Annotated in this window: 50 protein-coding genes and 1 tRNA gene (1 of these 51 running past the window's edge); 42 read left to right on the top strand and 9 right to left on the bottom strand. The window is 66.9% G+C overall.

Annotated features, from left to right (window positions below; translation table 11 throughout):
• From VGK20_10245 to carB, 6 genes are all read left to right on the top strand, one after another.
• Window positions 1-163, top strand: partial view of a patatin-like phospholipase family protein gene (locus tag VGK20_10245; GenBank protein ID HEY2774413.1) — the 3' portion only. 1,661 nt of this gene lie to the left of the window's left edge; the window shows 163 of its 1,824 coding nt (coding positions 1,662-1,824); its start codon lies beyond the left edge, outside the window; the stop codon is at window positions 161-163.
• Between the two features lie 391 nt (window positions 164-554).
• Window positions 555-1,106: a bifunctional pyr operon transcriptional regulator/uracil phosphoribosyltransferase PyrR gene (gene pyrR, locus VGK20_10240; protein ID HEY2774412.1), complete on the top strand. Its 552-nt coding sequence runs from the start codon at window positions 555-557 to the stop codon at window positions 1,104-1,106.
• Window positions 1,093-2,115: an aspartate carbamoyltransferase catalytic subunit gene (locus tag VGK20_10235; protein HEY2774411.1), complete on the top strand. Its 1,023-nt coding sequence runs from the start codon at window positions 1,093-1,095 to the stop codon at window positions 2,113-2,115. The genes pyrR and VGK20_10235 overlap by 14 nt, the downstream gene beginning before the upstream one ends.
• A gap of 32 nt (window positions 2,116-2,147) precedes the next feature.
• Window positions 2,148-3,509 (top strand): dihydroorotase, encoded by a 1,362-nt coding sequence (locus VGK20_10230; GenBank protein HEY2774410.1) that lies wholly within the window; start codon window positions 2,148-2,150, stop codon window positions 3,507-3,509.
• On the top strand, window positions 3,506-4,708 hold the full coding sequence (gene carA / locus VGK20_10225; GenBank protein HEY2774409.1) for a glutamine-hydrolyzing carbamoyl-phosphate synthase small subunit: 1,203 nt from the start codon (window positions 3,506-3,508) through the stop codon (window positions 4,706-4,708). The genes VGK20_10230 and carA overlap by 4 nt, the downstream gene beginning before the upstream one ends.
• Before the next feature lie 3 nt (window positions 4,709-4,711).
• Window positions 4,712-7,927, top strand: a complete 3,216-nt coding sequence (carB, locus tag VGK20_10220) for a carbamoyl-phosphate synthase large subunit (protein ID HEY2774408.1) — start codon at window positions 4,712-4,714, stop codon at window positions 7,925-7,927.
• 215 nt (window positions 7,928-8,142) lie between these two features.
• Here the strand turns inward: carB and VGK20_10215 are convergent, their stop codons facing one another.
• Complete coding sequence (locus VGK20_10215; protein HEY2774407.1) at window positions 8,143-8,664, bottom strand: hypothetical protein; 522 nt, start codon at window positions 8,662-8,664, stop codon at window positions 8,143-8,145.
• 33 nt (window positions 8,665-8,697) lie between these two features.
• Complete coding sequence (locus VGK20_10210) at window positions 8,698-9,174, bottom strand: hypothetical protein (protein ID HEY2774406.1); 477 nt, start codon at window positions 9,172-9,174, stop codon at window positions 8,698-8,700.
• On the opposite strand from VGK20_10210, the gene VGK20_10205 reads away from it, so the two are divergent.
• Window positions 9,157-10,176 (top strand): hypothetical protein, encoded by a 1,020-nt coding sequence (locus VGK20_10205; protein HEY2774405.1) that lies wholly within the window; start codon window positions 9,157-9,159, stop codon window positions 10,174-10,176. The genes VGK20_10210 and VGK20_10205 overlap by 18 nt on opposite strands.
• A gap of 9 nt (window positions 10,177-10,185) precedes the next feature.
• Here VGK20_10205 and VGK20_10200 read toward each other — a convergent pair whose 3' ends face one another.
• Complete coding sequence (locus VGK20_10200; GenBank protein ID HEY2774404.1) at window positions 10,186-10,779, bottom strand: class I SAM-dependent methyltransferase; 594 nt, start codon at window positions 10,777-10,779, stop codon at window positions 10,186-10,188.
• A 106-nt stretch (window positions 10,780-10,885) separates the two neighbouring features.
• On the opposite strand from VGK20_10200, the gene VGK20_10195 reads away from it, so the two are divergent.
• The 19 genes from VGK20_10195 to dnaB all read left to right on the top strand — a co-directional run bounded on the left by VGK20_10195 (window position 10,886) and on the right by dnaB (window position 34,518).
• Window positions 10,886-11,671 carry a helix-turn-helix transcriptional regulator gene (locus VGK20_10195; GenBank protein ID HEY2774403.1) on the top strand — a complete coding sequence of 262 codons (786 nt, stop codon included), beginning with the start codon at window positions 10,886-10,888 and terminating at the stop codon, window positions 11,669-11,671.
• A 349-nt stretch (window positions 11,672-12,020) separates the two neighbouring features.
• Complete coding sequence (locus VGK20_10190) at window positions 12,021-12,674, top strand: YceI family protein (GenBank protein HEY2774402.1); 654 nt, start codon at window positions 12,021-12,023, stop codon at window positions 12,672-12,674.
• Window positions 12,671-13,501: an isoprenylcysteine carboxylmethyltransferase family protein gene (locus tag VGK20_10185; GenBank protein ID HEY2774401.1), complete on the top strand. Its 831-nt coding sequence runs from the start codon at window positions 12,671-12,673 to the stop codon at window positions 13,499-13,501. Before VGK20_10190 ends, VGK20_10185 begins: the two co-directional genes overlap by 4 nt.
• A gap of 50 nt (window positions 13,502-13,551) precedes the next feature.
• The gene (locus VGK20_10180; protein HEY2774400.1) at window positions 13,552-14,631 is read left to right on the top strand and encodes a 3-oxoacyl-[acyl-carrier-protein] synthase III C-terminal domain-containing protein; all 1,080 of its coding nucleotides are present in this window, start codon (window positions 13,552-13,554) and stop codon (window positions 14,629-14,631) included.
• A complete protein-coding gene (locus VGK20_10175) occupies window positions 14,628-15,314 on the top strand; it encodes an isoprenylcysteine carboxylmethyltransferase family protein (protein ID HEY2774399.1) in 687 nt (228 codons plus the stop codon). The genes VGK20_10180 and VGK20_10175 overlap by 4 nt, the downstream gene beginning before the upstream one ends.
• On the top strand, window positions 15,311-15,550 hold the full coding sequence (locus tag VGK20_10170) for an acyl carrier protein (GenBank protein HEY2774398.1): 240 nt from the start codon (window positions 15,311-15,313) through the stop codon (window positions 15,548-15,550). Before VGK20_10175 ends, VGK20_10170 begins: the two co-directional genes overlap by 4 nt.
• A complete protein-coding gene (locus VGK20_10165) occupies window positions 15,547-17,292 on the top strand; it encodes a fatty acyl-AMP ligase (GenBank protein ID HEY2774397.1) in 1,746 nt (581 codons plus the stop codon). Before VGK20_10170 ends, VGK20_10165 begins: the two co-directional genes overlap by 4 nt.
• Window positions 17,289-18,431 carry an NAD(P)/FAD-dependent oxidoreductase gene (locus VGK20_10160; protein HEY2774396.1) on the top strand — a complete coding sequence of 381 codons (1,143 nt, stop codon included), beginning with the start codon at window positions 17,289-17,291 and terminating at the stop codon, window positions 18,429-18,431. The genes VGK20_10165 and VGK20_10160 overlap by 4 nt, the downstream gene beginning before the upstream one ends.
• Window positions 18,432-18,484: 53 nt before the next feature.
• Window positions 18,485-20,635, top strand: coding sequence for an ATP-dependent DNA helicase RecG (gene recG / locus VGK20_10155; protein ID HEY2774395.1), 2,151 nt, complete (start codon window positions 18,485-18,487; stop codon window positions 20,633-20,635).
• Window positions 20,636-20,725: 90 nt separating this feature from the next.
• Complete coding sequence (gene lipA / locus VGK20_10150) at window positions 20,726-21,652, top strand: lipoyl synthase (protein ID HEY2774394.1); 927 nt, start codon at window positions 20,726-20,728, stop codon at window positions 21,650-21,652.
• 50 nt (window positions 21,653-21,702) lie between these two features.
• Window positions 21,703-23,034: a homoserine dehydrogenase gene (locus VGK20_10145; GenBank protein ID HEY2774393.1), complete on the top strand. Its 1,332-nt coding sequence runs from the start codon at window positions 21,703-21,705 to the stop codon at window positions 23,032-23,034.
• Between the two features lie 38 nt (window positions 23,035-23,072).
• Window positions 23,073-24,125 carry a threonine synthase gene (thrC, locus tag VGK20_10140; GenBank protein ID HEY2774392.1) on the top strand — a complete coding sequence of 351 codons (1,053 nt, stop codon included), beginning with the start codon at window positions 23,073-23,075 and terminating at the stop codon, window positions 24,123-24,125.
• Window positions 24,126-24,163: 38 nt separating this feature from the next.
• A complete protein-coding gene (glpX, locus tag VGK20_10135; protein HEY2774391.1) occupies window positions 24,164-25,120 on the top strand; it encodes a class II fructose-bisphosphatase in 957 nt (318 codons plus the stop codon).
• A gap of 24 nt (window positions 25,121-25,144) precedes the next feature.
• A complete protein-coding gene (locus VGK20_10130; GenBank protein HEY2774390.1) occupies window positions 25,145-27,037 on the top strand; it encodes a sulfatase in 1,893 nt (630 codons plus the stop codon).
• A 224-nt stretch (window positions 27,038-27,261) separates the two neighbouring features.
• Complete coding sequence (locus VGK20_10125) at window positions 27,262-28,875, top strand: methylmalonyl-CoA mutase family protein (GenBank protein HEY2774389.1); 1,614 nt, start codon at window positions 27,262-27,264, stop codon at window positions 28,873-28,875.
• Window positions 28,876-28,921: 46 nt separating this feature from the next.
• Window positions 28,922-29,326: a cobalamin B12-binding domain-containing protein gene (locus VGK20_10120; protein HEY2774388.1), complete on the top strand. Its 405-nt coding sequence runs from the start codon at window positions 28,922-28,924 to the stop codon at window positions 29,324-29,326.
• 100 nt (window positions 29,327-29,426) lie between these two features.
• Window positions 29,427-30,611 carry an acetyl-CoA C-acetyltransferase gene (locus VGK20_10115; GenBank protein HEY2774387.1) on the top strand — a complete coding sequence of 395 codons (1,185 nt, stop codon included), beginning with the start codon at window positions 29,427-29,429 and terminating at the stop codon, window positions 30,609-30,611.
• Between the two features lie 58 nt (window positions 30,612-30,669).
• Window positions 30,670-31,422, top strand: coding sequence for a helical backbone metal receptor (locus tag VGK20_10110; GenBank protein ID HEY2774386.1), 753 nt, complete (start codon window positions 30,670-30,672; stop codon window positions 31,420-31,422).
• A gap of 228 nt (window positions 31,423-31,650) precedes the next feature.
• Complete coding sequence (gene dnaB, locus VGK20_10105; GenBank protein HEY2774385.1) at window positions 31,651-34,518, top strand: replicative DNA helicase; 2,868 nt, start codon at window positions 31,651-31,653, stop codon at window positions 34,516-34,518.
• 8 nt (window positions 34,519-34,526) lie between these two features.
• On the opposite strand, the gene thiE is transcribed toward dnaB, so the two are convergent.
• From thiE to VGK20_10090, 3 genes are read right to left on the bottom strand one after another with little or no spacing between them, the layout of a single operon-like run.
• Window positions 34,527-35,171 (bottom strand): thiamine phosphate synthase, encoded by a 645-nt coding sequence (gene thiE / locus VGK20_10100; protein ID HEY2774384.1) that lies wholly within the window; start codon window positions 35,169-35,171, stop codon window positions 34,527-34,529.
• Window positions 35,172-35,181: 10 nt separating this feature from the next.
• Complete coding sequence (locus VGK20_10095; GenBank protein HEY2774383.1) at window positions 35,182-36,627, bottom strand: sigma-54 dependent transcriptional regulator; 1,446 nt, start codon at window positions 36,625-36,627, stop codon at window positions 35,182-35,184.
• Window positions 36,624-37,739 (bottom strand): ATP-binding protein, encoded by a 1,116-nt coding sequence (locus VGK20_10090; GenBank protein ID HEY2774382.1) that lies wholly within the window; start codon window positions 37,737-37,739, stop codon window positions 36,624-36,626. The genes VGK20_10095 and VGK20_10090 overlap by 4 nt, the downstream gene beginning before the upstream one ends.
• 216 nt (window positions 37,740-37,955) lie before the next feature.
• On the opposite strand from VGK20_10090, the gene ispF reads away from it, so the two are divergent.
• Window positions 37,956-38,441 carry a 2-C-methyl-D-erythritol 2,4-cyclodiphosphate synthase gene (gene ispF, locus VGK20_10085; protein ID HEY2774381.1) on the top strand — a complete coding sequence of 162 codons (486 nt, stop codon included), beginning with the start codon at window positions 37,956-37,958 and terminating at the stop codon, window positions 38,439-38,441.
• Between the two features lie 58 nt (window positions 38,442-38,499).
• Window positions 38,500-39,912: a glutamate--tRNA ligase gene (gene gltX / locus VGK20_10080; protein HEY2774380.1), complete on the top strand. Its 1,413-nt coding sequence runs from the start codon at window positions 38,500-38,502 to the stop codon at window positions 39,910-39,912.
• Between the two features lie 73 nt (window positions 39,913-39,985).
• Here gltX and VGK20_10075 read toward each other — a convergent pair whose 3' ends face one another.
• Both VGK20_10075 and VGK20_10070 read right to left on the bottom strand, forming a co-directional pair.
• The gene (locus tag VGK20_10075) at window positions 39,986-42,250 is read right to left on the bottom strand and encodes an aconitate hydratase (protein ID HEY2774379.1); all 2,265 of its coding nucleotides are present in this window, start codon (window positions 42,248-42,250) and stop codon (window positions 39,986-39,988) included.
• 253 nt (window positions 42,251-42,503) lie between these two features.
• A complete protein-coding gene (locus VGK20_10070; protein ID HEY2774378.1) occupies window positions 42,504-43,901 on the bottom strand; it encodes a sulfatase in 1,398 nt (465 codons plus the stop codon).
• Window positions 43,902-44,042: 141 nt separating this feature from the next.
• Here VGK20_10070 and VGK20_10065 point away from each other — a divergent pair, with 141 nt between their 5' ends.
• The 12 genes from VGK20_10065 to VGK20_10010 all read left to right on the top strand — a co-directional run bounded on the left by VGK20_10065 (window position 44,043) and on the right by VGK20_10010 (window position 52,434).
• Entirely contained in the window at window positions 44,043-45,185 is a 1,143-nt protein-coding gene (locus tag VGK20_10065) for an acyl-CoA dehydrogenase family protein (protein ID HEY2774377.1), read from the top strand.
• Between the two features lie 127 nt (window positions 45,186-45,312).
• Window positions 45,313-45,388: transfer RNA gene (locus VGK20_10060), tRNA-Glu, on the top strand.
• A 71-nt stretch (window positions 45,389-45,459) separates the two neighbouring features.
• Window positions 45,460-45,681: a type II toxin-antitoxin system HicB family antitoxin gene (locus tag VGK20_10055; protein ID HEY2774376.1), complete on the top strand. Its 222-nt coding sequence runs from the start codon at window positions 45,460-45,462 to the stop codon at window positions 45,679-45,681.
• Window positions 45,678-45,899: a type II toxin-antitoxin system HicA family toxin gene (locus VGK20_10050; GenBank protein HEY2774375.1), complete on the top strand. Its 222-nt coding sequence runs from the start codon at window positions 45,678-45,680 to the stop codon at window positions 45,897-45,899. The genes VGK20_10055 and VGK20_10050 overlap by 4 nt, the downstream gene beginning before the upstream one ends.
• Window positions 45,900-46,110: 211 nt before the next feature.
• Complete coding sequence (locus VGK20_10045) at window positions 46,111-46,686, top strand: hypothetical protein (GenBank protein HEY2774374.1); 576 nt, start codon at window positions 46,111-46,113, stop codon at window positions 46,684-46,686.
• A gap of 237 nt (window positions 46,687-46,923) precedes the next feature.
• Window positions 46,924-47,136 (top strand): type II toxin-antitoxin system HicB family antitoxin, encoded by a 213-nt coding sequence (locus VGK20_10040; GenBank protein ID HEY2774373.1) that lies wholly within the window; start codon window positions 46,924-46,926, stop codon window positions 47,134-47,136.
• A complete protein-coding gene (locus VGK20_10035; protein HEY2774372.1) occupies window positions 47,133-47,327 on the top strand; it encodes a type II toxin-antitoxin system HicA family toxin in 195 nt (64 codons plus the stop codon). Before VGK20_10040 ends, VGK20_10035 begins: the two co-directional genes overlap by 4 nt.
• Before the next feature lie 138 nt (window positions 47,328-47,465).
• The gene (locus tag VGK20_10030; protein HEY2774371.1) at window positions 47,466-48,641 is read left to right on the top strand and encodes an alpha/beta fold hydrolase; all 1,176 of its coding nucleotides are present in this window, start codon (window positions 47,466-47,468) and stop codon (window positions 48,639-48,641) included.
• Between the two features lie 265 nt (window positions 48,642-48,906).
• Complete coding sequence (nthB, locus tag VGK20_10025; protein HEY2774370.1) at window positions 48,907-49,548, top strand: nitrile hydratase subunit beta; 642 nt, start codon at window positions 48,907-48,909, stop codon at window positions 49,546-49,548.
• Window position 49,549: 1 nt separating this feature from the next.
• Entirely contained in the window at window positions 49,550-50,155 is a 606-nt protein-coding gene (gene nthA, locus VGK20_10020) for a nitrile hydratase subunit alpha (protein HEY2774369.1), read from the top strand.
• Complete coding sequence (locus VGK20_10015) at window positions 50,152-50,496, top strand: nitrile hydratase accessory protein (GenBank protein HEY2774368.1); 345 nt, start codon at window positions 50,152-50,154, stop codon at window positions 50,494-50,496. Before nthA ends, VGK20_10015 begins: the two co-directional genes overlap by 4 nt.
• A 102-nt stretch (window positions 50,497-50,598) precedes the next feature.
• Window positions 50,599-52,434, top strand: a complete 1,836-nt coding sequence (locus tag VGK20_10010) for a glycosyl hydrolase family 8 (protein HEY2774367.1) — start codon at window positions 50,599-50,601, stop codon at window positions 52,432-52,434.
• 222 nt (window positions 52,435-52,656) lie between these two features.
• On the opposite strand, the gene VGK20_10005 is transcribed toward VGK20_10010, so the two are convergent.
• Entirely contained in the window at window positions 52,657-54,426 is a 1,770-nt protein-coding gene (locus VGK20_10005) for a lysyl oxidase family protein (protein HEY2774366.1), read from the bottom strand.
• A gap of 320 nt (window positions 54,427-54,746) precedes the next feature.
• Here VGK20_10005 and VGK20_10000 point away from each other — a divergent pair, with 320 nt between their 5' ends.
• Both VGK20_10000 and VGK20_09995 read left to right on the top strand, forming a co-directional pair.
• Entirely contained in the window at window positions 54,747-56,252 is a 1,506-nt protein-coding gene (locus tag VGK20_10000; GenBank protein HEY2774365.1) for an aldehyde dehydrogenase family protein, read from the top strand.
• Between the two features lie 243 nt (window positions 56,253-56,495).
• On the top strand, window positions 56,496-57,671 hold a 1,176-nt coding region (locus VGK20_09995), incomplete at its 3' end, for a PAS domain S-box protein (protein ID HEY2774364.1).

Here is a 57,671-nt window from a genome sequence, read left to right as displayed (position 1 = left end):
GCGCGAGATGGGAAGGCGCGCCGACCTTCTGCTGGCTCCGCCGGTGCGCGAGTTCGGCATGATGGACCTCAAGGCGTTCGACCGCATCGTCGATGCGGGCTACCGCTACGCCAAGGAGGAAATCGAGACATGGAAGGCCTCGGAGGCGTCGCGGCAGGACTGAACGGCTGCTCCGGCGAGCCGCACCCGGCGGCGGCGCGCCGCGCGCGGGCCGCTGGATCGAAACGGATGCAAGGTCGCTGGCTTGGGACTGGCCGCAGCGGTGCCTGCGGGGATCAGCGCCGTCGCTGTGCTGCATAACGGCATCCGGCGGCGCTGGACGACGTTGACACGAACAACCGGCTCCCGTATCAGCGCGGATGGCAGCAACGGGCTGCCGGCGGCGCCGAGAGCGCCGATTGGCTCTTTAATCCGGCCCTGAGAGGCCGGGAAGGGTGCGAACTTGAAGCAGGTGGTGACCACGGCCGGACCCCGGCCGAGATCCGGATGCGCGAACCTCGACGCTGCGGCGCCGGGGTTTTTTTTCGCGCCCGGCCGGCGGGACAGGCCCTGACGTGGCGGTCGAAGTGCTCGACGAGGCGGGAGTGCGGCGCGCGCTCGTCCGCATCGCGCACGAGGTCGTCGAGCGCAACGGCGGCGGCCGCGACGTTCGCTTCGTCGGCATCCATACCAACGGTGTTCCGCTGGCCCGGCGCATCGCCGAAGCGGTCGCGCGAATCGAGGGCATCGAGGCTCCTCCGCGCGTCGGAGCCATCGACATCACGCTGTATCGCGACGACGGTGGACGGCTCGGGGCCACCGCGCGCATGGAGCCGACCGAGATCCCGTTCGATCTCACCGATCGCAAGGTCGTGCTCGTCGACGACGTGCTCTACACCGGCCGCACGATCCGCGCGGCGCTGGATGCGCTGATCGACTTCGGTCGCCCGGCGACCGTGCAGCTTGCCGTGCTCGTCGACCGCGGCCACCGCGAACTGCCCATTCGTGCCGACTACGTCGGGAAGAACGTTCCGACTTCGCGCTCCCAGAAAGTTCGCGTCGAGCTCTCGGAGTTCGGCCAGAACGATGCCGTGCGCATCGAGGAGGCGGCCAATGGCTCTGCGTAGTCGTCACCTGCTCGGCCTGGAGAACGTTTCCGCCGAAGACATCACGCTGCTGCTCGACACGGCCGAATCGCTGGTCGAGGTGTCGCGGCGCGAAGTGAAGAAGCTGCCGACGCTGCGCGGAAAGACCGTCGTCAACCTCTTCGTCGAAAACAGCACCCGCACGCGCACGTCGTTCGAGATCGCCGCCAAGCGCCTTTCGGCCGACGCCGTGAACATCTCGACGTCGTCCTCGAGCATGACCAAGGGCGAGACGCTGGAAGATACGGCGCGCAACCTCGCGGCGATGTCGCCCGACTGCATCGTCGTGCGCCATCCGGCCTCCGGCGCTGCGCGATTCCTCGCCGGCGTGGTCGAGTGCTCGATCATCAACGCCGGCGACGGCAGCCACGAGCATCCCACGCAGGCGCTGCTCGACCTCCTGACGATCCGCCAGCGCAAGCAGATCGCGTGGAAAGACCTCGTCGTCACGATCATCGGCGACATCCTGCATTCGCGCGTGGCCCGCTCGAACCTGTACGCGCTGAGGACCCTCGGTGCGAAGGTGCGGCTTTGCGGCCCGCCGACGCTGCTTCCCGAAGAATTCCGCAGCTTCGGAGCCGAGCTGTTCTACGACGTCGGACGCGCCGTCGAAGGCGCCGACGTGATCATGATGCTGCGCATCCAGCGCGAGCGGCAGACCGGAAACTACTTCCCGTCGCTCAACGAGTACGCGCGCTACTACTGCCTCACTGCCGAAGTGGCGCGCAAGGCGAGTCCCGACGTCATCATCCTGCACCCCGGGCCGATCAATCGCGGAATCGAGATCGCCAGCGAAGTCGCCGACGGGCCGTATTCGGTCATCATGAGCCAGGTGGCCAACGGAGTGGCGCTGCGGATGGCGCTGCTCTACCAGCTGCTGGTGCCCGGTGCCGACGGCATGCGCGGCAGCGAGATCTCGCAGACGACCGTCGCGCCGGCCGAAGGGCCGCTGGCGGCGAGCGCGCCGCCGGCCAGGGTGGCGGTGCGATGACGGCGCCATCCGGCGAACAGGAACGACGATCGATGCCCAACTCGAATGCCATCGCGACGTCGCGAAACACCCGCCCTGCGCCTGCAGCGCTGCTCATCCGCGGCGGGCGCGTCATCGATCCGGCCGGCGGCCGCGACGGTCGCTACGATGTTCTGGTCGAGAACGGCCGCATTTCCGCCATCGGCGAGCCGGGCAGCCTCGATCCGGCCCAGCTCGCAATGCCGGGCATGAGCGAAGAGACGCCGGTCCTCGATGCGAGCGGCCTCATCGTCGCGCCGGGCTTCGTCGACATGCACGTCCACCTTCGCGAGCCCGGATTCGAGTACAAGGAGACGATCGAGACCGGCTGTCGCGCGGCAGTGGCCGGCGGGGTCACCTCGGTGGCCTGCATGGCCAACACCGATCCGGTCAACGACAACGCCGCGGTCACGCAGTACATCCTCGAGAAGGCACGAAAAGCAGGTTTCGCGAACGTTTTCCCGATCGGCGCGGTCTCGGTAGGGCTTGCCGGCGAGCGCATGGCCGAGTTCGGCGAGATGGTCGAAGCCGGCATCGTCGCCGTGTCCGACGACGGCATGCCGGTCGTCGACAGTGCGTTGATGCGGCGCGCGCTCGAGTACGCGCGCATGTTCCACCTGCCGGTGATCGTGCACGAGGAAGACCCGGGACTTTGCTGCGGCGCCGTGATGCACGAGGGCGGCATGTCGGTGCGCCTCGGGCTCAAGGGCATGCCGTCGGCGGGCGAGTCGGTGATGGTGGCGCGCGACATCGAGCTGCTCAGGACGTCGAAAGGCCGGCTGCACATCGCGCACATTTCGTGCGCCGAGGCCGTCGAGATGGTCCGGCGCGCCAAGGCCGAAGGCCTGGACGTGACGGCCGAAGCGACGCCGCACCACTTCATCCTCGACGACACGGCCGTCGAGTCCTACAACACGAATGCCAAGATGAAGCCGCCGCTGCGCAGCGTGGGCGACGTCGAGGCGGTCCGCCGCGGGCTGGCCGACGGCACGATCGATGCGATCGCAACCGATCATGCGCCGCATCACCGCGACGAGAAGGTCTGCGAGTTCGACAAGGCGGCCTTCGGCATCGTCGGACTGGAGACGATGCTGCCTCTTTCGCTCGAGCTCGTGCGGCGCGGCTGCATCGACCTCGGCCGCATGATCGATGCGATGTCGGTGCGGCCGTCGCGGGTGCTCGGAATCGGGCGCGGAAGCCTGGCGGTGGGCGCGGTGGCCGACATCGTCGTCTTCGATCCGGAGCGCGAATGGACGCTGCACGCCGACGCGATGGCGACGAAGAGTCGTAACACGCCGTTCGAAGGCTGGAAGCTCAAGGGAAAGGCGGTCTGGACGCTGGTCGGCGGGACCGTGGTGTGGGAGGACGCAAGGTGAAGGCAACCATCACCCTGGCCGACGGCCGGGTATTTCGCGGACGCGGCTTCGGCGCCGAAGGCAAGGCGGGAGGCGAAGTCGTCTTCAACACTTCGCTGTCGGGTTACCAGGAAATCCTGACGGACCCGTCCTACGACGGGCAGATCGTCGTGATGACGTACCCCGAGATCGGCAACGTCGGGATCAACCAGGAGGACGTCGAATCGTCGCGCCCATACCTCAGCGGCTTCGTCGTCAAGGAATACTGGGACACGCCGAGCAACTGGCGCGCCGAGAAGTCCCTCGGCGAGTATATGAAGGACAACGCGATCGTCGGCGTCGAGTGGATCGACACGCGTGCGCTGGTGCGCCACATCCGCGACCACGGCGCCCAGCAGGCCGTGATGGCCACCGGCGAGGTCGACGAGGCCGCTCTCGTGCGCGAGGCGGCATCGCGCGCAAGCCTCGTCGGGCAGGACCTGGCCACGGCAGTGAGCACGAAGTCGCGCTATCGCTGGACCGGCGGGACCTGGGACCTCGAGAAAGGTTACGCCGAGGGCACGCTGCTGCGGCCCGGACAAACCGGAAGCGGGCGGGGGCCGCTCGTCGTCGCGTTCGACTACGGTCTCAAGCTCAACATCGCGCGCAGCCTGGTCGCCAGCGGATGTCGCGTGCTCGTGGTGCCGGCCGGCAGCGGCGCCGCGCAGATCCGCGAGCTCGGCGCCGACGGCCTGTTCCTTTCGAACGGACCCGGCGATCCTGACGCGGTACGCGGTGCGATCGACGTCGTCGCCGAGCTTGCGCCGACGATGCCGACCTTCGGCATCTGCCTCGGCCACCAGATCCTCGCGCTGGCTCTCGGGGCGACGACGTACAAAATGAAGTTCGGCCACCACGGCGGCAACCAGCCGGTGCTCGAAGTCGATACGGGCCGGGTCTCGATCACGTCGCAGAACCACGGCTTTGCCGTCGACGAATCCTCGATGCCGCCGGCCCTGAGAGTCACGCACGTCAACCTGAACGACCGCACCGTCGAAGGCTTCGCGCACCGCGAGCTGCCGATCTTCTCGGTGCAGTACCACCCCGAGGCTTCGCCCGGCCCCCACGACGCCGAGCCGCTGTTCGGCCGTTTCGTCGAATCGATGAAGACGCGCTCCAAAAGCGGCATCGAGGGCGAAATCGAGGCCCGCAGCGACCGCCATCCCGAGCAAGCGAGCTGAGCAGTGCCCAAAAGAGACGACATCAAGAGCATCCTCATCGTCGGCGCCGGCCCGATCGTCATCGGCCAGGCCTGCGAGTTCGATTATTCGGGAACCCAGGCCTGCAAGGCGCTGAAGGAAGAAGGCTTTAAGGTCATCCTGATCAACTCGAACCCGGCCACGATCATGACGGATCCGGACTTCGCCGACCGCACGTACATCGAGCCGATGACGGCCGATGCGCTCGAGGCGATCATCGAAGCCGAACGGCCCGATGCTCTGCTGCCGACGATGGGCGGGCAGACCGCGCTCAACCTTACGCTCGAGGTCCACGAGCGCGGAGTGCTCGACCGCTTCGGCGTCAAGCTGATCGGCGCGAACATCGAGGCGATCAAGAAGGCCGAGGACCGCAACCTGTTCAAGGCCGCGATGGGCTCGATCGGCCTGGATCTACCGCGCAGCGGCTACGTGCGCAGCATGGACGACGGCCGCAGGGTCGTCGCCGAGATCGGCCTGCCGGTGATCATCCGGCCCTCGCGCACGCTCGGCGGCATGGGAGCGAACATCGCCAAGACGGCCGAGGAGTACGAGCAGCACCTTGCGTGGGCGCTCGATCTTTCCCCGATCCACGAGGCGCTCGTCGAGGAGTCGATCGAAGGCTGGAAAGAGTTCGAGCTCGAGGTGATGCGCGACCGCAAGGACAACGTCGTCATCGTCTGCTCGATCGAGAACCTGGATCCCCTCGGCGTGCACACCGGCGACAGCATCACGGTGGCACCGGCGCAGACGCTGACCGACAAGGAATACCAGATCATGCGCGATGCCTCGCTCGCGATCATCCGCGAGATCGGCGTCGATACCGGCGGCAGCAACATCCAGTTCGCCGTGCATCCGGACAACGGCCGCATGGTCGTCATCGAGATGAACCCGCGCGTGTCGCGCTCCTCGGCGCTGGCGTCCAAGGCCACCGGCTTCCCGATCGCGAAGATCGCCGCCAAGCTCGCCGTCGGCTACACGCTCGACGAGATCCGCAACGACATCACGCGCGAGACGCCGGCCAGCTTCGAGCCGAGCATCGACTACGTCGTCACGAAGATCCCGCGCTTCACGTTCGAGAAGTTCAAGGGAGCCGAGGACCGGCTGACATCGCAGATGCGCTCGGTCGGCGAAGTGATGGCGATCGGCCGCACGTTCAAGGAAAGCCTGCAGAAGGCGGTGCGCTCGCTGGAGATCGGCAGCCACGGCTTCGAGTCGCCCGACCCCGTCGGCGACGGCGAGTTCGACGCGAGGATCTGCGTGCCGAACTCGCAGCGCCTCTGGTTCCTCGCCGAGGCCTTCCGCCGCGGTGCGAGCGTCGGGCAACTGTTCGACAAGACGAAGATCGACCCGTGGTTCCTCGAGAACATCCGGCAGATCGTCGCGATGGAAGGCGAGCTTGCCGGGCACGGCGGCCTGGCGCAGGTGCCTTCCGATGCGCTTCGCCTGGCCAAGCAGTGGGGGTTTTCCGACCGGCGACTGGCCGCGCTGCTGAACACCGGCGAGAAGGCCGTGCGCACCAGGCGCCTGAAGGACGGCATCACGCCCGTCTACAAGATGGTGGACACCTGCGCGGCCGAGTTCGTCGCGTACACCCCGTACCTCTATTCGACGTACGAGGAGGAAGACGAAGCGCCCCCGTCGTCGCGCCGTAAAATCGTCATCCTCGGCGGAGGCCCCAACCGCATCGGCCAGGGCATCGAGTTCGACTACTGCTGCGTGCATGCGGCGTTCGCGCTGAAGGACGCCGGCTACGAAGCGATCATGGTCAACTGCAACCCGGAGACGGTCTCGACGGACTACGACACCTCCGACCGCCTCTACTTCGAGCCGCTGACTCTCGAAGACGTGCTTGCAATCGTCGCTCGCGAGAAACCTCAAGGGGTGATCGTGCAGTTCGGCGGCCAGACTCCGCTCAAGCTGGCCAAGGCCCTGGAAGCCGAAGGAGTGCCGATCATCGGCACATCGCCGGATGCGATCGACCGCGCCGAGGATCGCGAGCGCTTCCATGCCGCTCTCGATGCGCTCGGCCTGCGCCAGCCGCCGGCCGGCACGGCGCGCACTGTCGGCGAGGCCGAGAAGGTCGCACGCGAGCTGGGGCTGCCCGTGCTCGTGCGCCCGTCGTATGTGCTCGGCGGCCGCGCGATGGAGATCGTCCACGAGTTCGATCACCTGCGCCGCTACATGGAGAACGCGATGCGCAGCTCGCCCGACCATCCGGTGCTCATCGACAAGTTCCTCGATCACGCGATCGAAGTCGACGTCGACGCAATCTCCGACGGTCACCAGGTCGTGATCGGCGGCATCATGGAGCACATCGAGCAGGCCGGCGTGCACTCGGGCGACAGTGCCTGCTCGCTGCCGCCGTGGTCGCTCAGCCGCGAGCTGCAGGACGAGATCCGCCACCAGACCGTCGCGATGGCGCGCGAGCTCGGCGTCTGCGGCCTGATGAACGTGCAGTTCGCGATCGTCGGCGACCTCATTTACGTGCTCGAGGTCAATCCGCGCGCTTCGCGCACCGTTCCGTTCGTTTCGAAAGCGATCGGCGTGCCGCTGGCCAAGCTGGCCGCGCGCGCGATGGCAGGCGAAACTCTCGAGGCCCTCGGCTTTACCGCCGAGCGGATCCCCACGTACACGTCGGTCAAGGAAGCGGTGTTCCCGTTCCTCAAGTTCCCCGGCGTCGACACGCTGCTCGGACCCGAGATGCGATCGACCGGCGAAGTCATGGGCATCGACCGCCGCTTCGGCATCGCGTTCGCGAAAGCGGAAGAGGCTGCCGGCAACCGCCTCCCTGGCTCCGGTTGTGCACTCGTGACGGTGCGTCCCGAAGACCGCGAAAGAATCGGGCGTGTCTCGCGCCGCCTCGTCGAGGCCGGCATGACGCTGATGGCAACGAACGGCACTGCCGAGGATCTCGAGAGCCTCGGGCTCGAATGCGCCCGCGTCAACAAAGTCTACGAAGGCGGACCTCACACGGTGGACGCGATTCGCGGCGGCAAGGTGCAGCTCGTGCTGCACACGGTAGGAGACCCGAAGAGCGTACAGGACTCCTTCTCGATGCGACGCGCAGCGCTGGAGACGGCGACACCGTACTTCACGACGATCGCCGGCGCGGCCGCGGCGGCCGAAGGCGTGCTGCTGCGCAGTCGGGACGGCATCAAAGTGACCGCATTGCAGGATTTCCACGCGGGGAAGTGGACCTGAGGCGAATGCCCGGCGGTCGGGTTGAAGGAGCCCCTGCGTTCCAACAGAATTTCCAACCGTGACTTGCGTCTCTATCGGCGTGCCCCACCCAGGCGGCAGAATGACGCTGTCCCCGCGGACGCCAGGCAAAAGGCCAGGATCCGCAGGAACGGACTCGAAGACGCAACGGAACCATCTGCTCTGAGCAGGATTTCCCGGAGGCTGGAATGTCGGAATCAACCCGCCGCGCCTGTTTTGGACCCTTTGTGTCGATCGCCGCCGTCGCCGCCTTGCTGGCGGTCCCCTGCGCGGCCTTCGCACAGCACCCGCAAGCGGTGCAGAACGCGCCGGAGCACCCGAAACAGCAGGGGGGTGGGGGGGGCGGCGGCGGCCAGCACCAGGCGCCGCAGTTCGGGCAACCCGCGCCCGCTGCGCCCCGCGGAGGCGGTTTCTCGGCCCCGCCCCAGCACCAGCAGACCTTCGGAGGGCAGCCCCAGGTTCACGAGCGCCCGGCTTTCCAGCCGCACGCCCCTCAGCAGTTCCCCGACCATCGCCAGGCCTATCCGCAGCAGCAGCAGTTTCCCGAGCAGCGGCAGGAGCATCGCCAGGCGGTTCCCCAGCAGCAGCAGTTCCCGGAGCAGCGCCAGCACGGCCAGCAGATGCATGGGCAGGGAGGCGCCGACCGCGGCGGACACGAAGCCGGCGCGGCGCAGGGATTCGATAACCGCGGCGAGAAACACGGCGGACAGGCGCAGCAACTGCAGGACGAGCGCGGACGAAACAACGACCGCTCAACGCACGGCCAGCAGCGCGGCGCGGTTGGACAGGAGGGCGGTGCGGGCCAACAGCGCGGGGCCGTTGGACAGGAACGCGGCGCGCGCGGCCAGGAGCGCGGCGCCGATGTCGAGCACGGCCACCGTGGCACCGACAACGCGAGTCCGACGGGTCGCGAGCGCGGGCAGCATCTCGGGGAAAACGGTACTCCCGGCGAGCCGACCCGCCGCGGCGAGCGCGACAACGCCCAGGCCGCGGGTCGTGTCCGCCAGCCCGAGCGCAGGGTCGCGCAGGTAAAAGGCAACGAAGTACGATCGGACAATCGCGGCCGCGTTCGAGAGATCCGCGCCCAGAACGGCGTCGAGGTTCGACGCGGGCTCAAGCCCCAGGATCGCGTCGTCGAGCGGCGCGACCCGACGGGCCGGCAGCGCGTCGTCAGCATGGGAAGGGACCATGGCTTCACCGAACGAAATTACATGACGAACCACGGCCATCAGTACGTGCAGCGCACGTACGTGCACGGCGGGCATACGTACGCCTACGCGTATCGCGAGTCGGTCTGGCACGACCATCCCTACTACGTCTACGCGCCCGCGCATTACTACCACTCCGGGTTCTACGGATGGGCATGCGATCCGTGGCCGTCGCACGTCTACTATCACTGGGGTTGGTACGGCTCGCCGTGGGTCGGCTACTACGGAGGGTATTTCGCGCCGGAGGCCTACTATCCGTCGGCGGCTTTCTGGCTGACCGACTACCTGCTCGCGGCCAACCTGCAGCTCGCGTACGCGGCGTCGCAGGCGGCCTATGCACCGCCGCCAGTGTATGCGCCTGAGGCTCCTGCACCCGACTACTACCAGCAGCCGGCTGCCCCGGGCTACGACCAGGCGCCGCCTGCGACGCAGCCCGCCGAGCCCGAGCCCACTCCCGCTCCGTCGAGCGGCCCGGTTCGACTCAGCCCGGAGGTCAAGCAGGCGATTGCCGCGCAGGTCGAAGCCGACCTGAAGGCGCAGCGCGAAGCTGCCTCGTATCCTGACCAGCCTCCGCCCGATGCATCCTCCGTCGCGCTTCCGGTGCTGGATCCGACGATCTCGGTGTTCGTCGTCGCCGACAGCCTGACGGTGCCGACTCCCGACGGTCAGGAGTGCGAGCTCACAGCCGGGGACGTGCTCGGCCGCCTCGACGACACGCCCGGTGACGACAATGCGATCGGCGTACGAGTCACTGCGAGCAAGCAGGGCGACTGCCCGGTAAGCGCCAAGCCGCGCGTGCAGGTCGCCGACCTGCAGGAGATGCACAACCGATTCCGTGAGCAGATCGACAACGGGCTGAGGAGTCTCGCTGCCGGCGGCGAGGGTCTGCCGCAGGCTCCTGACGCAGGGGTAACGCAGGGCGAAGTCCCGCCCCCTCAGCCCGACGACCGCGCGGCCGCTGCGGTGCAGGATCTGCAAGGGCAGGGCGACCAGACCGAAAGGGAAATCAGCCAGGGTCGCTGAGCCGTCTGTTCAGGCCGTTACCTGCGGCGAAGGGGTGGCGGGCGGCTTTCTCGCGCGAAAGCGGAAAGCGCCCGCCGCCCGGCTCACCATCACGTCGACGAAGCCTGCATTGGCAAGCCGCGCGGCGAACGTCGCCGGATCGAGCGCGACCAGCGTGTCGCCGCGGTGGATCATGCGCATCCAGCAGCTGTCCGTACTGTCCGATCCGGCAAACGTTCCACCGGGAACCAGCACCCTTGCCGCCTCGGCGAGCACGTGGTCCTGCAGCGTTCGCGACGGCACGTGATGCATCATCGTGAAGCAGACCACTGCCGTCACCGAGCCATCGGCCAGCGGCAGCGCTGTCGCATCGGCCTCGTGCACGACGACGTTCGTGCCGCGCGTGCGCAGTGCAAGCGCGGCAGCCAGCCGCGCGTCGATCTCGACGGCAGTCAGGCGCGCGACCCTGGTGCGCAGCACATCCGTCGTCAGGCCCGGACCGGGTCCGATCTCGAGCACGTGCTCACCGAGATCCACTCCGGCCAGGGCCCACGGCAGCAGGCGCTCGCGCACAGTGCGGCGCCAATGGGAGGAACGGCAGTACCAGCGATGAAAGCGGTTCATGGGTGGCATTGTCTCGCGCTTGCCGGGGGGCCGTCTTGCCCTATGCTGCCGAAAGATGCCGCGATCCCGCCAGATTGCGTCGCCCCGTAAGGTGCGCCCGCGCAAATTGCAGGTTGATGATGCGGCAGCAGCGCCGGTCGTCGCCGCCGGCGACGAGAAACGGGACGTTTCGGGAATCGCCGCCGATTTCGCGCACGGCAACGTGCTGGCCCGCCACCGCCACCGCCGCGCCCAGCTCGTCTACGCCATCGAAGGCGTGATGACCGTGCAGACCTCGTCCGGGCTCTGGGTCGTGCCGCCCTTGCGTGCGCTGTGGGTTCCGCCCGGCGTCGTGCACTCGATCCGGATGACCGGCAGCGTGCGCATGCGCACGCTGTACTTCACGGCGCGCGTTCTTCCGAGCGCAGCGCCGAAGCGCTGCGGCGTACTGCGCGTCTCGCCGCTGCTGCGCGAGATCGCGACGCGGATTGCCGAGACCGACGCTGCCTTGGACGAGCAGCGGCAACGTCGCCTCGTGGCCGTGCTGTTCGACGAGCTTTCGGCTGCCGGTGTATCCGCGCTGGAGCTGCCGATGCCGTCCGATGCCAGGCTGCGAAAGATCTGCGATGCTCTCGTGGCCGATCCCGCCGACTCTCGCGAGTCGGCCGCCTGGGCACGCGTGGCCGCTGTCAGCGAGAGGAGCCTGGCGCGGCTGTTTCCCCAGCAGACCGGCATGACGCTGATGCGCTGGCGCCAGCAGCTGCGCCTGCTGCGAGGGCTCGAACGGCTCGGCGCCGGCGATTCCGTCACGACGGTCGCCGTCCATCTCGGCTATGCCAGCACGAGCGCCTTCATCCAGGTGTTTCGCGAAAATCTCGGAACGACTCCGGCAAAATATTTTCGCAACGCGTGAAGTCCGTTGCGGGCCGTGCGCGTCGTGACGGAACGATGAAGCAAGCGTACGGGCGCAGTTGCGTGCGCGTGATCGAGCCCACGGCACCGTCGCCTTTTGCCGCAAATTGCGCGCATTTCGTCCCGCGCATCGGATGACGACTTCGTGAACCTTGCAGTGCGCGAATTTGTCACGCGCGGGAATCGGCATCGCGCAGTGAATTACCGGACTGCTCGTGCACGTGCTGTGCGCGCATACGCAGCGCACGCAATGAAGATATTTTCACTTCGTCCCTTGAAGCGCATGCATGCTGCGCGTATCGGTATGCGCCATGGGTGGAGGTCTTGTTCCGGCATCACGCGGTGCGGCGATGCTTCTCACGCTCCTGCTGGTCACGGCCGGTGCGCACAGCGATTCCGTCGCACAGGAAGCCCCGCAAGGAGTCCCACAAGGAGTACCGCAGGAAAGCGGCTCTGCGCAGGCAACCTGCGACATCACGTTTGCCGGCAGCTCTTCGCTGCACGACTTCGAAGGCAAGGCGCCGCGCGTGACCACGACACTGCACCCGGCCGCCGCTGCAGGTGCGTGGGACGTCGAGTTCTCCATTCCCGTCTCCGGCATGACCACCGACAACGACTCTCGCGACGCAAAGATGCGCGAGATGCTGCACGCCGACCGTGCGCCGTCGATCCGCGTATCGTTTCCTGCCGTCAATCCCGACGCAGCGCGGGGGCAGGGACAACTCCATGGGGTCGTGGTCATCGCCGGCGTCTCGCGCGACGTGGTCGTCGCAGTGAGCGACTGGCAGTCCAGGGGGCCGAATGTTTCCTTCGATGCCGATGCGCACCTGTCTCTGAAGGATTTCCAGCTCGAAGCACCGACGGTGCTGGGCCTCATCCGCGTCGAGGACGACGTCCACGTGACCGGCCACGTGCGGATCAGCACCGCCGTTGCGGCCGTGCAGCAGCCTTGGCCGGCAGTCGCGGCCGCTGGGCTCTCGCGCGATCAAAGGCGGCCCTCGTGAGCACGACATCATTGCCGCCCGCGCATCGCCGGGTCGCGCTGGCGTGGGGCATCGCGTGCCACCTGTCGTTCGCGGCCGCCGTCGCGTCGATGATTGCCGGGCTCTACACCGGCATGCGCGTCGGCATCGGCACGTTGCAAGGCAGCGCTGGCGCCGCCGCCGATGCACTGCTGCTCGTGCAGTTCCCCGTGCTGCACTCGCTGTTGTTGTCGCGCGGCGGCCGGCGCGCTCTTGCGCGCCTTGCGCCTTCCGGCCTCGGCGCAGCTCTGGGTACGACGACATTCGCCACGATCGCGGCCTGGCAGTTGCTGGCGACGTTCGTGTTGTGGTCCCCGTTGTCGACGTGGCAGATGGCGCCTCGCGGCATCGCGCTTGCGGGCGCGTCGCTCGCTTACGCGGCTTCGTGGCTGCTGCTGCTTCGAACGATGATGGATGCCGGCCTCGGCGTTCAGACCGGCTATCTCGGTTGGGGGTCGGTCGTTCGGGGAAAAACTCCGCGCTACTCCGCTTTCGAGCCGCGCGGCACCTTCCGCTGGGTCAGGCAGCCCGTCTATGTCGCGTTCGCGCTGATACTGTGGACCGCTCCGGTCTGGACACTCGACCACCTGATCGTGGCCGTCGCGTGGACGGGATACTGCGTGCTGGCCCCCCTCCACAAGGAGCGACGCTACCTGGCTCTCTACGGCGAGCGCTTCGAGCGTTACCGCTCGAGGGTTCCGTACTGGGTCCCGCGCTCCCGGCCTGCCGATCTGGCGGACCTCGGGCGCGCAGCCGGCCCCGCGTCTGCCCCGGCCGAGGGCTGCAACTTCGGCGAAAAGCCGATGTGAATCCGCTCCGGTTCGTCCGAAACGTGCGGGACGCAGGGCCCTCGGTGAGCATGAACGACAGCAGGCACAGCTCGATTGTCTCGGTTGCGGGAGCGCATCCGCCCCACCACTACAGCCAGGAAGAGCTGCTGGACGCGCTGCGCCTGTTCTGGGGGAAACAGCACCACAACCCCGCGCGCCTCGACAGCCTGCACCGTTCGGTCTGCGTGGGTGGGCGCCACCTGGCGCTGCCGATCGAGGACTATGCTGCGCTGGACGGATTCGGCGGTGCCAACGACGCTTACGTGCGAGTCGGCACGGACGTCGCGGCGCGTGCGCTCGCGCTCGCGCTCGAGGAAGCCGGCGTCGCGGCATCCGACGTCGACTGCATCTTCTTCACGAGCGTGACGGGGATTGCCGTGCCCTCGATCGATGCGAGGCTCGTCAACCGGCTCGGCCTGAGAAACGACGTCAAACGGATTCCCGTGTTCGGGCTCGGATGCGTGGCCGGTGCAGCAGGCATCGCCCGCGTGCACGACTACCTGCTGGCGTGGCCGGATCACGTCGCGGTGCTCGTGTCGCTCGAGCTCTGCTCGCTTACCCTGCAGCGCGACGATCTGTCGATCCCGAACCTCATCGCCAGCGGCCTGTTCGGCGACGGCGGCGCCGCGGTCGTGATGGCGGGCTCCGCCAGATCGAAGCGGCTCGGCGCGCGCGGACCTCGCGTGCTCGCGTCACGGTCGCGCTTTTATCCCGATACCGAGCGCGTCATGGGCTGGGACGTCACGAGCGGAGGCTTCCGCATCGTGCTTTCCGCATCGGTGCCCGATGTCGTGCGCAGCTACCTTGCCGACGACGTCCACGGATTCCTGGACGAGCACGGTGTGGCTCGCCAGGACATCCGCTCGTGGATCTGTCATCCCGGCGGCCCCAAGGTCCTCGATGCGTTCGAGGAGAGCCTCGGTCTCGGCGCCGGCGAGCTCGCGCTGACGAGGCGATCGCTCGCGGAAGTCGGCAACATGTCGAGCAGCTCGGTCCTGTTCGTCCTTCGCGATGCAATCGAAGAGGCCAGGCCGCAGCCGGATACCCTCGGCTTGCTGCTCGCGCTTGGACCGGGCTTTTGCTCCGAGCTCGTGCTGGTGCAGTGGTGAGCCTTTACTACGCACTGCTGGTCGCGACGATCCTCGAGCGCGCGATCGAGATCGCGGTCAGCAACTCGAACGCAAGGTGGAGCCTCGAGCGCGGCGGACGCGAAGTCGGCCGCGGTCATTTTCCGGCGATGGTCGCTCTTCATTCGGCGTTTCTCGCCGGCTGCGTGCTCGAGCCGCTGCTGCGCGGCCGTACACAGTTGCCGGTATTGTGGCCGGTGGCGCTGGCAGTCGCTGCGGCCTGCCAGGCTCTTCGCTGGTGGTGCATCGTGACGCTTGGTCGCCAGTGGAACACGAGAGTCATCGTCGTGCCGGGCCTCGGCCGCGTAGCGCGAGGACCGTACCGGTGGCTGAAACACCCGAACTACGTCGCGGTCGTCTGCGAAGGGTTCGCGCTTCCGGCCGTCGGAGGCGCGTGGCTTACCGCCGCGGCGTTCACCGTCGGCAACGCGCTGCTGCTTCGCGCTCGCGTGAAATCGGAAGACGCTGCCCTGCGCCTGCTCGAACCGGAGTCGGGCGGCCAGTCCGCGCGAACGAACGCGGGCCTCGGGCCCGCGCGAACAAACGCAGGCCTAGGGCCTGCGCAAACAAACGCGCGCCTCGGGCCCGCGCAGACAAACGCGGGCCTCGGGCCCGCGCAGACAAACGCGGGCCTCGGGCCCGCGCAGAAGGAAACCCCAGCGTGAATCCCGAACGCGTGCGCGAAGAAGTCGAGAAAATCCTGCGCGACGAGCTGCGCTGGCAAGGCACTGTCCCCGACGGCGGTCTCGACGTCCATTTCGATTCCCTGCAGCGGATGTCGCTCGTCGTCGCGATCGAGGACCATTTCCACATCTGCTTCGAGCCGGAAGACGAAGAATCCATCCGGGACTTCGATGACCTGCTGCGCAGCATCGTCGAAAAGACCGGAGAGCAGGCATGAGCGTGACCCTTGCCGACGTCATCGAATCCGCTGCCGGATCCGACAGCGACCGTTATGGTTTCCGGTTTCTCGACCGGCACGAGGAAGCCAGCTGGCTGCCGTTCGCGCAGTTTCGCCGGCGCGTCGCGACCACGGCCGGGGCCCTGCTCGACAGCGGCATCCGGCGCGGCGAGCGCGTCGCCATCGTGCTTCCGACCTGTCCCGAATTTATCGAGCTGTTCTTCGCTGCCCAGTGGATCGGCGCGATCCCGGTGGCGCTCTATCCGCCGTTGCGCCTTGGTCGCCTCGGCGAGTACCACGAGCGCACCTCCGCGATGCTGAAAGCCGCCGGTGCGGCCGTCCTGTACACCGATTCGCGCATCGGACGGATCCTCGGGGAGACCGCGGCCCGTTACCGTCCGCGTCTCGGTGTGCGCAGCGTGGCCGGGCTTCGCGACGGCCGTGAAGCTGCCGCTGCGCCGTCGCGCGCCGACCAGATCGCGATGATCCAGTTCTCGTCGGGAACCACGACCGATCCCAAGCCGGTGGCGCTGTCCCACTCGCAGATGCTCGCCAACGGCCAGCGCATCACCGACGCGATCCTGCATCTTCTGCCGCCGGAGCTCGGCCACGATCCGGGCGGCGTGAGCTGGCTTCCGCTGTACCACGACATGGGGCTGATCGGCTGTCTGCTGCCGGCACTGCTCGGGCCCGGCCCGCTGACGCTGATTCCTCCCGAACATTTCCTCGCCCGGCCTGCGATCTGGCTGCGCGCGATTTCCAGATACCGCGGCACGACGTCGCCGGCACCGAACTTCGCCTACAGCCTGAGCGTCGATCGCATCCGCGACGAAGAGCTGGAGGGCTGCGACCTGGCGTGCTGGCGGATGGCAATGAACGGCGCAGAGCCGATGGCGGCAGCAACGCTTCGGGCATTCGAGCGCCGTTTTTCGCGCTGGGGATTCCGCGACGATGCGCTGATGCCGGTCTACGGACTTTCCGAAGCCACGCTGGCGGTGACATTCACCAGGCCGGGGACGCGCTGGCGCAGCGAGCGTTTCGATACTGCAAGGATCGCGCTCGGTATCGTGCAGCCGGATCCGGACGGAAGCGAGTGGGTGAGCTGCGGCGAGCCGCTGCCGGGTTTCGCCGTGAGGATCCGCAACGATGCCGGCGGCCACGTCGGCGAGAATCGCGTCGGCCGCATCCAGGTGCGCGGGCCTTCGGTAATGAGCGGCTACTTTGGCCGCGACGATGCGCCCATCGACGCCGAAGGCTGGCTCGACACCGGCGACCTTGGATTCCTGCGCGACGGTCGACTCTACGTCACTGGCCGTGCGAAGGACCTGCTGGTGCTTCGAGGTCACAACCTCGCGCCGGAGGATCTCGAGCGCGCCGTCGACGCGGTCCCCGGCGTTCGTACCGGGTGCGCAGCCGCGGTCGCGGAGATCGGCGAGAGCGGTGAGAGGCTGCTGCTGTTCGTCGAAGCGAGGCAGGCCCGCGACGGAATGGCCGAGGAGTGCCGGCGCGCAGTGATGGCGGCCTGCTCGGTCTCACCTGATGAGGTGCTCGTGCTCGAGCCCGGCACGCTGCCGCGCACTTCTTCCGGAAAAATCCGCCGCGGCGAAACCTTGCGGCTTGCAAGAAGCGGAGAGTTGCGCGCTCCGGCGGCCGTCAACGCGCGAACTCTCGGCGGCGCGATGCTGCGCAGCGCGGTCGGCTACGTTCGAAGCCGCCTTGGAGCGGGCCAGGACGACACGTGACCGAGCGACGCGACGTGCTGGTTGCCGGCGGCGGTCCGGTCGGCCTCTACGCAGCGATCGAAGCGGCGCGCGCGGGGCTCGACGTCGCCGTGCTCGAGGCCAGGCCGGGAGTTCTCGACAAGGCGTGCGGTGAAGGGCTGATGCCTGCGGCGGTCGAGGCCCTTTTGCGCGCGGGCGTCAGCGTGTCGCGAAAACGGGAGTTCGCCGGAATTCGCTATGTCGAAGGCGAGCGCAGGGTGGACGGTCGTTTTTCGCGCGGACCGGGGTGGGGAATTCGGCGCACCGAGCTGCACGGGGCGCTCATGCGCCGTGCGCGCGAGCTCGGAATCCGCGTGATCGCGCATCGCGTGAACCAGATCGTGCAGGACGAGCAGGGTGTCATCGTAGACGGGCACGCGGCCCGCTACCTCGTCGCGTGCGACGGACTGCGCTCGGTCGTGCGCCGCCGGCTCGGGCTCGAGCTGGCGCCGCGGCGCGGGTCGCCACGTTTCGGACTGCGCCAGCACTTTCGCGTTGCGCCGTGGAGCGATTTCGTCGAGGTGCACTTGCACCCGCTGTCCGAAGCGTACGTGACACCGGTTGCCGGCGACGAAGTCGGCGTTGCGATGCTGTTCGACGAGCGCAGCAGGAACGGAGCGGTGACGATGCAGGGGCTCCTTGCCCGTTATCCCGAGCTTTGCGCGCGCCTCGAAGGAGCCGAGACCACGTCGACGCCGCGCGGAGCCGGGCCTTTCGAGCAGAGATCCTCGCGCGTCGCCTGCGGCCGCGTCCTTCTGGTCGGCGATGCAGCCGGGTATCTCGACCCGATCACCGGAGAGGGCCTCCGGCTCGGGTTCCTCTCTGCCATTGCCGCGGTGGCGGCGATCCGCCGCGGAGAGGCGGCCGCGTACGACAGACATTGGCGGCGCCTGGTTCGCCGGTATTGGTGGGGCACGAGCGCGCTGCTCGCGCTGCGCCGCTCTGCTCTTTCGGGATTGATGATGCCTGTGCTCTGCCGGTCACCGTGGCTCTTCGATCGCATTCTCGACGGCCTTTCCGAAGGCGACGTGACGCCGGCGTTGCCCGTTGAAGCAGACTGCGTGACCAGCGCCGCCCGGACGCAGGGGAGCGGTTCGACTTCGACCCCGCGCGTCGGGTAGAGGATTCCTCTTCTGCTGGCAGCGAGCGACGCTGCCGGTCGGGGTGACGGCACGTGGCGCTGGAGGATTCCGTTCAATTCCTGAAAGGCGTCGGTCCGCGGCGCGGCGAGATGCTCGAGAAGGCGGGCCTTTGCACGTTCGAAGACCTGTTGTTCCACCTTCCGTTCCGTTACGAGGACAGGCGGCGCATCTCTACGCTGCGCGAGGCGGCGCCAGGGGGTGACGCGACGCTCGTCGGCCGCATCACTTCGGTGCGCGAGCACCGCCGCCCGGGACGTCGCGGTGCGATTCTTCATGCGCTGTTCAGTGACGAAAGCGGATGGGCCGAGCTGCTGTGGTTCCAGCAGACCGCCTATTTCCGCGATCGCCTGAAGGACGGCGCGACGTGGCTCGTGCATGGACGCGTCGAAGCGGCGCCGCGCGGCGGGCTGCAGATCGTTCATCCCGAAATCGACAAGCTGGAAGGCGCGGAAAACGGAAGCGATCTCGCCGGCGCGGCGGGCGCGGTCGCACGCAGCATCGCACGCATCTTGCCCGTCTACCAGAAGCCCGGCGACCTTCCGCTGTCGGCGATGCGCCGCGTCGTTGCGCAGGTGACGCATACGCACGCCGCGACGATGCAGAGTGCGGTGCCCGAAGAAGTGCGCGGCCGCCTCGATCTCCTTCCTATCGCTTCGGCGCTGACGTACGTGCACGAGCCTCCCTCCGACGCCGACATCGATGCCTTGGCGCAGTCGCGCACCCCGGCACACAGAAGCCTGATCTTCGAAGAGCTGTTCGCGCTGCAGATCGGCATGTCGCTGCGCAAGGCTGCCCGCCGGCGCCAGAGCGGCGTCGCGATCGCGCGCCACGACGACCGGCTGAAGGCGTTCTTCGCGCGCCTTCCGTTCCAGGCCACGCGCGCGCAGAAAAGGGTCACGCACGAGATTGCCTCCGACATGGCCCGACCCGAGCCGATGAACCGCCTCGTGCAGGGTGACGTCGGCAGCGGCAAGACTGTCGTTGCCTTCGCTGCCGCGCTCCAGGCGGTCGTGGATGGCTACCAGGTGGCCGTGATGGCACCGACCGAGCTGCTGGCCGAGCAGCACTTTGCGACGATGAAAAGCTGGGCCGATGCCGAAGGCATCGACGTACGCCTGCTGACCGGCAGCATGAAGGCTGCTGCGGCGCGCGAGGCACGCGAAGCGATCGCGGCGGGCCACACCGGCCTCGTGATCGGCACCCACGCGCTGATCCAGGAAGCGACCGGCTTTGCCAGGCTCGGTCTTGCGATCGTCGACGAGCAGCATCGCTTCGGCGTCGTGCAGCGCCAGAAGATCCAGTCGGCGACGCGCGCCGACGGGACGTCGGCGGCACGCGCCGATACGCTGCTTCTGTCGGCGACGCCGATCCCGCGCACGCTGTCGCTGACGCTGTACGGCGATCTCGACGTCAGCGTCCTCGACGAGCTCCCGCCGGGACGACTGCCGGTGACGACGCGCGTGATCCGCACGTCCGCAAGGGCGCGGCTCCACACGCGCATGGCCGCAGCGATGCGCGAGGGTCGCCAGTGCTACGTGGTCTATCCGCTGGTCGAGGAATCGGAGACGATGGACCTCGCGGATGCGACGAGCGCGGCCGAGCAGCTCCAGCAGGGACCGTTTCGCGATTTTCGCGTCGGCCTGCTGCACGGTCGCATGAAAGCTGCAGAGAAAGACGCAGTCATGCGCCGCTTCAAGGCCGGTGAGCTGCAGCTGCTGGTCGCAACGACCGTGATCGAGGTCGGCATCGACGTCCCCAACGCGACGATCATGGTCGTCGAGCATGCCGAGCGCTTCGGGCTGGCCCAGCTCCACCAGCTCCGCGGGCGGGTGGGGCGGGGAACCGAAGAGTCGTTCTGCTGCCTGGTCGCCGACGTCGGGCAGAGCCGCGAATCCTTCGAGAGGCTGACGGTCATGGAGTCCACCGGCGACGGCTTCGCCATCGCCGAGGCCGACCTCAAGCTGCGCGGACCGGGCGAATATCTCGGCACGAGGCAGGCCGGAGTCCCGGCTCTGCGCGCCGCCAACCTCGTGCGCGACGGTGAGTTGCTCACGCTCGCGCGCCAGGAGGCGCTTTCGTGGCTCTCCGGCGATCCTCGCCTCGAAAAGGCCGAATCCCGCGAGCTTCGCCGGGTTCTGGACTCCCGCTGGAAGGATCTGCTCGACCTCGCGGAGGTGGGCTGAGGGCACCCAGGCCCGCGCGTCGGTGCGGCCACGGCGCTTTTTGCGCAGGCTCCGTTTTGCGGCTGCCGGGCGGGCTTCTATAAGCGGAGGGTGGACGCGCAGACGCAACGGCTGCCCCCGTGGGTGATCGGCCAGCACCGCCGGCTGTCGGAGGCCGACGATCTCAAGCGGCGCCTTCGAAAGGGCCGGCTGGTCACCGTCTGCGAAGAAGCGCGCTGCCCGAACATCGGCGAGTGCTTCTCGGCCGGCACGGCGACGTTCATGCTGCTCGGCGGCAACTGCACGCGGCGCTGCTCGTTCTGCTCGGTTGCGACCGGACGCGGCGCGGCGCCCGATCCCTTCGAACCGGTGCGCGTCGCGGACACCGCCGCCGCGCTCGGCCTTCGGTACGTCGTCCTTACCCAGGTCGCGCGCGACGATCTCGACGATGAGGGCGCCGGCCATTTCGCGCGAACGATCGAAGAGCTGCGCGCAAGAATCGACGGCGTCGAGGTCGAGGTGCTCACGTCGGATTTCAATGGTCGCAGCGAGCTCGTCGAGACGGTGATGCGTGCCGCTCCCGATGTCTTCGGGCACAACATCGAAACCGTGCGACGCCTTACGCCCGAGGTGCGCGGCCGCGCCCGCTACGAGCGCTCGCTCGACGTGCTGCGCCTCGCGCACCAGATCGCATCGGGAAAGGGACGTGGCGCCGTCAAATCCGGAATCATGGTCGGCTTCGGCGAAACCCGCGAGGAAATCGTCGAGTCGCTTGCCGACCTGCGCCGCGCCGGCTGCGACCTGGTGACGATCGGCCAGTACCTGCGGCCGACCCGCGAGCAGCGTCCTGTTGCGCGTTACTACGAGCCCGCCGAGTTCGACGACCTGGCATCGGTCGCACGAAGCCTCGGTTTTGCCGAAGTGTCCGCGGGGCCGCTGGTGCGATCGTCGTACCGCGCCGACCGGCTTCACGCGGCGATGGCCGAAGGCTCGCCGCCGGCCGCGCCGGCTGTGGAAGCGGCGGAACTTCCGGGATAGTCAGGGCGGCTGGCCGGCGACGGATCGGCGTCTACGGACCGGCAAAAATCATGGCGGTAGCGAAGAAAGACATCGGCGTCGGGCTCATCGGCTTCGGCACCATCGGGACCGGGGTCGTGCGCATTCTGCGCGACCACGCGACCGGCCTTCGCGCGCGCCTCGGCGTGCCGCTTCGCCTGGCGCGCATCGCCGACCTCGACCTCAAGTCCGACCGCGGCGTCAAGATCGACAAGTCGCTGATGACGACCGATGCCAGGGCGCTGATCCACGATCCTTCGGTGGACGTCGTCGTCGAGCTGATCGGTGGGCTGCAGCCGGCTCTCAGCTTCCAGCTCGAAGCGCTCAAGGCCGGCAAGAGTGTCGTGACCGCGAACAAGGCGGTGCTGTCGGCCCACGGCCTCGAACTGGCCGCTGCCGCCGAGAAGGCCGGCGTCGCTCTCGGCTTCGAAGCCAGCGTGGGCGGCGGCATCCCGATCGTCCGTGCGCTGCGCGAGTCGCTTGCGGCCGACCGCAATCTCGAGGTCTACGGCATCGTCAACGGCACCTGCAATTACATCCTGACCGAGATGGCCGCCGGCAACGGCGAGTTCGCCGAGGTACTGGCCAGGGCCCAGAAGATGGGGCTGGCCGAGGCCGACCCGAGCTACGACATCGACGGCCTGGACGCCCTGCACAAGCTCGTGATCCTGGTGGCGCTGGCCTTCGGCAAGCTGATCGACCCGAAATCGGTCCACGTCGAAGGCATCCGCAACGTGAGCGGCGTCGACATGGCCTATGCCCGGGACTTCGGGTACACGATCAAGTTATTGTCCGTAGCTCGTGAAACCAACAAGGGAATCGAGGCGCGTATTCACCCCGCGATGGTGCCGAACAACCACCTGCTGGCCAAGGTCTCTGGAGCGTTCAACGCCGTCTGCCTGCGCGGCAATGCGCTCGGCACCTCGATCTACTACGGGCGCGGGGCCGGCATGATGCCGACGGCCACCGCCGTCGTTGCCGATATCGTCGATGCCGGCCGCTGCCTGCTCGAAGGCCGGCCGCCCCAGGTTCCGCCGTACGGCCTGCCTTCGGCCGCGCTGGCCAAGGCACGAGTCGTCGACATGGCCGCAATCGAGCACGAGCACTACGTGCGGCTTCAGCTGAGCGACAAGCCGGGAGCCCTGGCGAAGATCACGGCGGTGCTGGCAAGGGCCGGCGTAAGCATCGCCACCGTTGCCCAGCACGAAAAGCCGAGCCGCGGCGCCGTTCCCGTCGTCATGCGCACTCACCGTGCGCGCGAGGGGGCGCTGCAGAAGGCCATGGCGCGCATCGCGAAGCTTTCGGAGGTGCGCGCCCAGCCGGTGGCGATTCGCGTCGAGGAACGGCTTGGAGAGGAGTCGTGACGGCGCAGCCTGGCGCCGCTCGCGCAGTGGAGAACACGATGAGCTGGCCCGGATTGATCGAGTATTACCGAGACCGCCTTCCCGTGGGCGACATCGAGCCGGTGACGCTGCTCGAGGGGAACACGCCGCTCATCGAAGTTCCGCGCCTGGCCGAGCGCCTCGGGCTCAAAGGGCGCGTCTACGTGAAGTACGAGGGCCTCAACCCAACCTGTTCCTTCAAGGACAGGGGAATGACGATGGCGATCACGATGGCGGTGGCCGAAGGGGCGACCGCGGTGATCTGCGCCTCCACCGGAAATACTTCGGCGTCGGCGGCGGCGTACGCGGCCAGGGCCGGCCTTGCGTGCTTCGTGATCATCCCCGATGGAAACATCGCCATGGGAAAGCTCAGCCAGGCGGTGATTCATGGCGCGAAAGTGCTCGCCGTCAAAGGCAATTTCGATGATGCCTACCGAATGGTCTCGGGCGTTGCCGAGCAGCGGCGAGTGACCGTCGTCAACTCGATCAATCCCCACCGCCTCGAAGGCCAGAAGACCGCCGCGTTTGAGATCTGCGACACTCTCGGCCGCGCTCCCGACTACCACGTCCTGCCGGTCGGCAACGCCGGCAACATCACGGCGTACTGGATGGGCTACGGCGAGTATTTCCGCGACGGCGTAACCGCGAGCCGCCCGAAGATGATGGGCTTCCAGGCCGCGGGCGCGGCGCCGATCGTGCTCGGCCACGCTGTAAGCGAGCCCGAGACCGTGGCCACCGCGATCCGTATCGGCAATCCCGTGAGCTGGAAGAAAGCCGAGGCTGCCCGCGACGAGTCCGGGGGCGACATCGACATGGTCACCGACGACGAGATCATGGCTGCCTACAAGCTGCTCGCATCGACGGAAGGGGTCTTCGCCGAGCCCGCATCGGCAGCATCGATCGCCGGCCTGAAGAAGCTGGCCGACGCGAAGCGCATCGAAGACGGAGCCGTGGTAGTCTGCACGCTCACGGGACACGGCCTGAAGGATCCGCATAACGCGATCCGATCCTGTCCCGAGCCTGTGAGGGTGGCGGCCGATCTCGGTCGTGTCCTGGAGGCGATGGAAATCTGAACGCCGGCAACTGACGGCCGGCGCCGGATCGATCACAGATGGAAAGGAACCTGGCACTCGAGCTGGTGCGCGTCACCGAGGCGGCGGCGCTGGCCGCGGCGCGCGAGAACGGGCGCGGCGACGAGACGGGTCCCGTGCGCCTCGCTGCGCAAGCCATCCACCACGCATTCTCGTCGATCGGCGCGTTCCAGGGCGCCATCGTGCTCGGCGATCCTGCGCAGACGAGCGGAGATCTGCTGGCGAGCGGCCAGAGGCTCGGCAGCGGTGGCGTCGAAGTCGACGTCGCCGTCAATCCTCTCGAAGGCGGAGTCTCCTGCGCGCTCGGCGGCCCCAACGCGATGTCGATCATGGCGCTGACCGATCCGGGCTGCATCCTGCGCTGCCCCGATGGCGCCTACATGGACAAGATCGCGACCGGCCCCGACGGCTTCGGCGTCGTCGACCTGGACCGCTCGCCGTCGGAGAACCTGCGACGCCTGGCCGAAGCGCGAAGCTGCTACGTCGAGGACCTGACCGTCGTCATCCTGGACCGCCCGCGCCACGACGTGCTGATCGAGCAGGTGCGTGAAGCCGGCGCGCGAGTGCGGCTGATCCCTCACGGCGACGTTGCCGCCGCGATGGCGACTGCGCGCGACGGTGCCGGAGTCGACATGCTGCTCGGAGCCGGCGGCGCAACCCAGGGCGTGCTCAGCGCAGCGGCACTCAAGGGCCTCGGCGGCTTCATGCAGTGCCGCTTTGTCCCGCGCAGCAATGCCGAGCGCGACGAGCTCTACCAGCTCGGAATCAAGGACCCCTCGCGCAAGCTCGGAGTCGAGGAGATGGTGCGCGGGCACGTGCTCTTCGCCGCCACCGGCGTCACCGACGGAACTTTCCTCAAGGGCGTCAAGTTCTTCAAGGGCGGAGCGGTCAGCCATTCCGTCGTCATGCGATCGCAGTCGCGCACGGTGCGTCACCTCGAGACCATCCACAAGTTCGACTACAAGCCGAGCTACTGAAGGAGAGGGTCGAAAGTCGTTTCCATGCCGACTTGGCTTCGCAAGCTGGTGCGCGAGTGCGTCGCGGTCTCGGTACCCGTGGTGACGATCACGCCGGTGCTCGCCGCTTTTCGCGCCTACGCCGAGGTCGAGAAGCAGCAGTGGCTGGCCCAGGGCCTCTGGTTCATGGCGGCCAGCTACTCGCTCACGTTCGTCATCGACTCGATCTACATCGTGGAGGTGCTCGCCTTCGGCGGCATCGCGCTCGCCTATGCGACCTCGCCTCGTACCCTCACGGCACGTCACCGCATCGTTGCCGCGGTGCTGTCGTGGGTTCTGTTCCTGTACCCGCTCCAGCAGCTTGTCCTTCCTACGTTTCGCCGCCTGACGGTGCAGAACGAGAAGGACTGGCTGCCGTTCCTCACTGACGGATCCATTTTCAGCGTGGTGCGAGACCACATCGGCGACTACGCGTTCCTCATCTCCATCTCGGTGCCGCAGTCGCTGATGGCAATGACGGCGCTGTGGGGCATCGTCGGGTGGCTCACGTGGCGATGGCGCTGCGCCCATCCGCTTGCCGGCGCCCGCCTTGCTTCGAGGACGCTCGAGCTGCGGCGCTGGGCCCTGGTTCCCACGCTGGTGCTGCTGCCGTCGATCCTGCTGCTGGGCTTCGATGCGCCGAAGCCTCCGGAGAAGGCTCCGAACATCGTGTTCATCATCTGCGACACGCTGAGGGCGGACCACCTCGGCATGTATGGCTACGAGACGCGCGAGACGAGTCCTCACCTCGACGACCTGGCAACGGAGTCGGTGGTCTACCAGAACGCCGTCAGCACGGCGCCGTGGACCACGCCGTCGGTGGCGTCGATGCTGACGTCGCGCTATCCGCGGCGCCTCGGCTACGGCCAGCACCCCGCCTACCTCGCGCCGAAGGAAGTGACGGTGGCCGAGGTGCTGAGGAACCGCGGCTACCGCACCCACGCCATCACGTCGAACACGTTTGCCGGGCGCAGCGTCGGCTTCGATGCCGGGTTCGAGTGGATGGATTTTTCGCTTGCTGCCGGACAGATGGACGTCACTTCCGGCGACCTGACCGACCACGCGATCGCGTGGCTCGACGAGAACGGCGATCAGCCGTTCTTTCTCTACCTGCACTACTTCGATCCCCACTTCGCGTACGTCATGCACCCGGAGTTCAAGTTCGACTACGTCTACGACGGGCCGATGCGCGACCAGGAGTCCCACACCGAGTTCACGCTTTCGATGCCTTCGCTGACGCAGGCGGACGTCGACTGGGTCACGGCCGCCTACGATTCGGAGATCGCGTACACCGACCAGTACATCGGGCAGCTGCTCGATCATCTTCGCGCGAAAGGCCTGTACGACAACACGCTGATCGTGTTCGTCGGCGACCACGGCGAGGCGTTCAACGACCGCGGCGACCACTACATCGGCCATGCCCGCACGGTCTGGCAGGAACTCCTGCACGTCCCGCTGATCGTCAAGATGCCCGGTGGCGACGGGGCAGGGACGAACGTTCTCACCCGCGTCAGCACGATGGACATCGCGCCGACGATCCTCGCGGCCGCAGGCGCTTCGTTCCCCGAGAGCGAGCCGATCGACGGCAAGCCGCTCAGCACGGCGCCGATGGACCGCCTGCTGATCAGCGAGACGAGAAGGGACGCGAACCTTCGCGCAGCGTTCCAGGGCCACTGGAAGCTCATCGTCGACCGCGACAAGAAGACGTCGGCGCTCTACGACCTGGAAGCCGATCCAGGCGAGAAGCACGACGTCTCGGCCGAGCATCGCGACATCGCCGACAAGCTCGAGGTGTCGGTCGACGTCTGGGAAAACTCGCTGGGGCATCACAACTCGGCGGCCGCTCCGTTCAGCGCCGATGCAATCCAGAGGCTGAAAGGCCTCGGGTACTGGCAGTAATCCCGCACGGCGGCGCCGGGCCCGCCAAACGACCGCAAGGCCTCCCGCAGCAAGCCATTTCGCTCCGTGCGGCGCCCACTTGACCGATTGTCCCGGGGTACCCTCCCGGCTATGCTCCGCCGTCCTTCGGATGCGCCCGTTCCTGGTGGCAGCGTAGCGGCAGCAGCCGTTTCGCCGCCGGATGAGGGTGGCGGCGGTGCCGGAAGGAGTTACTGGTGAAGGCGATGCGCGACTCCAACTCGGCACGAAACATCGACCCGCGTCAGGCAAGGCCGCGGCACGCGACGATCTCCGGCATGGAACTGGAGGAGTGCTACCGCGACGGGCAGGCTGCCGGCGAGGTCGGCGAGCCCGGTCAGTACCCGTTCACGCGCGGCGTCTATCCGACGATGTACCGCACCAAGGCGTGGACGATGCGGCAGTTTGCCGGCTTCGGCAGTGCGGCCGATACCAACGCGCGGTTCAAGTACCTGCTGGCCGCCGGCGGCGGCGGGCTGTCGACGGCCTTCGATATGCCGACGCTGATGGGCTACGACGCGGACCACGCCCGCGCCGAAGGTGAGGTCGGCCGCGAAGGCGTCGCGGTCTCGACGATCGCCGACATGCAGGTGCTCTTCGACGGCATCCGCCTCGACGAAGTCACTACGTCGATGACCGTCAACTGTTCGGCGTCGATCCTGCTCGCGATGTACCTGGTCGTCGCCGAGCGCCAGGGCTGCTCGTGGAAGAAGCTCGGCGGCACGATCCAGAACGACATGTTCAAGGAATTCATCGCGCAGAAGGAGTGGATCTGCCCGCCCGAGCCTTCGCTGCGCATCGTCACCGACATGATCGAGTTCTGCATGAACGAGGTGCCGCGCTGGCATCCGGTCTCGATCAGCGGCTACCACATCCGCGAGGCCGGCTCGACGGCCGTCCAGGAGCTGGCGTTCACGCTGGCCGACGGCATCGGCTACGTGCAGGCCGCCGTCGATCGCGGTCTCGACCCCGATGAGTTCGGCCCGCGCCTGTCGTTCTTCTTCAACGTACACAACGATTTCCTCGAGGAGATCGCCAAGATCCGCGCGGCGCGCCGCCTGTGGGCGAAGATCATGCGCGAGCGCTTCGGCGCAAAGACCGACCGCGCCTGCCTGATGCGCACCCACGCCCAGACCTCGGGAGTGTCGCTTACCGCTCAGCAGCCGCTCAACAACGTCGTGCGCGTGACGATCCAGGCTCTTGCGGCGACTCTCGCCGGCGTGCAGTCGCTCCACACGAACTCCCTCGACGAGACGCTGGCGCTGCCCTCCGAGGAGGCCGTCACCGTCGCGCTTCGTACTCAGCAGATCCTCGCCGAAGAAAGCGGCATCGTGAACACCGTCGATCCGTTCGGCGGCAGTTTCGCGATCGAAGCACTGACCGATCGCATGGAGCGCGAGGCCGCGGACTACATCCGCCGCATCGACGAGCTCGGCGGAATCGTGCGCGCGATCGAGATCGGCTATCCGCAGTCCGAGATCGCGGACGCCGCCTACGCGTTCCAGCACGCCACCGACGACAGCGAGTACGTGACCGTCGGGGTCAACGGCTACGTGATGGACGAGGGCAAGGCGCTGGAGATCCTCCGCATCGATCGCGCGCTGGAAGCCGGTCAGAGAGAAAAGGTGAAGGCGTTCAAGGCGGCGCGCGACGCGAAGAAGGTCGCGGCCCGCATCGAAGAGGTGCGCCGTGCGGCGGTCGAGGACCGCAACCTGATGCCGCACGTCGTCGACGCCGTCCGGGACGGCGTCACCGTCGGAGAGATCTCCGACGTCTACCGCAACGTCTTCGGGATCTACCAGGATCCGGCGACGATCTGAGCAGCGCGGGCAAGGCCTGCGCCGGACAATCACAGGGACGGGACAAGTGTCGGAAAAAGTACTGAGAATCCTGGTGGCCAAGCCCGGCCTCGACGGTCACGACCGTGGGGCGAAGATCATCGCGCGCGCACTGCGCGACGCCGGCTTCGAGGTGATCTACACCGGACTTCACCAGACGCCGGAGATGATTGCCGAGACCGCCGTGCAGGAAGACGTCGACTGCGTGGGGCTGTCGATCCTTTCGGGCGCCCACATGACCTTGTTTCCGCGCATTCTGGACTTAATGAAGCAGAAAGGCGTCGGCGACATTCCGGTTTTCGGCGGCGGCATCGTGCCGGAAGAAGACATCGCGGAGCTGAAGACGCTGGGCGTAAAGGAGATCTTCACGCCGGGTGCGAGCACTCGCGACATCGTCGAGTGGATCCGCACCAACATCGACGCTCGCGCCTGACGGCGCGGGACGCGCGGGCGGCAGGCCCGCAAGCCGGCGGCATCGTTTCGACCCGCACGCAATCCGGGGCACGGGCCCCACGACAGGGAGGACCAGGGTCTTGAGCAGCAAAGCAGTCATCGTCAGCGCAGCACGCACCGCGGTCGGGAGCTTCCAGGGCGCCTTCGCCGACAAGCCGGCACCGGAGCTCGGAGGACTCGCCGTCGCCGAAGCGATCCGCCGCGCCGGAATCGACGCCGCCTCGGTCGACGAGGTGATCCTCGGCAACGTGCTGGCGGCCAACCTCGGCCTCAATCCCGCGCGCGTGGCGGCCATCAAGAGCGGTGTTCCCAAGGAAGTGCCGAGCTACGGCGTCAACAAGGCGTGCGGCTCGGGCCTGAAAGCGATCGCGCTGGCAGCGCAGGCCATCGTCGCGGGCGATGCCGAGTGCATCGTCGCCGGCGGCATGGAGAACATGACGCTGGCCCCGTACCTCCTGGCCAAGGCGCGCACCGGATACCGCATGGGCCACGACCAGATCATCGACTCGATGATCGCCGACGGTCTTTCGTGCCCGCTCACGTTCACGCACATGGGCATCACCGCCGAGAACGTCGCGGCCAAGTACGGCATTTCGCGCGAGGCCCAGGACGAGTTCGCGGCGGCGAGCCAGGCCAAGGCGGCCGCCGCCCAGGCCAGCGGCGCGTTCGACGAAGAGATCTTCGCCGTCGAGATCGCGCAGAAGAAAGGCGATCCGATCAAGGTCACCAAGGACGAGTACGTGCGCGCCGGCACGACGGCCGAGACCCTGGCCAAGCTGCGTCCGGCGTTCAAGAAGGACGGCACCGTGACTGCCGGCAATGCTTCGGGCATCAATGACGGCGCCGGAGCTGTCGTCGTGATGAGCGAGGCTCGCGCGAAAGCCGAGAAGCTCACTCCGCTCGCGATCATTCGCGGAGCAGCGGCTGCCGGCGTCGATCCGGCGATCATGGGCATGGGCCCGTGGCCGGCTTCCGAAAAAGTGCTGAAGAAACTCGGCATCCGCAAGGAAGACATCGGCCTGTGGGAGCTGAACGAGGCATTCGCCGCGCAGTCGCTCGGCGTACTGGCCGAGCTCAAGATCGATGCCGCCAGGGTGAACGTCAATGGCGGCGCGGTTGCCATCGGCCATCCGATCGGTGCCAGCGGCGCGCGCGTCCTGATCACTCTGCTTCACGCGATGAAGAATCGGGGCGTCAGCCTCGGCCTCGCTTCGCTGTGCATCGGCGGAGGGCAGGGCATCTCGATGGTCATCGAGAGGGTCTGACGGCCTGTTTCGCAGGCGGCGCCGTCCGGCCTTCAAGAAGGACGGCGCCGCCTTTTTTATGCGCATCGTCTCTCTCGTCCCGAGTCTCACCGAGGCGCTGATCGACTTCGGTCTTGCCGGCAGCGTCGTCGGCCGCACCCGCTGGTGCACGGAGCCGCCTGAAGTCGTCGCCGGCATCGAGACCGTTGGTGGAACCAAGAACCCCGACGTCTCCCGCATCATCGAGCTTCGTCCCGATCTCGTCGTCGTCAACAAGGAAGAGAACAGGCTCGAGGACTGCCGCGAGATCGAAGCGGCCGGCCTCGTGCTGCACGTGACGCACCCGACGACGATCGAGGAGGCGGCAGCGATGCTGGAGTCGCTCGGCCGCGCGTGCGGCGCCGAGGCGGCAGGCGCTGCGCTTGCCGTGCGATGCCGCCGCGCACTGCACGCCGCACGCGAGCTCAACGCGACGGCCGGCGCGGGCGTGCGCACGTTCTGTCCGATTTGGCGCCGTCCCTACATGTCGTTTCGTCGCCAGACCTATATCGGCGACGTGCTTGCGCAGTGCGGCTGCGAGAACGTGTTCGGCGATCGGGAAGGGAGCGATTTTTTCGAGATCACGATCGAAGAAATCCTCGAGGTGGCTCCCGTGCTTACGATCCTGCCCGACGAGCCCTACGTGTTCGAGGACAAGCACGCCGCGGAGCTTCGCAGCGCCGGTATTCGCTCGCGGTTCCTGTTGGTCGACGGCAAGGACCTGGCCTGGTACGGGCCGCGCATTCCCGCCGCGCTCGCGCGGCTGTCCTCGCTCGTGCACGCGACGCCCTGACCGCGCGGCTGCTGGCGACCTGATTCGCGGCCGGTGGTCTTCGGCCTTTCGCGGCGACGGCGGAGCCGGGAACGAATCTTTCTCGACAACGCACATGGCCTCCCCGGCGGACGGCGTTCGGCGACGGGTATTTGGCCGCGGTTGTCCACAGCGATGTGCAGAGATCGCGGGCTTGATGCGAGCAATGGAATGTTCTTGGGGCGCGGTTTGCCGCATCCTGACGCCGCCATGGACGAGCAGAAAACCGCCTTCACCCGCGTTCCGCCCCACAGCCAGGAAGCCGAAGAGTCCGTGCTCGGCGCGCTGCTGACCGACTCCGACGCGTTCGACCGAGTCGCCGACCTCGTCGTCGCGTCCGACTTCTATGTCGAGCGGCACTCGCGCATCTTCGCGGCGATCAGCGCGCTGCAGGGGCAGGCCCGTCCGGCCGACGTCATCACGGTCACCGATGCCCTCAAGCAGACCGGCGAGCTTCAGCGGATCGGAGGCACGGCCTTCCTCGTCGAGCTCGCCGACAGGGTCGTCACGGCGGCGAACGTCTCGCACTACGCGCGGCTCGTGCACGACAAGGCGACGCTGCGCCGCCTCATCCGGACGTCGACGGAGATACTCAGCGGCGCCTACGAGTCTCGCGGCTCCACGCGTGATTTTCTCGACAAGGCGGAATCGGCGATCTTCGAGCTCTCTTCCGATCACGCCGGCACGGCGCTGCGCCGTATCGACAGCCTGATCAGCGGCACCGTCGAGAGGATCGAGCAGCTCTACGAGCGCAAGTCCGAGATCACCGGCGTGCCTACCGGCTACTACGATCTCGACCACAAGACCGCGGGGCTGCAGCCGTCGGACCTCATCATCGTCGCGGGGCGGCCAAGCATGGGAAAGTGCCTGGCGGCCGATTCGGAGATCGTCCTGGAGGACGGCAGGGTTCGCAGGCTCGAAGACATCGTACGCGAGCGCTCCGGCACGCTGTGGACGTTGAACGACCATTGGCGGCTCGAGCCAGCGCCGCCGTCTGCGTTCGTCGATGACGGGGTGAAGCCGCTGTTCGAGGTGACGACGCGCCTTGGCAGACGGGTGCGGACGACGCTCAGCCATCCGTTCCTCACCATCGACGGCTGGAAACCTCTCGGAGAGATTCGCGCGGGCGATTCCATCGCGGTTCCGAGGCGCATCCCCGTGGCGGGTCGCCAGTCCATCGGAGATGCGAGGGCAAAGATTCTCGGCTACCTGCTCGGCGACGGAACGCTCGGCGGGACCTCGATTCGCTTCACAAACACCAACTCGCGCCTGCAGGACGATTTTGCCGAATGCGTCGAGGATTTTGGCGGGCTTCGCACTTGCGAGGAAGGCTCACGGACGCGGGCGAGAACCGTCCGCATCGCCGCGGATCGCGAGACCATGAAGCAAAGGCGCGAGCGCCTGGGAATTTCGATCCGCCGATCCCTGATGGCGGGGAGCCGCTCCGCGAGATCCGTTGCGATGGAGATCGGCGTCTCTCCGGCCTCCATTTCGAACTGGTGTCGCGGCGTGACCGCTCCCTCACCGATGCGGGTGTCGCAGCTGTGCGGAGCGCTGGCCGTTCGCTACGAAGACCTCGCTCCTGACGCCGAGTGCGCGACCGTGACGAGCGGCAACGACCTGGTGCGCTGGCTCGACGAGCTGGGCTTGCGCGGTGCATCGGCGCACGAGAAGTTCGTGCCGGACATCGTGTTCCAGCTTCGCCCCGACGAGCTCGCGTCGTTCCTGAATCGTCTCTTCGCAACGGACGGGTGGGCCAGCGTCCTGGCGACCGGCCAGTCCCAGCTCGGGTACTGTACCGTCAGCGAGCGCATGGCGCGCCAGGTGCAGCATCTGCTGCTGCGCTTCGGTGTCATCGGCCGGCTTCGCCAGAGGCGGGTTCGTTACCAGGGTGGAAGCCGGGTCGCCTGGCAGATCGACATCACCGATCGCGCCTCCATCCTGACCTTCGTCGATCAGATCGGAATGTTCGGCAAGGAGGGCGCGCTCGACCGGGTCCGCCATGCCTGCGCGCTCCGGCGAGACAAGGCGTTCCGCGATGTCGTGCCGCGCGGCGTATGGCGCCTCGTGGAGGGCGCCAGGGGTGGCGCCAGCTGGTCCGAGATAGGCGCAGCCATGGGCCTCACTGACGTTTCGAACCTGCACGTCGGTCGATCCGTGTCGCGAAAGCGGCTGCAGGCGATCGCGAGCGCCGTCGATGACTCCAATCTGCAAGACATCGCGACCAGCGACGTCTACTGGGATCCGATCGTACACATCGAGCCCGTGGGAAGCGCCCAGGTGTACGACCTTACCGTCGACGGAACTCACAATTTCGTCGCCAACGACGTCTGCGTCCACAACACGGCCTTCTGCCTCAATATCGCCGAATATGCCGCCGGCGAGTGCGGCATCGGCGTTGCAGTCTTCTCGATGGAAATGTCGAGCGACCAGCTCGTGATGCGCATGCTCTGTTCCCAGGCCGAGATCGACAACTCGCGGGTTCGTTCGGGCCGCCTGCACGACCGCGACATCAAGAACATTGCGCTGACCGCCGGCAAGCTCGGCGGCGCGCCGATCTACATCGACGACACTGCGGCCCAGACGGTGCTCGAGATCCGCTCGAAATGCCGCCGCCTCAAGCACGATCCGCAGGCCGGGCTCGGCCTGATCATCATCGACTACCTGCAGCTCATGCGCGGCGGCGGAGAAGACAACCGCGAGCAGGAGATCTCGACGATCTCGCGTTCGCTCAAGGCCCTGGCCAAGGAGCTGAGCGTACCGATCGTCGCGCTGTCGCAGCTCAACCGCCAGGTCGAGATGCGCGCGGACAAGAGGCCCGGAATGGCCGACCTTCGCGAGTCGGGCGCGCTCGAGCAGGATGCCGACGTGATCGTGTTCCTGTACCGCGACGAGCAGTACAACCCCGACACGGCCGAGCCCGGCGTTGCCGAGATCATCATCGCCAAGCAGAGAAACGGCCCCACCGGCACGGTGAGGCTGATGTTCGAGAAAGCGTTCGCGCGCTTCCGCAACTTCAGCTCGCGCGAGGACGCCGGAGCGGCCTACGCAGGTGGCGGCGGCTACGACGCCAACTGAGCGGGGCTTTAGACGGACAACCCGGCGCTTCGCGCGGCGGCACGATACGCTGCGACGAGCGCCGCGCGATCCGTCGAACGCTCGATCTCGCTGATCACGGCGACGCTGGCCGCGCCGGCGTTCCAGCAAGCGGGCGCGTTCTCGAGCGTGACGCCGCCGATGGCGACTACCGGCAGTCTCACGGCGCGGCACGCCTGCGCCAGCAGCTCGATTCCTCGCGCGTCGCGCACACCGGCCTTGGTCGGGCTTTCGAACACGGGACCAAAGCCGAGGTAGTCGGCTGCGAGCGAGCCGGCCGCGATCACCTCCGCCACGCTGTGCGTCGAGTAGCCGACGATGCCGCTTCGACCGCCCGCTTCCAGCACGCTTCGCGCGGCCGCTACAGGCAGGTCCTCGTCGCCAAGGTGGACGCCGGCCGCGCCGCTGGCTGCCGCCACGTCGGCCCTGTCGTTGACGATGACACGGGCGCCGGTGCGTTCCACGATCCGCTCGGCAAGAGCGGTCATCGCGCCCGCGCCGAGGTGCTTCGTTCGCAACTGAAGCAGGCTGACGCCCGCGCTCGCAATCTCTTCGGCGAGCGCGAGCGCGGCGTCGCAGCTATCGGCGCCGTCCCCGCGGACGTCGACGATGGGGTAGAGCGCGGGAAGGCGCACCGCGCTGCCGTCAGGCCCTGCCGCGCGGCAGCGAGATCGCGTAGTCCGTGATCTTTTTTCGGAGCGTATTGCGGTTGATGCCGAGGATGTCGGCAGCCTTCAGCTGGTTTCCGCCGGTGCTCTCGAGCACGGCTTCGAACAGCGGCTTTTCGACCATCGCCAGGACCCTCGCGTGCAGGTCGCGCGGCTCGGCCGAGCCGAACGACTGCAGCATCTCGCGGATTTTCGCCGAAAGAATGACGTTCAGCGGTACCGCCAGCTCGATCACCGGGGCCGACTGTCCGGCGCGCAGCGGAAGATCCGAGGGGCCAAGCACACGGTCGGGTGCGAGCGCGGCTGCGCGCAGCAGCACGTTTTCGAGCTCGCGCACGTTGCCTTTCCAGTGCTGCTCGACCAGCAGCGACATCGCATCGGCCGAAACGCCTTTCACCTTGAAGCGCTCGCGCGCGTTGATGCGCTCGAGGAAGTGACGGACGAGATCGGGAATGTCCTGGCGCCTTTCGCGAAGCGGCGGAAGATCGATCACGACGACTTTCAGGCGGAAATAGAGGTCTTCGCGAAAGCGCCCGGCGTCGACCTCGGTCTCCAGGCTGCGGTTGGTCGCGGCGATCACGCGGCAGTCGGCCGGCAGCAGCTCGTGTCCGCCGACGCGCGAGAACTCGCGTTCCTGCAGCACGCGAAGCAGCTTGGCCTGCAGTACGAGCGGCATGTCGCTGATCTCGTCGAGGAACAGCGTCCCGCCCTTGGCCTGCTCGAATTTCCCGACGCGCCGGTCGGTGGCGCCGGTGAAGGCGCCGCGCTCGTGTCCGAACATCTCGCTTTCGAGCAGGTCGGCGGGAATGGCCGAGCAGTTGACGGCGACGAAGGGGCCTTCGGAGCGCGTCGAGTACGCGTGGATCGCGCGTGCGACCACTTCCTTGCCGGTGCCGCTTTCGCCCTGGATCAGCACCGTTGTCGGGCTCGAGGCCATGCGCCCGATGATCTTGTAGACTTCCTGCATCGCGGCCGACTGGCCGACGATCTCCGATTTGGCAGGTGGCTCGTCGCTTGGCTGCGTCTCCGGAAATGTGTGCGTCGCGGCGCGGCTTTCGAGGATGCGCCGCGTGAGCCCGACCAGGTGGTCGAGGTCGAACGGTTTGGTCACGTAGTCGTACGCGCCGCGCCGCGTCGCCTCGATGGCATTGGCGACCGAGGCTTTTCCGGTGATGATGACGACGTCGGTGGTGCCACCGCGCCGCCGCACGGTGTCGAGGATGTCGAATCCGCTCGCACGCCCGAGGTTGATGTCGAGGAAGGCGACGTCGATGCCGCCGCGGTCGAGGATCTCGAGAGCCGTGCCGGCGTCTTCGGCCGTCAGCACCTTGCATCCCGCATCGGCGAGCGCATCGCCGATTACGCGCCGCACGTCGGCTTCGTCGTCGACGACCAGCGCCGTGCCATTTCTCAGCGTGTTCACGCTCGGTGTTCTCCTTTGCCGTTCTCGCGGGACTTGGTCGGCGCGACGAGCGCCAGTGGAAGCGTGATGTGGAAAATGGCGCCGCCGCCGGGGACGTTGGCTGCGCGGATGCGGCCTTCGTGCGCCATCGTGATCGCGCCGGCGATGGCAAGGCCCATGCCGTGCCCGCCCGGCCTTCGCGAGAACATCGGCGAGAACATGTGCTCCAGCGCTTCCTCGTCCAGGCCCGGGCCGTTGTCGGCGATCGACACCGTCAGGAACGAAACGCGTCCCGACTCGCGATCGACGTAATACGAATGCTCCATCCTGGTCGCGATGCGGATGCGGCCGAGGCTGGCGGGGCAGTGGGCCACGGCATTGCGAAGGATGTTCAGGAAGAGCTGTTCGAGCCTGGCGGGGTCGCCGTTGACCTCGGGCAGGCTCGGGTCGAATTCGGATTCGAAAACGATGCCGCGCTGGAACGCGGCGCTGCGCTCGAGCAGCAGCAGCTCGTTCAGGATGCGGTGGACGTTGACCGGCTCCTTGCGCAGCAGGGGCGCTTCGAGCGCCATCAGCGCCTCGACCAGCCCGCTCAGCCGGTCCACCTGGCGCACGATCATCTCGGTGTACTCGACGAGCTCGGGCCGGTCGTCCAGCTTGCGGCCGAGAAGCTGCGCGGCTCCGCGGATCCCGGACAGCGGATTATTGATCTCGTGGGCAAACTGCGCCGCCAGGCGATCCAGCTCGACCACCCGCTTGCGGTCGGTTTCCTGTTGCAGGACGCTGCGCCGGGAGGTGTCGTACAACACGAGCACGGCGCCGCCCGAGGACGCAGAGTCGCGCTCGCCGACCATCGCGGCTTCGGCGAAGATCGGGATCGACGTGCCGCCAATCGACAGCTCGCCGGCTTCGCGGACGACGGGATGCTGGGGCCCGAGCCGGCGCAGCATGGAGGCGACCCACGGCGCGACGGAGAAGACTTCGGTGGCGGTGCGGCCGACCAGCGCGCGGCGGGAGCGGCCGAGGAGGGACTCGGCGGCCGGATTGACGAACACGATCTCGCCGTCCGGGCCGAAGGCCACGACCGTTTCGAGCAGGCTCGCCAGCACCGCCTCGTGATCGGCGGTGCGCATGAGATCCTCGGACGCCATGAGCAACCTGGCGGCTTCGGAAGGCTCGAAGTCGCGGACCCGGGGATGCTACCATGCTCGCCGGTGCCTCAAAACGGGGTTGTGACGGAATGGGGGAAATCCGGAACAGATTCGGATCTCCCTGCGATGACTTGCCGGGACTGCGGCGGCGGGCCGGATCCGAACCGGTCCCGGATTTTTCGGGCGCGAAGGAATCGAATGCTGGGAATCGGGCAGGGGTACGACATCCACCGTCTCGTCGAGGGCCGGCCGCTGCGCCTCGGCTGCATCGAGGTGCCGTTCGAACTCGGCGCCCTCGGCCACAGCGACGGTGATGCTGCGGCTCATGCCCTGTGCGATGCGCTTCTCGGTGCGGCCGGACTCGGGGACATGGGGCTGTTGTTTCCCTCGAGTGACGCACGATGGAAGGACGCAAGCTCGGCCACGTTCCTGAGCGAGGTCGCGTCGCGACTGGCGGCCAGTGGCGCGAGAGTCGTCAGCGCCGACGTGACGATCGTGCTCGAGAAGCCCGCGCTCGCTCCGCATTTCGCTGCGATGCGAAGCGCGATGGCATCGGTGCTCGGAATCGACGCGGCGACTCTTTCGGTCAAGGCCAAGAGCAGCGACGGACTCGGTCCCGTTGGCGAAGGCAACGCGGTGGCGGCGCTGGCTGTCGCGCTGGTGGAGATGCCGTCCCGTTCCTGACTCGCGCGCGTCGCTGCAGCGCGTTGCCTTGCGCGCAGGCGCGTGGTTGATTCCGCCGATGGCGGAAATCCGCACGCGTTTTGCTCCCAGTCCGACCGGGCATCTTCATATTGGTGGTGCGCGTACGGCGCTGTTCAACTGGCTGTTCGCCAGGCACCACGGCGGCAGCTTCGTTCTGCGGATCGAAGACACCGATCGAGAGCGATCGACCGACGAATTTACCGCTGCGATCATCGAGGGGCTCCAGTGGCTCGGCCTGACGTGGGACGACGGGCCGATCTTCCAGTCCGGACGCGGCGCGTATTACCGCGAAATCGTCGACGGGCTGCTTGCCAAGGGTGCCGCGTACTGGTGCTTCTGCAGCGCCGAGGATCTCGATGCGCGGCGCAAGGTGGCCCAGGAAGCGGGCCGCAGCACGGCCTATGACCGGGCTTGCCGCCATCTTCACCGCAAACCCGAAGCAGGCCAGAGCGCGATCGTCCGTTTGGCCGTGCCCGAGAATGGCCGGACCATCGTCCGCGACCTCATTCGCGGCGAGATCGTCTTCGACCACAGCGAGCTCGACGACTTCGTGCTCGTGCGCTCGGACGGCTCTCCGGTTTTTCACCTGGTCAACGTCGCCGACGACATCGACATGGGGATCACGCACGTGCTGCGCGGCGAAGATCACATCACGAACACGCCGCGTCAGATGCAGATCTTCCAGGCGCTCGGCGCGACGCCGCCCGTCTACGGCCACATGCCGCTGATCGTCGGACAGGATCGCGCGCGCCTGTCGAAACGGCACGGCGCAACGTCGCTGCTTGCGTATCGCGATCTCGGGTTCCTGCCCGAGGCCACCCTCAATTATCTTGCACGGCTCGGCTGGTCGTCCGGTGACCAGGAAATTTTCACGCTGCAGGAGCTGGTCGCGGCCTTCGATGCGGGAGCGATCCACAAGGCAGCGGCAGCGTGGGATCTCGAGAAGTTCGCCTGGGTCAATGCCCAGCACATGAAGAACAGGACGGCGGCCGAGCTCGCGGTCGACGTCCTCCCGTTCCTGCCGGCCGATGCGGTGGACGGCTTCGATATGGCGTGGATGGAAAAGGCGGTAGCGCTCGTGCGCGAGCGAGCGCGCACGCTGGCCGAGCTCAGCGCGGCGCTCGGGCCGGTGGTCCGCGCGTCGGTCGAGTACGACGCGGCGGCCGTGGCGAAATTCCTCGGGGCGCCGGAACGCGCCCGTCTTCGCGAGCTGGCCGGCGAGCTGGGCACGCTGGAGCCGTGGGATGCAGCCTCGATCGAGAACGAGCTGCGTGCCTACTGCGAAGGCGAGGGGATCAAGCTCGGCGGCATCGCGCAGCCGCTTCGCGTCGCGCTGACGGGCGGCACGGCAAGCCCCGGCATCTTTGAGCTCTGCGACGTGCTCGGTCGCGACCGCGTGCTCGCACGCATCCGCAGCGCCTGCGACGGCGCCGAAGCCGGCACGTTGTAGTGGGGTCAGGCACCAGCGCGCGACAACTGGGCGCCGACGACCGTGCGTTGGGCGCTGGTGCCTGACCCCAGCCTCACTTCCTCAGCAGGTTCAGCGCGCCGCCGGCCTTGATCCAGCCGATCTGTTCGGCATTGCAGGAATGTTTCGCGGTGATCTTCTCGTCGCGGCCGTCGCTGTGGTGCAGGATCACGTCGACCGCGCGGCCCGGCTGGATCTCCAGCGCGCCGGGCACCGAGATCTCGTCGTCGTCGCGCACTTTGGCCCAGTCGGCCGTATCGACGAACGTCAGCGGAAGGATTCCCTGCTTCTTCAGGTTCGATTCGTGGATACGGGCGAAGCTTCGCGTCAGCACCACGGCGGCGCCGAGGTGGCGCGGGCTCATCGCCGCGTGTTCGCGACTGGACCCTTCGCCGTAGTTTTCGTCACCGACGACGATCCACTTGCGACCCGCTGCCTTGATCGCGCGTGCAACGGCCGGAGTCGGCTGGCCGGTCTCTCCCGTCAGCGGATTGCGCGTCGTGCCGCGCTCGCCGGTGCCGGCCCGGATCGCGCCGGTGAACATGTTGTCGCTGATCTTGTCGAGGTGCCCGCGAAAGCGCAGCCACGGACCGGCCGGCGAGATGTGGTCGGTGGTCGTCTTGCCCTGGGTCTTCAGCAGCAGCGGCATGCGCAGGTACTGCCCGGCCTTCGGCCGGTCGAATGGTTCGAGCAGCGCCAGCCGCGGGCTGTCGGGCCTGACCTTGATCTGGACGTTGGAACCGTCGGCCGCAGGGGCCTGGTAGCCGCCCATCGCAGTCGCAAAGCCGTTGGCCGGCACCTCGGGCGCCGGCGGCGGCGGCGAAAGCCTGAAGCTCGTCCCGTTGCTGCCGAGCGCATCGCGCATCGGGTTGAACGACAACGAGCCGGCAAGGCCGAGCGCGAGCACGATCTCCGGGCTGGCGATGAACGCCAGCGTCTCCGGGTTCGCGTCGTTGCGCCCGGGGAAGTTGCGATTGAACGACGTGACGATCGAGTTCTTCTCGCCCTTGGCGACGTCGTCGCGCTTCCACTGTCCGATGCAGGGACCGCACGCGTTGGCGAGCACGGAAGCGCCGACTTTCTCGAGCGATGCCATCTGCCCGTCGCGGCCGATGGTCTCGAAGATCATGTCGCTGCCGGGGCTGACGAGCAGCGTCGACTTGGCGCGGTAGCCGTGGGCCGCCGCCTGCTCGGCGATGGCCGCCACGCGCGAGATGTCCTCGTACGAAGAGTTCGTGCAGCTGCCGATCAGCGCTGCCGAGAGATGGTCCGGGTAGCCCTCGGCGCGCACCGCCGCGGCCACTTCCGAAATGGGTCGCGCGAGATCCGGTGTGTGAGGGCCCACGAGGTGAGGCTCGAGCGTCGCGAGGTCGATTTCGACGACTTCGTCATAGTACCTGGCCGGATCGGCGGCGGTCTCGGGGTCGGCAGTAACGAGGTCGCGGTTGGCCTCGGCCAGCTCGGCCAGCGCGCCGCGGCTCGTGGCCCGGAGATAGATCGCCATTCGGTCGTCGAACGGGAACACCGAGCAGGTGGCGCCGAGCTCGGCGCCCATGTTGCAGATGGTCCCTTTCCCAGTGCAGGAAATACTTGCAGTTCCGGGCCCGAAGTACTCGATAATCTTGTTGGTTCCGCCCTTGACCGTCAGCAGGCCGCACAGCTTCAGGATGACGTCCTTCGGCGCCGCCCAGCCGTTGAGCTTGCCGGTCAGCTTGACGCCCACGGTGCGGGGCAGGAGCACTTCCCACGCAAAGCCTGCCATCACGTCGACGGCGTCGGCGCCGCCGACGCCGGAAGCGCACATTCCGAGCCCGCCGGCATTCGGCGTGTGCGAGTCGGTGCCGATCATCAGGCCGCCCGGGAACGCGTAGTTCTCCAGGATGACCTGGTGGATGATCCCGGATCCCGGCTTCCAGAAGCCGATCCCGTACTTTGCCGAGACCGACGAGAGGAAGTCGTAGACCTCGGCGTTGTCGCTGCGCGCCTGGTTCGTATCGCTGGCGGCCCCGTGGTGGGCCTGGATCAGGTGATCGCAGTGCACGGTGGTCGGCACCGCCACCTGCGGGCGGCCGGCCTGCATGAACTGCAGCAGCGCCATCTGCGCGGTGGCGTCCTGCATCGCGACGCGGTCGGGCCTGAGCTCGACGTAGCTCTTGCCGCGCTCGATCTCGGCCTCGGCCGGCCGGTCGAGGTGGCCGAGCATGATCTTGTCGGCCAGCGTCAGGGGCCTTGTCACGCGTCCGCGGACGACTGCAAGGCGCTCGCGCATCTTCGCGTAGACCTGCGATACGAATTCCGGACTGCTGTCGATGTTCGGCATCGCCTGTGCTCCTCCATTTCCATCCGCGCCGCTCGCGCTGGTGTTCCATCCGCGCCGCTCGCGCTGGTGTTCTACCCGCGCCGCTCGCGCGGGTGTTCTACGCGCGCCGCTCGCGCGGGTCGTGTCGCTCGGAGAGTCCGTGGCCTATCGCACGAACGAAGAGGGTTGTCAGACGCTCGGGCGAACGTTGCCGAGCGGCCTGCCGGCGTGTCGCAGAAGACGAAGCTGGACGCTGCCGGGCGGCAGAATCCGATCAGTGCGCAGGATGCTCGGCGCCGTCCGCCGGAGCTCCGTCGCTGCCGAGATAGCCGAGGGAGCGAAGCTTCTCGCGAAGAGCCGGATCGGGAACCGCCGAGCCGGCGCCGCCCGAGGTAGGAGCGGCCGCGAACAGGGAATCCATGCGCGCCTGCATCGAGTCGGCTTCCGCGCTCCGCTCCGAACTCAGGTCGTTCTGCTCTCCTGGATCGGTGGCAAGATCGAAGAGCATCGACGGCCGCGAGATCCGCACGTAGAGCTTGCGCGAATCGACGCGCAGCGTGGCCGGCAGCTGCGGGACGGTGCTGTCCTGCTGGCTGACTGCCGGTCTCGCGTCATCGGACTGGCCGCGAACCAGTGCCATGAGAGAGCGTCCCTCCGCCTGCGGCTCCGGCTTTGCGCCGATGACATCGAGAACGGTCGGGAGGATGTCGATCTCCCGCGCCTGGTCGCCGATCGTGTGGCCGGCACTTGCGCGATCGGGAAGGGCGACGATCAGCGGGACAAGCAGGATCGGATCCCACAGCGCGTGCGAGTGCCACCCCATACGCGTGTGTTCGCCGAGCTCTTCGCCGTGGTCGGACGTGAAGACGATGAGCGTGTCGTCGAACAGTCCGCGCTTTTTCAGGCCGTCGACGAGAACGCCGAAGGACTCGTCCATCGAGCGGATCTCGGCGTCGTAGCACGCGATGATATGGCGCTTGTCGGCGTCCGTCATCCCGACGAGCTTGTGGTCATTGATGTTCTCGAGGATGGCCGTCGAGATGGCATCGGGCAGCGGCCCGTCGTAGCGGTCGCCGACCGCATCGAGATAGCGCCGCTCGGGTGTGTACGGGTGGTGCGTCTCGTAGCTGTGCAGGAAAAGAAACCAGGGTCCGGAGCGGCTGTTGGCATCGAGCCACGCAAAGGCCTCGGAAACGGTGCGCGAGAACTTCGCAGCGTCGGCCGTGCCCGGAAGCGTCTTGTACTCGTCGAAACCCTGCGCGACGCCGTACCTCGCGTCCATCTGGCCGCCGTCGTTGACCGACGCGGTCCGGTATCCGTAGCCCTTGAGGATGGTGGCGATGGTGCGCCGGTCGGCCGGAAGCGGCTTGTCGCGCGTGAAAAACGCGCCGTGGTGCTCCGGCAGCAGCGAAGTGAACATCGAGGAGTGCGACGGCAGCGTCGAGGGCGCGGCGGCTACCGCTGTGCGGAACAGGACCGCGCTCGCTTTGGCGAACGCGTCGATGTTCGGGGTGGTCGGGACCGGGTAGCCGTAGCAGCCGAGATGGTCGGCGCGAAGAGTGTCGATCGAGATCAGCAGGATATTGGGATGCGGGCTGCCGCCGCGCGGCAGGCAGGAAACGATCGCGGCCGCAGCAGCCGTTGCGATTGCCAGTAAGCGGGTCCGGCCCATTTCCGCGAGCTGCCACGGCACCGGCCCGCAGCGGCGAGCGGGATGCTGCAGCGGTTGGGAACTTTTTGCAAGATCGTGCTACGAGGCCCCCGCCGCCGTCGCGCCTTGCGCACGGTGTGCTGCCGATCGATCGAGGGAAACATGGAGAGACTTCCGTTTACCGAAGAGCAGACGATGTTCCGCCAGTCGGCTCGCGAATTCTTCAAGCGCGAGATCGGCCCGCACAAGGAGACCTGGCGCGAGGCCGGCATCGTTGACCGCGACGCTTACCGCAAGGCCGGCGGCGCGGGCCTGCTGTGCATGTGGGTTCCGGAAGAGTACGGCGGGCTTGGGCTGTCGGACTTCCGCTACGAGCAGATTCTCATCGAGGAGAACGCCTGGCACGGCGATCCCTGCTTCTTCAACACGCTGCACAGCCGCCTCGTGGCGCCGTACATCGGCAACTTCGGCACCGATGAGCAGAAGGCGCGTTTTCTCCCGCGCTTCATCTCCGGAGAGTCGATCCTCGCGATCGCGATGACCGAGCCCGATGCGGGCAGCGATCTCGCGGGCATGCGTTCGACGGCGGTGCGCGACGGGGACGACTGGATCCTCAACGGGCAGAAGACCTACATCTCCAACGGCATCCTCTCGGACGTCGTGATCGTCGCGGCGAAAACCGATCCGAACGCGACGCACGCCATGGGCCTGTTCCTCGTCGAGCGCGGGATGCCCGGCTTCGTGCGCGGGCGTAACCTCGAGAAAATGGGCCTGAAGGCCCAGGACACCGCCGAGCTGTTCTTCGAGAACGTGCGCATTCCGGAGGCCAACGTGCTCGGGCCTGCCGAGGGCGGCTTCTTCATGCTGATGCAGGGCCTGGCCGAGGAGCGCCTGATTGCCGCAGTCGGCAACGTCGTCGGATGCCAGATGGCGATGCACGTGACCAAGGAGTTCGTTTCGCAGCGCAAGGTGTTCGGCAAGCCGCTCGGCAAGTTCCAGAACACGCGCTTCAAGCTGGCCGAGCTCGATGCCGAGATCGACATTGCGCAGGCCTACGTCGACCGCGCGGTGCAGGTGCACAACGAAGGCAAGCTGACGTCCGAGGACGCCGCACGCATCAAACTCTTCTCCAGCGAGCTCGCCGGCCGCACGGTGGACGTCTGCCTGCAACTGCACGGCGGGGCAGGGTACATGGACGAATACCCGATCTGCCGCATGTACCAGGACGAGAGGATCAACCGCATCCTGGCCGGATCGTCGGAGATCATGAAGGAGATCATCGCGAGGCAGATTCTCGGGCGGTGATCGCGGCTGCTGCGGCTGCTGCCGCGTTTTGCGACGCGCTGTTCACGCGGCCTGCCGCTTTCGGGGCCGGTGGTTGACCCGCTGCCCAGCGCCGAATAAACACTGCGGGCTGCCCACGCAGCACCGCGGCCCCATCGTCTAGCGGTCCAGGACGTCGGCCTCTCACGTCGAAAACATGGGTTCGATTCCCATTGGGGTCACCAACATTCCTACGTTGTCATAGCTTCTCCGGGCCGGGTTGTGCCGCTCCGCGGACACCTGCTACCGTGCCCCGATGACCGAGTACGAATTCACCGTCGTGATCGAGCGCGATGAGGATGGCCGATACCTTGCCATCTGCCCCGGCCTTCAGGGCTGCTACACGGAAGGGGAGACGGAGGAGGAAGCCCGCGCGTTGATCGCCGATGCGATTCGGCTGCACGTGCAGGACCGCATCGAGACAGGTGAGCCTATCTACGATGAGGTTGGTGCGACAAAGGTCCGAGTCGCGGTATGAGCCCGCGCCTCCCTGCCGTCACGGCCAGGGAACTACTTGCCATCCTTCGTCGCCACGGTTTCGAGTCCGTTCGGCAGAGTGGTAGCCACCTGGTTCTTCGGCATGCGGACGGACGTCGGACTACCGTGCCGGTCCACTCTGGCAAGACGCTGGGTCGTGGACTACTCCGTCAGATTCTACGCGATACAGGTCTGACGGCTGACGTCCTGACGTCCTGACGCCATGAACGGCCGCGGCCGAAGCCCGCACCGCCTCCAATTCCCACAGCCAGTTCAGAAACTGGTTCCAAGTCGGAGTAGCAAGGGTCACCACCATTCCGGCCTGGAATCGAGGTCGGCGCTCAGCTACTTCCTAGCTGTGGCATCTCGCCCGTCAATCTGGATAGGCGGTACTGATCTTCCTTTTCGCACTTCACGGATAGGTCGAGCCTTGCTCGTTCGGGTTTCAGCCATCCTCGTTCTTCTCTCTTTCACTGCGCTCGTTACGATTGCCGCCGGTCAGACGCGAGCGCCCTACGACGAGTTCCGTTCACTCGCTTCGACCCAGCGCGACTCATTTCAGATGATGCTGCGCTACGAAGGGCCAGTCACGAGACCGATCAGTAGTGTGCTCTATCACGCGGAGAAAGAATCTCCCGACGTTCACGCGTTTGAGATGTTTCAGCGGCCTGTGAGTGAACGCTTTTTGAGGACAGCCGCCGTTTCCGCCGACCAAGTCACCGCTCTGGTTTCGAGTCTGGGCTCGCTGCCAACCGTCAGCGAGGAGCGGAAGACCGCATCCAAGAAAGGAGATGATGAGATGCAACTTCGAGTGCTGATGGCCGTCCGACTGCCGGTCAGGCGCGTCTACGAGGTCGTACTCGGTAGTTCAGAAGCGAATCTACTTATCGAGAAGGTTCGTCACGCCCTTGAGGAGAACAACGAGGCGTACTGCGCGATTGACCATATGGCCGGACTGTTCGGAACTGGGAGTGCCGGACGTCCTCTCATTTGCGGGCGCCCCTAAGCCCAAGCTGCCCCGGTTCGACTCAGGTCGGGGATCTTTCTCGGAGACCCCTGCTTCCCTATGCTGCTGTTCAGGCTGCAGCAGCCCTGCGGAGACTCTCCACCTCGCGGAGCCAGAAGAAATGCTGGTTCCAAGTCGGAGTAGTAAGGGTCACCATCATTCCTACATTGTCATAGCGTCTGCCCCGGGGTTGTGAAGCTGCGCCGGGTGCTGGTACCGTGATCCCGAGGTCGGGCAATGGCGCATACCTATACCGCGGTAGTAAAGCAGGACGCCGGATGGTGGATCGGCTGGATCGAAGAGGTTCCAGGCGTCAACTGTCAGGAGGCGACGCGTGAAGAGTTATTGGAAAGCTTACGAGTCACTCTCGCGGAAGCCATCGAATTTAACCGGGACGAAGCTCGCAACGCTGCCGGAATCGGATACGAAGAGCTGCCTATCGCGGTATGAAGCGCCGCGATCTGCTGCGGCATCTGCAGTCGCACGGCTGCGAGCTCGTGCGAGAGGGCGCAAGGCATTCGTGGTGGCACAATCGGATTACGGGCAAGCGAAGCTCGATTCCGCGTCACAATGAAATCGGGAACGCACTCGCGAAGAAGATCTGCCGCGACCTCGGTGTCTCAGAGCCGGAGCAGTTCTAACGACGAATTGTTTCTCGCCGCCACGGCGCTCCCTCCCGCGACTTCGCCAGGGGGCACCGCTCGCTACTAGCCCGAAGCGCGCCGCTCGCCAATCCGCGCGGCATGGAACACCCTGATTCGCTGGGATATGGGGAGCCCGTGACCCCGAGAATCCAGTACGTCACGACAACCGATGGCGTTCGCATCGCATTTTCCGCGTTCGGGGAAGGTGACGGCGTTCCTCTCGTCGTGCTCCGACCGGCGATGCTCAGCCACGTCGAGGCCGAGTGGCGGCTCGGCCGCGAGCTATACGACGCGGGAGCGATGCAACAGTTGGCGCGCAACCGGCGGGTGGTTCGGCTCGACCTGCGACGCAGCGGGCTGTCTGACCGTGATGTGGTGGATTGTTCGCTCGACGCCCGCATGCGCGACATCACGACGGTAGTTGATCGTCTGGGGCTGGAGCGTTTCGCCATCGACGCTACCTCGCAGGTTGGACTTCTGGCCATCGCATTCTCGGCTCGCTATCCCGACCGTGTGTCGCACCTCGTGCTGACGGATAGCTGGGTTCGTGGTCACGGAGACTGGGACTCCCCGCGTCTGAAGGCCCTGGTCGAGCTCATGAAGATCGACTGGCAACTCGGAACGGATGCGATGATGCTGATGAGATTCGGCTGGACGAAAGATGCAACGGAGGCCGGGATGCACTTTCGCGCTTGCCAGCGTCAGGAGGACTTCCTCGCCATGGTGGAGGCAGAAACGGGGATCGATTTGACTCCGCTTCTCCCCGAAATCTCTGCTCCTGCGCTCGTCTGCTCATGGGTAAGCTCTTCCCACATCATCCGCGCCGACCTCGCGCGGGATCTGATGGCGGGCCTGCGCGATGCTCGACTCGTCTCGGTTCGCAGCAGTGACGACAGCATCCGCGCCGTGGAGGAGTTCCTCGGCGGAACCGTCCACGCTCCGGTCGCTGCGCCGATCCTCGAGGCCGCTGCCGGTGCTTTTCGCACCGTGGTCTTTACCGACGTTGCCGGTCATACCGCGATGATGCAGCGACTCGGCGATGAACGTGGTCGTGAAGTCCTGCGTTTCTACGACGGGATGACGCGGGACGCGCTCCGGGCTCACGGCGGCAAGGACCGCGGTCATCCTCGCTGCCAGGATCGCGGATCAGGCGGCAGGAGGCCAGGTGCTCGTCGCCGACGTCGTGCGACAGCTGGTTGCCGGCAAGGATTTTCTGTTTGCCGAACTGGGTCAGCCGGTACTGGCCGGCTTCAAGGAGTCGGTCCGCATGTGGGAGTTCCTCTGGTAGCCGGAGTCAGGCGGCTGGCGTAGCGCGAAGCTCCCTCGACGTCCCGGGACCATTCCCAAAGCTGGTTCCAGCCCGGAGAATCAAGGGTCACCATCATTCGTACGTCGTCATACGATCGTCGTCGCGTCCCTACGAAGTGGACGCGCTCGACATCATGCTCAGCTCCTGAAGCAAACTCGGCGCGGTTCCGGGTTTCCACGGGAATCGCAGCCGACGCATTGCGGGCCATCAGCATCCGGCCGCGAGATTTGCGCCGACCCGGAAAATCTGGACTAGCTGGCACCAACCATGAACGGCATTCACGACATGGGTGGCATGCACGGCTTCGGAAAAGTCGAAGTCGAACGCGACGAGCCGGTCTTCCACGAACGCTGGGAGGCACGGGTGTTCGCAGTCGTCCAGAGCCTGGGCGGCGGCAACATCGATGCCGGGCGCCATTCGATCGAGCGTCTCGATCCGGTCGCGTATCTGCGCAACGGGTATTTCGGACGATGGCTTGCGGCGCTCGAGCGAGGGCTGATCGGCGCCGGAGTCGTGACGGAGCCCGAGATCGAACAGCGAATGAATGCCGTTGTGCCTGCGGAAAGCCACGCGAGTCCGACGAGCGGCTGGAAGCCGGAGACGCCAACCTACGTCCGCAGCATCGAGCGCCGGCCGAAGTTCGAGGCCGGGCAGGCCGTCGTCACGCGAAACCATCAGCCTGCCGGCCACACGCGGCTGCCCGGCTACGGGCGCTGCCGGCGCGGAGTCATCGCCCACGTGCATCCGGCGATGGTCTACCCCGACGATCACGCGCATCACCGCGGCGAAAACCCTCAATACCTCTACACAGTGCGTTTCGATGCCGCCGAGCTTTGGGGCGATGCGGCCGAGGCGAACACGGTCGTGCACATCGACCTGTTCGAACCGTATCTCGAAGAAAGGGGCTGACATGTCCGGCCACGACCACGATCATCCCGACCCCTCCGACATCGCGCTTCGCGTTGAAGCGATCGAATCGCTGTTGACGGAAAAAGGCCTCGTCGATCCCGCCAAGGTCGACGAGATCATCCGTTACTACGAAAAGGATGTCGGGCCGCTCAATGGTGCAACGGTGGTCGCAAGGGCCTGGATCGATCCTCAGTTCAAGGCGCGGCTGCTTCAGGATGCGAGCTCGGCGATCGCCGAAATGGGATACGGCGGACCGGAAGCTTCGCACGTCGTGGTCGTCGAGAATGGCCCAGGCGTGCACAACGTCGTCGTCTGTACGCTGTGCTCCTGTTACCCGTGGGCGCTGCTCGGCCTGCCGCCGAGCTGGTACAAGTCGCCGGCGTACCGGTCGCGAATCGTGCGCGAGCCGCGCAAGCTGCTGCGCGAAATGGGACTCGATCTTCCCGAAAGCACCGAGATCCGCGTCTGGGACAGCAGTGCCGAAGTACGCTATCTCGTTCTGCCCGAGCGTCCGCCCGGCAGCGAGTCGATGAACCGCGAACAGCTCGCGACACTGGTGACGCGCGACGCGATGATCGGCACTGCCGCCGTGCAGAAAACCAGATGAGCGACCTCTCGCTCGATTTTCCCGGTGGCGACGGCCGCGCAGCGCCGCCTCGCAGCAACGGCGAGTTCGTATTCAATGCTCCGTGGGAGAGCCGCATTTTCGGCGTCACGATCTCGCTCCATCGCGCAGGACTGTTCGAATGGGACGAATTCCGCCGGCTCCTCATCGAAGAGATCGGCGAGTGGGAGAGCAGCGGCCAGGATCCTTCGAGCTGGTCGTACTACCACTGCTGGCAGGAAGCGCTCGAACGGCTTCTCGTCGAAAAGCGGCTGCTCAGCGCCCAGGAGTTCGCAGCGCATTGCGACGCACTTGCCCGCCGTCCGGCCGGCCACGACCACTGATCGTCGCCAGCGCCCGAGCGAACTTCGAACAAAAGTATTGACGGAAGCCGCCGGCGGCGGCAGATTCCCTTCAAGTCGAAGGTCTTCTTCGGGGGGAAGCCTATGTCCACGCCACGGGTCATCAGTTCAGCGATTGCCGTCGTCGCCGCGGCCGCGGTGTGGTTATCCGCCGCGCCGTCGCTTGCCGACGTCAATCGGCCTTTTGGCTCTCATCCGATGACGTACGCGGCAGGCAGCATCCGGCCGAACCACGTCTCGCAGTCGGCTCTCGACCAGGCGGTCGGCGCTTTCTACGACCAGTGGAAATCGGTCTACCTCGCCGAGGCCTGCGGCAGCGGCCGTTATGTCGTGCTGACCAGCGTCAACTCCGGCAACCTCACTGTTTCCGAAGGACACGGCTACGGAATGATGCTGCTCGCGCTGATGGCCGGCCACGACCCCGACGCCCAGTCGCTGTTCGACGGGATGTACATCTACTTCCTCGAGCATCCGACCGAGACGCACACGCACCTGATGGCGTGGAACCAGAACAAGATGTGCAGTGACTTCGACGGCCAGGACAGCGCGACCGACGGCGATCTGGACGTCGCCTTCGCGCTGCTTCTTGCCGACAAGCAGTGGGGCAGCTGCGGGCGGATCGACTACAGGAGCGAAGCCGGCGCGGTGATGGCCGACATCCTCGACGGTGAGGTCGACGCGGCGCACTCGTTCACGCTGCTCGGCGACTGGGTGACGCCGGGAAGCCCGCCCTACGACAATTCGACGCGCTCGTCGGATTTCATGGTGGACCACTTCGCATCGTTCGCGACCGCGAGCGGGTCGGCAGCGTGGACCCACCTTCGCGACAGCTTGTACGGCATCGTCTCGTCGCTCCAGACGAACTACAGCCCTGGCGTGGGCCTCGTGCCCGACTTCATCGTCAGCCCGGCGACTGCTCCTGCACCGTCGCCGCCGAATTTTCTCGAAGCCGACACCGACGGGATGTATTCGTACAACGCGTGCCGCGTTCCGTGGCGCCTGGCCACGGATTTCGTCACCAATGGCGATGCGCGTGCAAAGACGGCGCTCGATCCGATCAATGCTTTCATCCGGGCGAAGACCGGCAACGACCCGACGGGGATCACCGCGGGATACAAGCTGGGCGGCGACGTCATTCCCAACACCGACTACAGCTCGCAGGCCTTTGCCGCGCCGTTCGCGGCGGGTGCGGTCGTCAACTCGGCCAACCAGGCCTGGCTCAACGACGCGTGGGACTACGTGGCCGGCACGCCGATCGGTGCGGAGCACTACTACGAGAACAGTCTCAAGCTTCTGTCGATGATCGTGATGTCCGGCAATTGGTGGGCGCCGGAGAAAGTCGGGGCGCCGACGTGCACGCCCGCCGATACCGCGCTGTGCACGAAGCCGGCTTTCGTCACCGATGCTTCCGTATCGATCCAGCACCTGGACCGCGGCGCCGGCGGACAGATGATGACGCTGCGTGGAAGCCTCGTGTTTGCCGCCGGTGCTCCGGCGACTCTCGATGCCGGGGCGCAGATCCTCGTCGAGGACACCGGCTCAGGCGATGCAGCGATCTTCGACCTGACTGCCGCGACGACGCCGGTGCCCGGCAGCGGCGATGCGGCCTGCAACGCGCGCGATGCGTGGAAGACCACCTCGAGCAAGGTCCAGTACGGCAACCGCAGCGGAGCCCTCGGCGCGCCGACCTGCACGCCCGGCTCTGCCAACGGCTTGTCGCGGATCCAGTACCGCAAGGGGAGCGCGACCGACGTGCCGTTCCAGATCCGCACCAAGCGCTCGACCATCGCGGCGCCCGTGGGTCCGCTTCGCGTGACGATGGTGCTCGGCGCGACGTCGGCGGCCGGCGACGCCGGCCAGTGCGGAGTCAGCGACACGCTGGACTGCAGCGTCGATACCTCGAGCGCATACTGCCAGTAGGAACGGGGACAAGCACCGGCGTGTGGTGCCTGTCCCCAAACTCTGTCCTCAACCCATACTAGCAGGCTGCGGAAAACCCCTCCCGTCGGCCCGCACGCCGCTTGCACGCGACACCGGCGTTGCGAAAACTTGCTGTAGGATGCAGCTACAGCGGCGTTTTCGCGCCTTGGTGTCGCGCGCAATCGACGCACGGGCCTCGGTCCGGAGTTTTTCCGCAACCTGCTAGCGGCTGCGGGCTTTGAACTGGGTGCCGGAACTGATCAGCGTCGAGTCGAAGTTGGCTTCCCAGCACGGAGTTCCGTCGTTGCGGCGCATGCGTACTGTCGTCGGCAGCGAAGGGTAGAGCGACGTCAGGCCGAGCCCGCCGCCGCGGCCGCGAAGCTGGATCGTGCCGTTGGCTCCTTCCTTGATCTTGATGGCCGTCAGGCCGCCGAACTGACCCGAGGGATCGTTGAAAAACGCCTCGTGCTCCTCTCGGTTCCAGCAAGGCGCTCCGTCGCAGGCCTGCGCCGCGGGGATCGTCGAGCTCATCAGCAGCTTGCCGCCGTCGTAGACACAGAGCGAGATGTTCGTGACGATGTCCGGTGCTCCGAACTCGTCGAGCTCCACCGGTGTGATGCTCCTCCACTTCCACAGGACCTGGTCACGGTCGGTGTCCGAATCGTCGTGGCGAATGCGGATCAGGGAATTGCCGGTCGCCGGCTGCTGGCACGGATAGATGAGATCGGGAACGATGCAGCCGCGGTCCTGGTCGCAGATGAGGCACGGGTCGCACTGCACGTCCGCGTGCGGAACGCACTGGCCTGACGAGCAGGTCTCCGACGTGGTGCAAAGATTGCCGTCTTCACAGCTCGTGCCGTCGGATGCCGCGGTGTGGCAATCGGCCGAGCAGCAGTCGCCGTCGAGCTGGTTGCCGTCGTCGCAGGCCTCTCCCGGATCGAGCGCCCCGTTGCCGCACTGGGCACAGACTTCGACGCCCCACGCGTCGAGCACGCCGGTGTCGTTGGGCGCGGTATCAGCAACTTTCAGAGTCCAGTCGCCGCCGCTGGCTTCGCCGTCGAACGCCGACATGCTCTGGTCGGGCGGCCTCAGCGCCGAAGCATCTGTGGCAGGGCAAATGAACGGGTCGACGGCGTCATCGCCGAGGTAGAGGTCGAAGTTATCGTCGCTGCCGCACTTGTCCGAGAACAGCGTGCGCGTCGTGGTGGCGGGACTCGTCAGCGTCGCATCGAGATCGCTGACGTACGTGTGCGTGCCGTTCATTCGCACGCGCACCGACGAGACGGGTCCGAGGTCCGGAACATGGATGCTCGACTGGACGGAGCCGAGGTCGGGAATGTCCTGCGGAACGTCGGTGGCCGAGTAGAGAGGACAGACGCGCGGCGTCTCGCCGACGGTGAACTGCGCCTCCACGACGTTGTTCGTCTCGTCGGCCTCCTGGATGACGTTGTCCGGATCGATCGTCACTCGCAGCGTGTAGACACCGTCGGCAAGATTCTCATCGGTGATGTCGACGTACTGGCACGGCAGCCCCGCGCTGTAGACGTCGGCGCAGCCGGAAGTGATGCCCTGGTAGGAGCAGCTGTAGTGAGGGTCGGTGCACTCGAGGTCGAGCAGGCAAAAGCCGTACTTGTGACCGGTGGCGACGACGGTGCCCGTCGAATCGAGGATTTCCGTCTTCGCGAACGAATCGAAATGCGCGTGGCCGTGGGCCGTGCCGCAGACGAACAGCGGGTTGATGCACGGCGCGCCGGGATTGAGGGTGCAGTTGGGGCATCCCGGGTTGCCGAGAATGAGGTCGTCGGGGCCGATGTTGCGGGTGAGCAGCGAGAAATCGACGAGGCGCTGCGCGTATTGACCCTCGGCGCAACCTTCGGTGACGTCGCCCTTCAGCACGTCGCGAACATCGACGCGGATATCCGAGATTTCCGGAACGAGGTCCGGCAGAGCAAGGGCAGGTGCCGCGCCCGCCGCGACGAGGGGCGCGGCCAAGCACGCGGCCAAGCCGGCGACCCGGCAGGCGACCCAGTAAGAACGTGCCGTGACCATTTCCCCCCGGTCCTCCCGCGGCACCGATAGCAGGATTCAGGTGCGGGTGCAGCCGCATTTGTCGCGGCTTCACAACAGCAGTCTGGCCGCGTCCGGAACGTGGGTCGAAGCGCCGGCGTCGGCCGCGGCACCTTGCGGGCCGTATCACCAGAGTCGGCGGTTGTGGCGTCGCGGCCCGGACTCTGGCAATCAGTCGCCCGGATAGCGCCCGGCCAGCGGCGCACGGAGTGCGCCGCTCATAGCGCAAACGGAGACCGCCCAGCATGCACATGTTCGACAAGATCCTGATCGACGGACGGTGGGTCCTGCCCCACGGCAGCGGAAGCTTCGACGTGGTCAACCCGACCACCGAGCAGGTCTGCGGGCGCATCCCCCGGGCCGACCTGCAGGACGTCGACGCGGCCGTGGCTGCCGCCCGCGCGGCGCTGCTCGCCTGGAAGCTCACGCCTGCGGCCGAGCGCGGCCGCTGCCTTGCGGCGATCGCCGACGAAATGGACGCTCGCGCTGCCGAGCTCGGAGACGTCATCGTCGAGGAGCTGGGCTCGCCGGCAGCGATGACCGCCCAGTACATGGTCGGATTTCCGGCTTCGACGATCCGATTCTACGCAAAGCTGCTCATCGACGGCGGTTTCGAGTTCGAGCAGCGCATCGGCAACTCGGTGGTCGTGCGCGAGCCGAAAGGCGTCGTTGCGGCGATTACGCCGTGGAACTACCCGATCCATCAGATCACGGCGAAGGTGGGCCCGGCGCTGGCGGCCGGCTGCACCGTCGTCGTCAAGCCGAGCTGCGAAGTGGCGCTCAGCTGTTTCCTGTTCGCGGAAATCGCCGGGCATCACCTGCCGCATGGCGTGTTCAACTTCCTTTCGGGAAAGGGCAGCGAGATCGGCGAAGCGATGGCGGGCCATCCGATGATCGACATGGTCTCGCTCACCGGAAGCACGGACGTCGGCCGGCGAATCATGGCCGTCGCTGCGAAGACCATCAAGGACGTATCGCTGGAGCTCGGTGGCAAGGCCGCCAACGTGATTCTCGACGACGCCGATCCGTCGGTGATCCGCGCCGGCGTTTTCCACGCCTACACGAACGCCGGCCAGACGTGCGCCGCGTGGACACGGATGCTGGTGCCGCGCTCGATGCACGAGGAGGCCTGCCGCATCGCGAAAGACGTCGCCGAGAACGTGATCATCGCCGGTGACCCTCGCGTCGCGCCCGCTCCGGGTACCACCCGGATGGGGCCACAGGTGAGCCGCCACCAGTACGACAGCGTCCGCGAGTACATCCGGCGCGGCATCGAAGAGGGCGCGACGCTGGTGGCCGGCGGGCTGGATCGTCCCGAAGGGCTGGACCGGGGATTCTTCGTGCGCCCGACGGTGTTCGGCAACGTCCGGCCCGACATGACCATTGCCCAGGAGGAGATCTTCGGTCCGGTGCTGACGATCCTGCCGTACGACGACGAAGAAGACGCCATCCGTATCGCCAACGGAACGATCTTCGGGCTGGGCGGCGCGATCTGGTCCGGCAATGTGGACAGGGCCATGCGCGTCGGCCGCCGAATCGACACCGGCGGCATCGACATCAACGGGGGCACCTTCAATACGATTGCGCCTTTCCGCGGCATCAAGCAGTCCGGAATCGGATGTGAGCTGGGTACCTTTGGCCTCGAGGAGTACCTGACGACCAAGTCCTTCCAGCTTCCGGAGGGCGGCAGGATCGCGGCGTACCTCGAGGGCCGCTTCGAGAGCCGGACTCCGCCCGGAACCGCCGCCTGACCCCGGATCTTTTCTTGCAAGGGCGTTGCTAGCGCGGCGCCTGCAGGGCTAAAACCGAACTCGCGGAGTTGCCCCTGGACACCGCGTAACGGCGGTTGGCCGGCCCGTGGCGTGGTGGCGGTCGGCGCGCGCCCGTTCTCGGCCGCTGCCCGAACCGCAACGATAGGGACCAGAGTCGAGCGAGGGTCCGATTCGAGGGTCCGGTCGAGGGTTGAAGTGGACAGCCGCAAGGTGGGGGAACCCGTGAACGCCAGCATCGGTTTCGATTGGAGATCGCGGAGCTCGTCGGGGCAGGCCCTGGCGCTGCTGCTGCCGCTTGCCCTGTCGGGATTCCTTTTTTACCTCGATCTTCACGCGCCGGACCGCATCTTCTTCGGGCTGCCGTACCTGCTCGTCGTGATCCTCGCGCAGACGATGGCCGGCGGAAGGGCCGCCGCTGTCGCGGCCTCATCGGTGGCAACGCTGGTGCTCGCGGCGCCGCTTCTTGGCCACACCGGACCTGCGCCCGACCCGATCTGGGTTGCGGCGCTCGGGCGCCTGATCGTCGTCGGCACCATCGGAATGATGGTCGTCTTTCTTCGCCAGCGCGATGCCGCCCGCGCGACGCTTGCCGAGCAGGCCGTCGTCGCCGAAAACTCGGTGCCCCAGCGCAACCACAACGAGATGCGCCTGGTCAACGCGCAGCTTCACCGCGAGATCGCCGAGCGCCGCCGCGCCGAGCTTCGCTCGGGATACCTTGCCTCGATCGTCGAATCGTCGGCCGACGCGATCATCGGCCAATCGCTCAACGGCACGATCGTGAGCTGGAATACCGGCGCGACCAACGTGTACGGCCACGCACGGGCCGACGTGATCGGCAGGCCGTCCACGTGCCTGCTGCCGTCGGAGCAGGAGGCCGAGGTAGGCGAGCTGCTCGAGCGGGTCGCGCGCGGAGAGCGCGTCGACGAGGTCGAATCGGTGAGGGTTCGCAGCGACGGCACGCTGTTCGACGTATCGGCCAGTTTCTCGCCGATTCTCGACGAGAACGGCGCGATCATCGGCGTCTCGATGATCGAAAGGGACATCTCGCGCCGCATGCGCGCCGAAGAGGCGCTGCAGAGCCTCAATGCCGAGCTCGAAGCGAAAGTACACCAGAGGACCGAAGAGCTGGAGGCCGCCGTCGGCGAGCTCGAAACGTTCAGCTATTCGGTCTCGCACGACCTGAGAGCCCCGCTGCGCGCGCTCCACGGGTTCACCGACACGCTGGTCGAAGACGTGGGCGAGCGGCTCGAGGAGGACGAGCGCGACCTGCTGCTTCGCATCCAGCGCGCTGCCGGACGCATGGACCGCATCATCGAGGACCTTCTGATGCTGTCGCGCGCCGGCAACCACCGCATCGAGAAAGAGGTCGTCAATCTTGCCGAAGTCGCGCGCTCGGTT

The organism is Candidatus Binatia bacterium, assembly GCA_036493895.1.
Lineage (GTDB): Bacteria > Desulfobacterota > Binatia > UBA1149 > CAITLU01 > DATNBU01.
Note: the sequence above shows the minus strand (reverse complement) of the source record. Positions and strands in the feature narration are given on the sequence as shown.

Bases quoted from the DNA above. Each gene is read 5' to 3' on its own strand.
- VGK20_10235 (HEY2774411.1), top strand. From the start codon at position 1,093: ATGGCTCTGCGTAGTCGTCACCTGCTCGGCCTGGAGAACGTTTCCGCC.
- VGK20_10230 (HEY2774410.1), top strand. From the start codon at position 2,148: ATGCCCAACTCGAATGCCATCGCGACGTCGCGAAACACCCGCCCTGCG.
- VGK20_10205 (HEY2774405.1), top strand. From the start codon at position 9,157: ATGACGAACCACGGCCATCAGTACGTGCAGCGCACGTACGTGCACGGC.
- VGK20_10210 (HEY2774406.1), bottom strand. From the start codon at position 9,174: ATGGCCGTGGTTCGTCATGTAATTTCGTTCGGTGAAGCCATGGTCCCT.
- VGK20_10200 (HEY2774404.1), bottom strand. From the start codon at position 10,779: ATGAACCGCTTTCATCGCTGGTACTGCCGTTCCTCCCATTGGCGCCGC.
- VGK20_10190 (HEY2774402.1), top strand. From the start codon at position 12,021: ATGCTTCTCACGCTCCTGCTGGTCACGGCCGGTGCGCACAGCGATTCC.
- VGK20_10180 (HEY2774400.1), top strand. From the start codon at position 13,552: ATGAACGACAGCAGGCACAGCTCGATTGTCTCGGTTGCGGGAGCGCAT.
- VGK20_10165 (HEY2774397.1), top strand. From the start codon at position 15,547: ATGAGCGTGACCCTTGCCGACGTCATCGAATCCGCTGCCGGATCCGAC.
- VGK20_10145 (HEY2774393.1), top strand. From the start codon at position 21,703: ATGGCGGTAGCGAAGAAAGACATCGGCGTCGGGCTCATCGGCTTCGGC.
- thrC (HEY2774392.1), top strand. From the start codon at position 23,073: ATGAGCTGGCCCGGATTGATCGAGTATTACCGAGACCGCCTTCCCGTG.
- glpX (HEY2774391.1), top strand. From the start codon at position 24,164: ATGGAAAGGAACCTGGCACTCGAGCTGGTGCGCGTCACCGAGGCGGCG.
- VGK20_10130 (HEY2774390.1), top strand. From the start codon at position 25,145: ATGCCGACTTGGCTTCGCAAGCTGGTGCGCGAGTGCGTCGCGGTCTCG.
- VGK20_10125 (HEY2774389.1), top strand. From the start codon at position 27,262: ATGCGCGACTCCAACTCGGCACGAAACATCGACCCGCGTCAGGCAAGG.
- VGK20_10110 (HEY2774386.1), top strand. From the start codon at position 30,670: ATGCGCATCGTCTCTCTCGTCCCGAGTCTCACCGAGGCGCTGATCGAC.
- dnaB (HEY2774385.1), top strand. From the start codon at position 31,651: ATGGACGAGCAGAAAACCGCCTTCACCCGCGTTCCGCCCCACAGCCAG.
- VGK20_10090 (HEY2774382.1), bottom strand. From the start codon at position 37,739: ATGCGCACCGCCGATCACGAGGCGGTGCTGGCGAGCCTGCTCGAAACG.
- ispF (HEY2774381.1), top strand. From the start codon at position 37,956: ATGCTGGGAATCGGGCAGGGGTACGACATCCACCGTCTCGTCGAGGGC.
- gltX (HEY2774380.1), top strand. From the start codon at position 38,500: ATGGCGGAAATCCGCACGCGTTTTGCTCCCAGTCCGACCGGGCATCTT.
- VGK20_10075 (HEY2774379.1), bottom strand. From the start codon at position 42,250: ATGCCGAACATCGACAGCAGTCCGGAATTCGTATCGCAGGTCTACGCG.
- VGK20_10070 (HEY2774378.1), bottom strand. From the start codon at position 43,901: ATGGGCCGGACCCGCTTACTGGCAATCGCAACGGCTGCTGCGGCCGCG.
- VGK20_10065 (HEY2774377.1), top strand. From the start codon at position 44,043: ATGGAGAGACTTCCGTTTACCGAAGAGCAGACGATGTTCCGCCAGTCG.
- VGK20_10055 (HEY2774376.1), top strand. From the start codon at position 45,460: ATGACCGAGTACGAATTCACCGTCGTGATCGAGCGCGATGAGGATGGC.
- VGK20_10050 (HEY2774375.1), top strand. From the start codon at position 45,678: ATGAGCCCGCGCCTCCCTGCCGTCACGGCCAGGGAACTACTTGCCATC.
- VGK20_10040 (HEY2774373.1), top strand. From the start codon at position 46,924: ATGGCGCATACCTATACCGCGGTAGTAAAGCAGGACGCCGGATGGTGG.
- VGK20_10035 (HEY2774372.1), top strand. From the start codon at position 47,133: ATGAAGCGCCGCGATCTGCTGCGGCATCTGCAGTCGCACGGCTGCGAG.
- nthB (HEY2774370.1), top strand. From the start codon at position 48,907: ATGAACGGCATTCACGACATGGGTGGCATGCACGGCTTCGGAAAAGTC.
- nthA (HEY2774369.1), top strand. From the start codon at position 49,550: ATGTCCGGCCACGACCACGATCATCCCGACCCCTCCGACATCGCGCTT.
- VGK20_10015 (HEY2774368.1), top strand. From the start codon at position 50,152: ATGAGCGACCTCTCGCTCGATTTTCCCGGTGGCGACGGCCGCGCAGCG.
- VGK20_10010 (HEY2774367.1), top strand. From the start codon at position 50,599: ATGTCCACGCCACGGGTCATCAGTTCAGCGATTGCCGTCGTCGCCGCG.
- VGK20_10000 (HEY2774365.1), top strand. From the start codon at position 54,747: ATGCACATGTTCGACAAGATCCTGATCGACGGACGGTGGGTCCTGCCC.